The sequence below is a fragment of the Bradyrhizobium sacchari genome (assembly GCF_002068095.1).
Taxonomy (GTDB): Bacteria; Pseudomonadota; Alphaproteobacteria; order Rhizobiales; family Xanthobacteraceae; genus Bradyrhizobium; species Bradyrhizobium sacchari.
Genome location: NZ_LWIG01000054.1, coordinates 1 through 57671, shown reverse-complemented (window position 1 = coordinate 57671; position 57671 = coordinate 1). Strand labels below are relative to the sequence as shown.

The 57671-nt window shown below is 65.3% G+C and carries 53 protein-coding genes and 1 pseudogene (1 of these 54 running past the window's edge); 31 read left to right on the top strand and 23 right to left on the bottom strand.

Annotated elements, in window-relative coordinates:
* Positions 1–384, top strand: the 3' portion of a protein-coding gene (locus A5906_RS34565) for a hypothetical protein (protein WP_080139623.1). The gene continues 162 nt to the left of window position 1, outside the view; the window shows 384 of its 546 coding nt (coding positions 163–546); its start codon lies beyond the left edge, outside the window; it ends in the stop codon at positions 382–384.
* Between the two features lie 118 nt (positions 385–502).
* Here the strand turns inward: A5906_RS34565 and A5906_RS34560 are convergent, their stop codons facing one another.
* The 7 genes from A5906_RS34560 to ffh all read right to left on the bottom strand — a co-directional run bounded on the left by A5906_RS34560 (position 503) and on the right by ffh (position 6510).
* A complete protein-coding gene (locus A5906_RS34560; RefSeq protein WP_080139588.1) occupies positions 503–712 on the bottom strand; it encodes a hypothetical protein in 210 nt (69 codons plus the stop codon).
* A gap of 93 nt (positions 713–805) precedes the next feature.
* Positions 806–2212, bottom strand: a complete 1407-nt coding sequence (leuC, locus tag A5906_RS34555) for a 3-isopropylmalate dehydratase large subunit (RefSeq protein WP_080139587.1) — start codon at positions 2210–2212, stop codon at positions 806–808.
* Between the two features lie 411 nt (positions 2213–2623).
* On the bottom strand, positions 2624–3004 hold the full coding sequence (gene rplS / locus A5906_RS34550; protein WP_018643929.1) for a 50S ribosomal protein L19: 381 nt from the start codon (positions 3002–3004) through the stop codon (positions 2624–2626).
* Between the two features lie 108 nt (positions 3005–3112).
* Positions 3113–3868, bottom strand: a complete 756-nt coding sequence (gene trmD, locus A5906_RS34545) for a tRNA (guanosine(37)-N1)-methyltransferase TrmD (protein ID WP_080139586.1) — start codon at positions 3866–3868, stop codon at positions 3113–3115.
* 106 nt (positions 3869–3974) lie between these two features.
* Positions 3975–4538 (bottom strand): ribosome maturation factor RimM, encoded by a 564-nt coding sequence (gene rimM, locus A5906_RS34540; RefSeq protein WP_080139585.1) that lies wholly within the window; start codon positions 4536–4538, stop codon positions 3975–3977.
* A gap of 9 nt (positions 4539–4547) precedes the next feature.
* Positions 4548–4880 carry a 30S ribosomal protein S16 gene (gene rpsP / locus A5906_RS34535; protein ID WP_018643926.1) on the bottom strand — a complete coding sequence of 111 codons (333 nt, stop codon included), beginning with the start codon at positions 4878–4880 and terminating at the stop codon, positions 4548–4550.
* Between the two features lie 85 nt (positions 4881–4965).
* On the bottom strand, positions 4966–6510 hold the full coding sequence (ffh, locus tag A5906_RS34530; protein ID WP_080139584.1) for a signal recognition particle protein: 1545 nt from the start codon (positions 6508–6510) through the stop codon (positions 4966–4968).
* A gap of 452 nt (positions 6511–6962) precedes the next feature.
* Between ffh and A5906_RS34525 the strand changes: the two genes are divergently transcribed.
* On the top strand, positions 6963–8027 hold the full coding sequence (locus A5906_RS34525; protein WP_080139583.1) for an MBL fold metallo-hydrolase: 1065 nt from the start codon (positions 6963–6965) through the stop codon (positions 8025–8027).
* 151 nt (positions 8028–8178) lie between these two features.
* Positions 8179–8613 (top strand): hypothetical protein, encoded by a 435-nt coding sequence (locus A5906_RS34520; RefSeq protein ID WP_245327054.1) that lies wholly within the window; start codon positions 8179–8181, stop codon positions 8611–8613.
* A gap of 36 nt (positions 8614–8649) precedes the next feature.
* Here the strand turns inward: A5906_RS34520 and A5906_RS34515 are convergent, their stop codons facing one another.
* A complete protein-coding gene (locus A5906_RS34515) occupies positions 8650–9363 on the bottom strand; it encodes an SIMPL domain-containing protein (RefSeq protein ID WP_080139622.1) in 714 nt (237 codons plus the stop codon).
* Positions 9364–9368: 5 nt separating this feature from the next.
* Positions 9369–10145: a GyrI-like domain-containing protein gene (locus A5906_RS34510; RefSeq protein ID WP_080139581.1), complete on the bottom strand. Its 777-nt coding sequence runs from the start codon at positions 10143–10145 to the stop codon at positions 9369–9371.
* Positions 10146–10379: 234 nt separating this feature from the next.
* Between A5906_RS34510 and dapF the strand changes: the two genes are divergently transcribed.
* Both dapF and mtaB read left to right on the top strand, forming a co-directional pair.
* Positions 10380–11252 carry a diaminopimelate epimerase gene (dapF, locus tag A5906_RS34505; RefSeq protein ID WP_080139580.1) on the top strand — a complete coding sequence of 291 codons (873 nt, stop codon included), beginning with the start codon at positions 10380–10382 and terminating at the stop codon, positions 11250–11252.
* Positions 11252–12505, top strand: a complete 1254-nt coding sequence (gene mtaB / locus A5906_RS34500; RefSeq protein WP_080139579.1) for a tRNA (N(6)-L-threonylcarbamoyladenosine(37)-C(2))-methylthiotransferase MtaB — start codon at positions 11252–11254, stop codon at positions 12503–12505. The genes dapF and mtaB overlap by 1 nt, the downstream gene beginning before the upstream one ends.
* Before the next feature lie 217 nt (positions 12506–12722).
* Here mtaB and A5906_RS34495 read toward each other — a convergent pair whose 3' ends face one another.
* Together A5906_RS34495 and A5906_RS34490 are read right to left on the bottom strand one after the other, a co-directional pair.
* Positions 12723–13832, bottom strand: a complete 1110-nt coding sequence (locus A5906_RS34495; protein WP_080139578.1) for a DUF2336 domain-containing protein — start codon at positions 13830–13832, stop codon at positions 12723–12725.
* Positions 13833–14056: 224 nt separating this feature from the next.
* Positions 14057–14758, bottom strand: coding sequence for an RluA family pseudouridine synthase (locus tag A5906_RS34490; RefSeq protein ID WP_080139577.1), 702 nt, complete (start codon positions 14756–14758; stop codon positions 14057–14059).
* A gap of 57 nt (positions 14759–14815) precedes the next feature.
* Between A5906_RS34490 and ftsY the strand changes: the two genes are divergently transcribed.
* Positions 14816–15763 (top strand): signal recognition particle-docking protein FtsY, encoded by a 948-nt coding sequence (gene ftsY, locus A5906_RS34485; protein ID WP_080139576.1) that lies wholly within the window; start codon positions 14816–14818, stop codon positions 15761–15763.
* 2 nt (positions 15764–15765) lie between these two features.
* The gene (locus A5906_RS34480) at positions 15766–16368 is read left to right on the top strand and encodes a septation protein A (RefSeq protein ID WP_018643916.1); all 603 of its coding nucleotides are present in this window, start codon (positions 15766–15768) and stop codon (positions 16366–16368) included.
* A 105-nt stretch (positions 16369–16473) separates the two neighbouring features.
* Here A5906_RS34480 and A5906_RS34475 read toward each other — a convergent pair whose 3' ends face one another.
* The 5 genes from A5906_RS34475 to ccmA all read right to left on the bottom strand — a co-directional run bounded on the left by A5906_RS34475 (position 16474) and on the right by ccmA (position 19644).
* Positions 16474–17067: a DsbE family thiol:disulfide interchange protein gene (locus A5906_RS34475; RefSeq protein ID WP_080139575.1), complete on the bottom strand. Its 594-nt coding sequence runs from the start codon at positions 17065–17067 to the stop codon at positions 16474–16476.
* Positions 17064–17249, bottom strand: coding sequence for a heme exporter protein CcmD (ccmD, locus tag A5906_RS34470; protein WP_080139574.1), 186 nt, complete (start codon positions 17247–17249; stop codon positions 17064–17066). The genes A5906_RS34475 and ccmD overlap by 4 nt, the downstream gene beginning before the upstream one ends.
* Entirely contained in the window at positions 17246–18028 is a 783-nt protein-coding gene (locus A5906_RS34465; protein WP_080139573.1) for a heme ABC transporter permease, read from the bottom strand. Before A5906_RS34465 ends, ccmD begins: the two co-directional genes overlap by 4 nt.
* Before the next feature lie 91 nt (positions 18029–18119).
* Positions 18120–18788 (bottom strand): heme exporter protein CcmB, encoded by a 669-nt coding sequence (gene ccmB, locus A5906_RS34460; RefSeq protein ID WP_080139572.1) that lies wholly within the window; start codon positions 18786–18788, stop codon positions 18120–18122.
* Between the two features lie 253 nt (positions 18789–19041).
* On the bottom strand, positions 19042–19644 hold the full coding sequence (gene ccmA, locus A5906_RS34455) for a heme ABC exporter ATP-binding protein CcmA (protein WP_080139621.1): 603 nt from the start codon (positions 19642–19644) through the stop codon (positions 19042–19044).
* A 243-nt stretch (positions 19645–19887) separates the two neighbouring features.
* Here ccmA and acnA point away from each other — a divergent pair, with 243 nt between their 5' ends.
* From acnA to A5906_RS34435, 3 genes are all read left to right on the top strand, one after another.
* Entirely contained in the window at positions 19888–22608 is a 2721-nt protein-coding gene (gene acnA / locus A5906_RS34450) for an aconitate hydratase AcnA (RefSeq protein WP_080139571.1), read from the top strand.
* Positions 22609–22911: 303 nt separating this feature from the next.
* The gene (locus A5906_RS34445; protein WP_080139620.1) at positions 22912–23688 is read left to right on the top strand and encodes a DUF1223 domain-containing protein; all 777 of its coding nucleotides are present in this window, start codon (positions 22912–22914) and stop codon (positions 23686–23688) included.
* A gap of 627 nt (positions 23689–24315) precedes the next feature.
* On the top strand, positions 24316–24687 hold the full coding sequence (locus tag A5906_RS34435) for a DUF2794 domain-containing protein (RefSeq protein WP_080139569.1): 372 nt from the start codon (positions 24316–24318) through the stop codon (positions 24685–24687).
* 138 nt (positions 24688–24825) lie between these two features.
* Here A5906_RS34435 and A5906_RS34430 read toward each other — a convergent pair whose 3' ends face one another.
* The 4 genes from A5906_RS34430 to A5906_RS34415 all read right to left on the bottom strand — a co-directional run bounded on the left by A5906_RS34430 (position 24826) and on the right by A5906_RS34415 (position 29928).
* A complete protein-coding gene (locus tag A5906_RS34430; RefSeq protein WP_080139568.1) occupies positions 24826–25356 on the bottom strand; it encodes a GNAT family N-acetyltransferase in 531 nt (176 codons plus the stop codon).
* Positions 25357–25582: 226 nt separating this feature from the next.
* Positions 25583–26374: a Bax inhibitor-1/YccA family protein gene (locus A5906_RS34425; RefSeq protein ID WP_026312126.1), complete on the bottom strand. Its 792-nt coding sequence runs from the start codon at positions 26372–26374 to the stop codon at positions 25583–25585.
* Between the two features lie 270 nt (positions 26375–26644).
* Complete coding sequence (locus A5906_RS34420; RefSeq protein WP_080139567.1) at positions 26645–29215, bottom strand: ABC transporter permease; 2571 nt, start codon at positions 29213–29215, stop codon at positions 26645–26647.
* Positions 29212–29928 carry an ABC transporter ATP-binding protein gene (locus A5906_RS34415; protein ID WP_080139566.1) on the bottom strand — a complete coding sequence of 239 codons (717 nt, stop codon included), beginning with the start codon at positions 29926–29928 and terminating at the stop codon, positions 29212–29214. The genes A5906_RS34420 and A5906_RS34415 overlap by 4 nt, the downstream gene beginning before the upstream one ends.
* Before the next feature lie 55 nt (positions 29929–29983).
* On the opposite strand from A5906_RS34415, the gene A5906_RS34410 reads away from it, so the two are divergent.
* From A5906_RS34410 to A5906_RS34355, 12 genes are all read left to right on the top strand, one after another.
* Positions 29984–30619, top strand: coding sequence for an arylesterase (locus A5906_RS34410; protein ID WP_080139619.1), 636 nt, complete (start codon positions 29984–29986; stop codon positions 30617–30619).
* 173 nt (positions 30620–30792) lie between these two features.
* Positions 30793–31329, top strand: a complete 537-nt coding sequence (gene thpR / locus A5906_RS34405; RefSeq protein ID WP_061850347.1) for an RNA 2',3'-cyclic phosphodiesterase — start codon at positions 30793–30795, stop codon at positions 31327–31329.
* Between the two features lie 179 nt (positions 31330–31508).
* A complete protein-coding gene (zapE, locus tag A5906_RS34400) occupies positions 31509–32696 on the top strand; it encodes a cell division protein ZapE (protein ID WP_080139565.1) in 1188 nt (395 codons plus the stop codon).
* A gap of 238 nt (positions 32697–32934) precedes the next feature.
* A complete protein-coding gene (gene mdh / locus A5906_RS34395) occupies positions 32935–33903 on the top strand; it encodes a malate dehydrogenase (protein ID WP_027572983.1) in 969 nt (322 codons plus the stop codon).
* Between the two features lie 209 nt (positions 33904–34112).
* On the top strand, positions 34113–35309 hold the full coding sequence (gene sucC, locus A5906_RS34390) for an ADP-forming succinate--CoA ligase subunit beta (RefSeq protein WP_080139564.1): 1197 nt from the start codon (positions 34113–34115) through the stop codon (positions 35307–35309).
* A gap of 4 nt (positions 35310–35313) precedes the next feature.
* Complete coding sequence (locus A5906_RS34385) at positions 35314–35793, top strand: DUF1579 family protein (protein ID WP_080139563.1); 480 nt, start codon at positions 35314–35316, stop codon at positions 35791–35793.
* Between the two features lie 36 nt (positions 35794–35829).
* The gene (gene sucD / locus A5906_RS34380) at positions 35830–36714 is read left to right on the top strand and encodes a succinate--CoA ligase subunit alpha (protein WP_080139562.1); all 885 of its coding nucleotides are present in this window, start codon (positions 35830–35832) and stop codon (positions 36712–36714) included.
* A gap of 137 nt (positions 36715–36851) precedes the next feature.
* The gene (locus A5906_RS34375; RefSeq protein ID WP_080139561.1) at positions 36852–39809 is read left to right on the top strand and encodes a 2-oxoglutarate dehydrogenase E1 component; all 2958 of its coding nucleotides are present in this window, start codon (positions 36852–36854) and stop codon (positions 39807–39809) included.
* Positions 39810–39991: 182 nt separating this feature from the next.
* Positions 39992–41233 carry a 2-oxoglutarate dehydrogenase complex dihydrolipoyllysine-residue succinyltransferase gene (gene odhB, locus A5906_RS34370; protein WP_080139560.1) on the top strand — a complete coding sequence of 414 codons (1242 nt, stop codon included), beginning with the start codon at positions 39992–39994 and terminating at the stop codon, positions 41231–41233.
* A 52-nt stretch (positions 41234–41285) separates the two neighbouring features.
* Positions 41286–42047, top strand: coding sequence for an SDR family oxidoreductase (locus A5906_RS34365; RefSeq protein ID WP_136615685.1), 762 nt, complete (start codon positions 41286–41288; stop codon positions 42045–42047).
* 58 nt (positions 42048–42105) lie between these two features.
* Complete coding sequence (gene lpdA / locus A5906_RS34360; RefSeq protein WP_080139559.1) at positions 42106–43506, top strand: dihydrolipoyl dehydrogenase; 1401 nt, start codon at positions 42106–42108, stop codon at positions 43504–43506.
* A gap of 34 nt (positions 43507–43540) precedes the next feature.
* Positions 43541–44071: a hypothetical protein gene (locus tag A5906_RS34355; RefSeq protein ID WP_080139558.1), complete on the top strand. Its 531-nt coding sequence runs from the start codon at positions 43541–43543 to the stop codon at positions 44069–44071.
* Positions 44072–44249: 178 nt separating this feature from the next.
* Here the strand turns inward: A5906_RS34355 and A5906_RS34350 are convergent, their stop codons facing one another.
* Together A5906_RS34350 and A5906_RS34345 are read right to left on the bottom strand one after the other, a co-directional pair.
* Entirely contained in the window at positions 44250–44840 is a 591-nt protein-coding gene (locus A5906_RS34350; RefSeq protein WP_080139557.1) for a DUF4337 domain-containing protein, read from the bottom strand.
* Between the two features lie 82 nt (positions 44841–44922).
* Positions 44923–45888 (bottom strand): tyrosine recombinase XerC, encoded by a 966-nt coding sequence (locus A5906_RS34345; protein WP_080139556.1) that lies wholly within the window; start codon positions 45886–45888, stop codon positions 44923–44925.
* A 113-nt stretch (positions 45889–46001) separates the two neighbouring features.
* On the opposite strand from A5906_RS34345, the pseudogene A5906_RS45565 reads away from it, so the two are divergent.
* A pseudogene (locus A5906_RS45565) lies at positions 46002–46731 on the top strand (primosomal protein N' family DNA-binding protein); the annotation flags it as partial.
* 2 nt (positions 46732–46733) lie between these two features.
* Positions 46734–48218: replication restart helicase PriA (priA, locus tag A5906_RS34340; RefSeq protein WP_245327053.1), on the top strand; the 1485-nt coding region annotated here is incomplete at its 5' end.
* A 378-nt stretch (positions 48219–48596) separates the two neighbouring features.
* On the opposite strand, the gene A5906_RS34335 is transcribed toward priA, so the two are convergent.
* Positions 48597–49097, bottom strand: a complete 501-nt coding sequence (locus A5906_RS34335; RefSeq protein ID WP_080139554.1) for a septal ring lytic transglycosylase RlpA family protein — start codon at positions 49095–49097, stop codon at positions 48597–48599.
* 649 nt (positions 49098–49746) lie between these two features.
* Here A5906_RS34335 and A5906_RS34330 point away from each other — a divergent pair.
* The 7 genes from A5906_RS34330 to A5906_RS34300 all read left to right on the top strand — a co-directional run.
* A complete protein-coding gene (locus A5906_RS34330; RefSeq protein WP_080139553.1) occupies positions 49747–50307 on the top strand; it encodes a F0F1 ATP synthase subunit delta in 561 nt (186 codons plus the stop codon).
* Positions 50307–51836 carry a F0F1 ATP synthase subunit alpha gene (gene atpA / locus A5906_RS34325; protein ID WP_080139552.1) on the top strand — a complete coding sequence of 510 codons (1530 nt, stop codon included), beginning with the start codon at positions 50307–50309 and terminating at the stop codon, positions 51834–51836. The genes A5906_RS34330 and atpA overlap by 1 nt, the downstream gene beginning before the upstream one ends.
* A 144-nt stretch (positions 51837–51980) precedes the next feature.
* Complete coding sequence (locus tag A5906_RS34320; RefSeq protein WP_080139551.1) at positions 51981–52853, top strand: F0F1 ATP synthase subunit gamma; 873 nt, start codon at positions 51981–51983, stop codon at positions 52851–52853.
* A gap of 83 nt (positions 52854–52936) precedes the next feature.
* On the top strand, positions 52937–54370 hold the full coding sequence (atpD, locus tag A5906_RS34315) for a F0F1 ATP synthase subunit beta (protein ID WP_018643884.1): 1434 nt from the start codon (positions 52937–52939) through the stop codon (positions 54368–54370).
* Positions 54371–54507: 137 nt separating this feature from the next.
* A complete protein-coding gene (locus A5906_RS34310; RefSeq protein WP_080139617.1) occupies positions 54508–54915 on the top strand; it encodes a F0F1 ATP synthase subunit epsilon in 408 nt (135 codons plus the stop codon).
* Positions 54916–55065: 150 nt separating this feature from the next.
* On the top strand, positions 55066–56739 hold the full coding sequence (locus tag A5906_RS34305; RefSeq protein WP_080139550.1) for an adenylate/guanylate cyclase domain-containing protein: 1674 nt from the start codon (positions 55066–55068) through the stop codon (positions 56737–56739).
* Positions 56740–56922: 183 nt separating this feature from the next.
* Positions 56923–57671 (top strand): helix-turn-helix domain-containing protein (locus A5906_RS34300; protein ID WP_245327024.1); only part of this gene is annotated, 749 nt, incomplete at its 3' end.

The window sequence follows — 57671 nt, the reverse complement described above, 5'->3', positions numbered from 1 at the left end:
GTCACGCAGGTTCGCCACGGCGGCGGCGGGCATGGTGGTGGCGGACATTTTCACGGCGGCGGTGGCTTCCGCGGTGGCGGAGGACATTTCGGCGGCTTTCGCGGCGGCGGTTTCCATGGTGGCGGCTTCCACGCCGCGCCGGCCTTCCACGGCGGCGGCATTCGCTACGGCGGATTCCGTCACTACGGCGGCTATCGCCACTGGGGCTATCGCCCTCATTACGGCTATCGCCACTTCCACCGGCGCTATTATTACAGCGGCTACTATCCCTACTACCACTATCCGCGGCGCTGCCGGATCATCTGGACCTATTACGGTCCACGCCGCATCTGCCGCTGGCACCATTGGCACCGCTGGCACTATCCGTACCGCTACTATTGGTGATCTGAGTTAGCACCGTCATTCCGGGGCGATGCGAAGCATCGAACCCGGAACCTCGAGATTCCGGGTTCGCCCTATGGGCGCCCCGGAATGACAGCGGATAGGAACGGCGCTCTTTAACTCAGAGCCAATCCCTCAGCTTCCACGACGATGCCTTCCAGCGCATCAAATTCTCGACCTTCCACTGCCGGAACATCGCCGGCGGCCAGCGGCTGAGCTTCGAGGTCTCCTCGACCTCGGGCCTGGCGACGACGCGAAGCGGCGTGGCGCGGCGGCGATGCTGGCGCGTCGCCTCGCTGATCAGATCGACATATTCAGGCTTGTTGGCCATGATTTGCGTCCTCGCGAACCGTCGCGAGGACGCAGTGTGGGCGGCGTCGATTAACGGCGGTTTGCCGCGATCGCTACAATTGCAGGAAGCGGCTCAGCGCCAGTCCCTGACGTCGACGAAGTGACCCGCGATCGCCGCTGCCGCCGCCATCGCCGGCGACACCAGATGCGTGCGGCCCTTGAAGCCCTGGCGGCCCTCGAAGTTGCGGTTCGAGGTCGAGGCGCAGCGCTCTTCCGGCTTCAGCTTGTCCGGGTTCATGGCGAGGCACATCGAGCAGCCCGGCTCGCGCCATTCGAATCCGGCCTTGATGAAGATCTTGTCGAGACCCTCGGCTTCCGCCTGCTCCTTCACGATGCCGGAGCCCGGCACGACCATGGCGTTGACGCTTGCCGAAACGGTCTTGCCCTCGGCAATCTTCGCTGCCGCGCGCAGATCTTCGATGCGGCCATTGGTGCATGAGCCGATGAAGACGCGGTCGAGCTTGATGTCGGTGATCTTCGTCCCCGCGGTCAGGCCCATATATTTCAGCGCGCGATGCTTGGAGATGCGCTTGGCCTCGTCCGCGATCTTGTCCGGATCAGGCACGATGCCGGTGACCGAGATGACGTCCTCCGGGCTCGTGCCCCAGGTCACGATCGGCGGCAGCTTGGCCGCATCGAGACGCAGCTCGTGGTCGAAATGCGCGCCTTCGTCGGAGCGCAGTTTCTCCCAATAGCGCATCGCCGCGTCCCAGGCCGCGCCCTTCGGCGACTTCGGACGGTCGCGCAGGAAGTCGTAGGCTTTCTGGTCGGGCGCAACGAGGCCGGCGCGGGCGCCGCCTTCGATCGACATGTTGCAGACCGTCATGCGGCCTTCCATCGAGAGCGCGCGGATCGCATCGCCCGCATATTCCAGCACGTAGCCGGTGCCGCCGGCCGTGCCGATCTCGCCGATGATGGCCAGGATGATGTCCTTGCCGGTCACGCCGTCAGGCAATTTGCCGTCGACGGTGACGCGCATGTTCTTGGCCTTCTTCTGGATCAGCGTCTGCGTCGCCAGCACGTGCTCGACCTCGCTCGTGCCGATGCCGTGCGCGAGCGCGCCGAACGCGCCATGCGTCGAGGTGTGGCTGTCACCGCAGACGATGGTGGTGCCGGGCAGCGTAAAGCCCTGCTCGGGGCCGATGACGTGGACGATGCCCTGGCGCTTGTCGAACTCGTTGTAATATTCGATGCCGAATTCCTTGGCGTTCTCGGCCAGCGCCTTGATCTGCTCGATGCTTTCAGGATCGGGATTCGGCTTGGTGCGGTCGGTGGTCGGCACGTTGTGGTCGACGACCGCGAGCGTCTTCTCGGGCGCATGGACCTTGCGGCCCGTGGCGCGCAGGCCTTCGAACGCCTGCGGCGAGGTCACCTCGTGCACCAGGTGGCGGTCGATATAGAGCAGGCAGGTGCCGTCATCGGCTTCGTGCACCAGATGGTCGTTCCAGATCTTGTCGTACAGGGTGGTCGGCTTGGACATGAGCGTCAGCTCCGAAGAATGTTGTGTAAGCGGATAGCGCGGCAGACCGCGCGGGCAACAAAATCGTCAGCGCAGCCTTTTAGGCTGCGCGGCTAAGCTCTGAGGTTGCCGAGGTCGCGAAGCGTCCGAAGAACCGGCCAGGCAGCCGCGAGCGATCGTCGATGACGATGCGCTGGACGAGGCCGAAGCTGGTCAGATCTGGAAACATTCTAGAAGCTATATAGCACGCGGAAGTTAAAGCGCGAGAGTTTCAGCTCGTCATTGCGAGCGCAGCGAAGCAATCCAGAAATGCATCCGCGGCGACAATCTGGATTGCTTCGTCGCAAGCGCTCCTCGCAATGACAGCGGAGCCAAACAAAAAAGCGCGGGGCCGAGCCCCGCGCTTTCGAAAGACTTGCCTGGTGGCGAAGCTTACTCGCCGACGGCCGCCTGGCGGTCCTGCTTCTCGACGATGCGGGCCGACTTGCCGCGCAGGTTGCGGAGGTAATAGAGCTTCGCACGACGCACCTTGCCGCGGCGTACCACCTTGATCGAGTCGATCATCGGGGAGAGCAGCGGAAACACGCGCTCGACGCCCTCGCCATAGGAGATCTTGCGGACGGTGAAGCTCTCGTTGAGGCCGCCGCCGGAACGGCCGATGCAGACGCCTTCATAGGCCTGCACGCGGGTGCGATCGCCTTCGACGACCTTCACGTTGACGATCACGGTGTCGCCGGGGGCGAATTCCGGGATTTCCTTGGTGGCAGAGAGCTTCTCGAACTGCTCTTTTTCAAGCTGTTGGATCAGGTTCATGGGGTAATCTCCATCGGCGCGCCCAGCCGCAGATCGGGGGCTGCGCGAAATTCGTCTATCCAGCTCTTGCGGATGTGGCCGCTCCTATAAGGCAAGCCGGAGCGTTTGTCACCCGTCTGTCTTGTTTTTTGGCGTTTTTTGGCGACGGGGCCGATTCGCCGGCTTGGGCGGGATTTGGGCCCATAAATCCGGCCGCCGGGCCTCTGTCAGGGCCTCGGATTGCGCCCGCCGCCAGCCGGCGACCCTGGCGTGGTCGCCGGAGGTCAGGATCTCCGGGATCGGAACCCCCTCGAACAGCTGTGGGCGGGTGTATTGGGGGTATTCGAGCAGGCCGTCGGAAAAGCTTTCCTCGGTTCCCGAGGCTTCCTTGCCCATCACCCCCGGCAGCAGCCGGACACAGGCGTCGATCAGGGCCAAGGCTGCGATTTCGCCCCCGGAGAGTACGTAATCGCCGATCGAGACCTCCTCCAGGCCCCTGGCGTCGATCACCCGCTGGTCGATCCCCTCGAACCGCCCGCAGACGATCAGCGGGCCGGGCCCCTGCGCGAGCTCAACCACGCGGGCCTGAGTCAATGGCCGCCCCCTGGGGCTCATCAGCAGGCGCGGCCGTTCCGGGCCGATCCCGGCGGCATCGATGGCCGCGGCCAGCACATCGGCCCGCAGCACCATGCCCGGCCCGCCGCCGGCAGGGGTATCGTCGACGCTGCGATGGCGATCGGTGGCGGAGGCCCGGATGTCCCGCGCCTCGATCTCCCAGAGCCCGCCAGCCAGTGCGCGGCCGGCGAGGCTCACGCCGAGCGGCCCCGGAAACATCTCCGGAAACAGCGTCAGCACCGTCGCGCGCCAGGGTGAGGGGGTGGTCATTCGATCTCAGTTCTCGTCATCCCGGCGAAGGCCGGGACCCATAGCCACCTCACTTAGTTGTGCGATGGCTGGAGCGATCAGCTTAGCGAAAAATTTCGGCCGGTGGTTATGGGTCCCGGCCTTCCTGCGCTTTGCGCACTAGACCGGGACGGCTCGTGGACGGATCGTCGCCCTCGATCTCCTGCGGCAGCTCGATCACGACACGGCCGCCTTTGAGGTCGACCTCGGGCACCACCGCATTGGAGAACGGCAGCAGCAGCGTCGCGCCCTTGAGCGGCGCGATCTCGATGATGTCGCCGGCGCCGAAATTATGGATCGCGAGCACGCGGCCGAGCGGCTCGCCATCCGTGGTGACGGCGGCGAGTCCGATCAGGTCGGTGTGGTAATATTCGTCCTCGTCCGTCGCGGGCAGTTTTTCGCGCGCGACGTAGAGCTCGATGCCGTTGAGGCGCTCGGCCTCATCGCGGGTCGTGACGCCCTTGAACGTCGCGACCAGATGGTCCTTGGCCTCGCGCGCCGTCGCGACCTCGAACTGGCGCTTGCCGTCCTTGGACAGCAGCGGACCGTAGCGGCGCACGGCAAACGGATCCTCGGTGAAGGTCCATAGCTTGACCGCACCGCGCACACCATGCGCGGCGCCGATCCGCGCGACGCAGACCAGCGCCGACATGATCTAGCCTTAGCCCTTGGCGGCGGCTTCGGCCTGCGCCTTGCGCTCCTTGCGCGGCACGGCCTTCTCGGGGTTGTTGCGCGCTTCGCGCTTCTTGACGCCAGCGGCATCGAGGAAACGCATCACGCGGTCCGACGGCTGCGCGCCCTTGGCGAGCCAGGACTTCACCTTGTCCATGTCGAGCTTGAGGCGGGTCTCGTTGTCCTTCGGCAGCAGCGGGTTGAAATAGCCGAGACGCTCGATGAAGCGGCCATCGCGGGGGAAGCGCGAATCGGCGACGACGACGTGATAGACGGGACGCTTCTTGGTGCCTGCACGGGCGAGGCGGATAACGACGGACATTCAGTTCTCCTTCAAAATACGTTTTGTTCGGTCGATTGGTATTCCGCGTCACGCGGGACCGGTGCGATCCCCCGCGACGAATTCCTCATTTCTTCTTCCCCGGGAAGCCGCCGAGGCCCGGCAGCGTCGGCTTGCCGCTCAGCCCGGTCAGTCCGGGAAGGTTGGGCAGGCCGCTGCGAAGACCGGGCGGCAGATCCTTCGGCAGATTCGGCAGGCCACCGCCGCCGGCCTGCATCTTTTCCTGCATCGCCTTCATCTCTTCCGGCGAGGGCATCTTCATGCCGCCGCCAAAGCCCATCGCCTGCGCGATGCCCGCGAGCGGGCCGCGCTTGCCCGAGCCCATGGCCTTCATCACGTCGGCCATGTTCCGGTGCATCTTGAGCAGCTTGTTGACGTGCTCGACGCTCTGGCCACTTCCGGCCGCGATGCGCTTCTTGCGGCTTGCTTTCAGCAGGTCCGGATGACGGCGCTCGTCGCGCGTCATGGAATCGATGATCGCGACCTGGCGCTTCAAAATCTTGTCGTCGATGCCGGCCGCCGCGATCTGGTTCTTCATCTTGGAGATGCCGGGCATCATGCCCATCAGGCCGCTGATGCCGCCCATGTTGGACATCTGCAACAGCTGCTCGCGCATGTCGTTGAGGTCGAACTGACCCTTGCGCATGCGCTCGGCGGTGCGCGCGGCCTTCTCGGCGTCGATATTGGCGGCGGCGCGCTCGACCAGGGAGACCACGTCGCCCATGCCGAGGATGCGGCCGGCGATACGGTCGGGGTGGAAATCCTCCAGCGCATCGGTCTTTTCGCCGGTGCCGATCAGCTTGATCGGCTTGCCGGTGACCGCGCGCATCGACAGCGCGGCGCCGCCGCGGCCGTCGCCGTCCACACGTGTCAGCACGATGCCGGTGAGGCCGACGCGCTGGTCGAACGAGCGCGCCAGGTTCACCGCGTCCTGGCCGGTGAGCGAATCGGCGACCAGCAGCACTTCATGCGGGTTGGCCGCGGCTTTGATCGCCGCTGCCTCCGTCATCATCTCTTCATCGAGCGTGGTGCGGCCGGCGGTGTCGAGCAGCACGATGTCGTAGCCGCCTAGCTTGCCGGCTTCCAGCGCGCGCTTCGCGATCTGCGGCGGCTGCTGTCCGGCGACGATCGGCAGGGTCGGAATGTCGAGGTCGCGGCCGAGCACGGCCAGCTGCTCCATCGCCGCCGGACGATAGACGTCGAGCGAGGCCATCAGCACCTTGCGCTTGTCGCGCTGGACCAGGCGGCGAGCGAGCTTTGCGGTGGTGGTGGTCTTGCCGGAGCCTTGCAGGCCGACCATCATGATCGGCACCGGCGGCACGGCATTGACGTCGAGGGTCTGGCCTTCGGCGCCGAGCGTGTTGATCAGCTCGTCATGGACGATCTTGACCACCATCTGGCCGGGGGTGACCGACTTGACGACGGTGGCGCCGATCGCCTGCTCGCGCACGCGCTCGGTGAAGCTGCGCACGACCTCGAGCGCGACGTCGGCCTCCAGCAGCGCGCGGCGCACCTCGCGCATCGCGGCGTCTACGTCCTTTTCGGTCAGCGCACCGCGCCCCGTCAGACGATCGAGAATGCCACCAAGCCGTTCCGACAGATTGTCGAACAATGCCGTTGTCCTGTTGCTGTCCCCGAGTGAGGGGCGCGCCGCTACTCTCCGCTGTCATGCCCCGCGAAGGCGGGCATCCAGTACGCCGCGGCTCCTCGGTTCCAGCCGAGCTGTCTCGGAGTCCTGGATCCCCCGCCTTCGCGGGGGATGACCACTTCCTTGGGCAAACGATCTTCCAAACACCTTTGCGCCCGAGGGCGCACAGCGCTGTCGGGCGTTGACCTCCGGCCTCGCGGGCCGGTCGGCGGGTCGAAAAGAAAGCCTTTCCGAGAAAGTGGCGGGGTTAAACGCCGCTCCCGCCCAAAAGTCAAGGAAAGTTAGGGCGCCGGCAGGTGTTTGCCAGGGCAAGGCTCTGAAATTATGTCCCTTTTGTCGATGGGTTCCTTTTTGCGCCGCCCTGCCCATATAGGCGGTAATGACTTGCCACCCCGACCATCCCTAGAAGCCCGCCCGTGCCGGTCACCCGCCGCCGCCTTTTCGGACTGCTCGCCGGAGCCGGTGCCCTGGTCGGCGTCCCCTCCCTCTGGATGTCTCGCATGAAGACCTATGACGGCCCCGCCTCCGACCATTTCAACGGCCTGCAATTCTTCGATCCGGACGGGGCGCCGCCGAAATCGCTGCGAGAGGTGCTGCGCTGGCAGTTCAGCGGCAAGCGGCAACGGGCGGCCTGGCCGGACTGGGCTCCGAGCCCCCATGCCGACACCCCGCCGGAGCGGGTCGATGGCGGCAAGGTGCGGCTCTCCTTCGTCGGGCATGCCAGCTGGCTGATCCAGGCCGGCGGCCTCAACATCCTGGTCGATCCCGTCTGGTCCTCGCGGGTCTCGCCGGTCGGCTGGGCGGGGCCGAAGCGGCACAATGATCCCGGCATCGCCTTCGAGAAGCTGCCGAAGGTCGACGTCGTGTTGGTCTCGCATGGCCACTACGATCATCTCGACATGGCGACGCTGTCGCGCCTCGCGAAGAACTTTGGCCCGCGCGTCGTGACCCCGCTCGGCAACGACGTGACGATGCGCGGCGTCGATCCCTCGATCAGGGCGGAAGCGTTCGACTGGCACGACCGCGTCGAGCTCGGCGAAGGCGTTGCCGTGCATCTGGTGCCGACCCGGCACTGGACCGCGCGCGGCCTGTTCGACCGCAACAAGGCGCTGTGGGCGAGTTTCGTCCTGGAGACGCCGGCCGGGAAGATCTACGTGGTCTGCGATTCCGGCTATGGCGACGGCCGGCATTTCCGCCGCGTCGCCGAGAAGCACGGCAAGCTGCGTCTCGCCATCCTCCCCATCGGCGCCTATGAGCCACGCTGGTTCATGCGCGACCAGCACATGAATCCCGAGGACGCGGTGAAGGCGCTGGCCGATTGCGGCGCCGAGGCCGCGCTCGGGCATCACCACGGCACGTTCCAGCTCACTGACGAAGCAATCGACGCGCCGGCGAAAGCGCTGGTGGAAGCGCTCGAAGCGGCAAAGATTCCGCAGGAGAAGTTCGTGGCGATGAAGCCCGGGCAGGTCGTGGAGATTTAGCTCGTGTCCCCATAAACCCGGCGCGCGATGCGACGAAAGCAATGTCCGCTTTGCTCCTATCGCGACAAGTGCGTGCGACTCTGCGCCGTTGAACCAGAAAGCCCCTGACGCAACAAAACACCATGAATTTGTTTCGGTCGGAAGACCTTGATTGATCGATGGATGGAACCGGCCTGTGGGACTTTTGCTGAGAATTGTGCTTGCAACCGCTCTTGTGAACCTTGCTCCAGCCGTCGCCCAGGCGAAGAATGCCGTCGCTTCTCCTGCCTTGCAGAAGGAGTTCGATGGCTTCATCGAGAAGTTTCGCGCGGCGCTGAAGGCAAACGATTCCGCCGCCGTCGCCGGTATGACACGATTGCCGTTCATGAACGACAACGCAATTCGCGACGCCGCGCAATTTGGCGCCAAGACCTATCGGACCTCGTTCACGGCAAAAAATCGCGCGTGTATCCAGCGCGGTAAGGCCGTCTACGATCGCGATGATTATAAGAACGACAGTTACTTCATCTTCTGCGGCGAGCTCATCTTCGTCTTTACCAAGACGCCGGCGGGGTTCCTTTTTACAGATATCAGCGCGAATGACTGATTAGGTCTTGCGCCGACGTGCCTCTTACGAACGAGACTATTGCCCGGCCTTGATCGCCCAGCTCACATTCACCGTCACCGACAGCGTCTCCTCGCCGGGCGCGACCGCGGCGGGCGCCGCCATCGGGGCCGTCGCAATCCGCGCCTTGAACAGCGGCACCGGCGCGCCGCCCTCGGAGACGCTGAGCGGCGCGCCCAGCGTCACGCCAGTGGCCTTCGCATAGATCTCGGCCTTGCGGCGCGCGTCCGCCACCGCCTGCTCGCGGGCATCGTCGAGCAGTTTTGAGGCCTGCGTCACCTCGAACGAGATGTTGCCGATATCGTTGGCACCGGCGCTGACCAGCGTGTCGATGACGCCGGCCGCCTTGGTCACGTCGCGGATCTTCACCGTGACGCGGTTGGAGGCGCGGAAGCCGACCACGGGCGACGCGCCGGTGGATTTGTTCTGGCCGTATTGCGGCTGCAGCGACAGCCGCGAGGTCTGGTAGTCCTTCTCGGCGATGCCGGCGCTCTTCAGCGCCAGCAGCACCTTGCCCATCGCGGCGTTGTTGGCATCGGAGGCTTCCTTCGCCGTCTTGGCGTCGCTCGCGACGCCTGCGTCGATCTGCGCGAGGTCCGGCACCACCGAGACGGTGGCTTCGCCGCTCACCGAGATCGCGGCGGGAAAATCGTCGGCGCGCGCGGGCGCGGCCAGCAAAGTGGTGGCAAGGACGGCGGCGAGTACGGCAGCAAGTACGGCAGGCTTTTTCATCAATCTCACTTCAGGGGTACGAAAACGTTGATCACGAGCTTGTCCTCGGCCGTCTTCAGGGGATCGGTGAGGTACTCCTCGATGAAGGTGTCCTTGGCTTCCAGCCTCTTGTCGTCGAGGTGATTGGTGATCGCCTCATAAGTGTTGTCCATGTTGTCGTAGGAGCCGCGATGGACGAATTTCAGCGCCTTGCCCTCCGGCGATTTGCCGATGCTCATGTCCTTGGGCAGGTTCTTGGGGTCCTGCTCGACCGGGATCTCTGCGAGGAAGGTGAAGCCGGTGTCGTCCGTCGAGGTGTAGACGATCATCGAGTTGCCGGCGTGCTTGATGCCCTGCTTGTCCAGCAGCGTATTGAGCGCCTTGAAGGCGTCGATCAGCGTGTCGAAGGCGGAATCCCAATTGGCGGTGCCCTTGACCATCACGACCTTCTTCGGCTCGAGCGTCGTCTCGAGGCCGAAGGGGTCGGCGGTCTGCACCGGAGGTGGCGTCGCGGCCGCAGCGGGCGGCGGGGTCTGCGGGCTGGGGGAGGCGCTGGCTGCGGGTGATGGCGAGGCTGCAGGCGCGGGAGAGGCGCTGGCCGCCGGCGATGGCGTTGCGGCCGGGGCGGGCAACGCGCTCGCGGCCGGGGCGGGCGAGGCCGACGGGGCTGGCGAAGGGCTTGTCGTAGAAGGGCTTGCCGAGGCGGCCGGGCTCGGGGACTGCGCCAGAGCGCCGGATAAACCAAGCGACAAGGCCGCTGCCGGGATCAGCGCGGCCAGAACAAGACGACGAAAACTGTTCATTTTATTCTCCCCAAGGCCGTGGTTCGCCAGGGCCTTAAATCATCAAGGCCTTACCCACCAAGGCCTTAACCCGGCCGCGCATCCCCGTTCACGCGAACCGCGCCGTTCTAACACGCGAGCGCCGAATTCGTCCCATGACAGATGCGTCATGGCAGATGTCCTGCTCGCGGCGGCAAATCACTGGCCAAGCGGGCAAGGATCGCCATATAAGGCAGGCGAAATTCGGGAATTTTCATGAGCGCGCTGGCCAACCACGCATTTGCCAAGATGAACGGCATCGGCAACGAGATCGTCGTTGTCGACATGCGCGATTCCACCTCAAAGGTCACGCCCGACGACGCCCGCGCCGTGGCGTCCGCGCAGGGCGTGCCCTACGACCAGCTCATGGTGCTGCAGAAGCCCCGGCTTGACGGCACCGAGGCCTTCATCAGCATCTACAACAATGACGGCTCCGAGGCCGGCGCCTGCGGCAACGGCATGCGCTGCGTGGTCCGCCGCATCTTCGAGAAGACCGGCCAGACCACGGCGACGTTCGAGACGGCGGCCGGCCTGCTCAATGCCTGGCAGGGTCCGGCGCCCGATCTCTACACCGTCGACATGGGCGCGCCGAAGTTCGGCTGGCAGGACATTCCGCTGGCGGAAGAGTTTCGCGACACCCGCTACATCGAATTGCAGATCGGGCCGATCGACAATCCGATCCTGCATTCACCGTCAGCGGTGAGCATGGGCAATCCGCACGCGGTGTTCTGGGTGGACGACGTCAACGCCTACGATCTCGGCCGCTTCGGTCCGCTGCTCGAAAACCATCCGATCTTCCCCGAGCGCGCCAACATCACGCTCGCCCATATCGTCGATCGCGAGCACATCACCATCCGCACCTGGGAGCGCGGCGCCGGCCTGACCCGGGCCTGCGGCTCGGCGGCCTGCGCGACGGCGGTTGCGGCCGCGCGGCTGAAGCGCGCCGAGCGAAAGGTCGAGATCACGCTGCCCGGCGGCAAGCTCGGCATCGAATGGCGCGAGCGCGACGACCATGTGCTGATGACGGGCACGGCGACCTTCGAATATGAGGGCCAGTTCGATCCGGCGCTGTTCGCGCCGGTCGGCTGATGGCTGTCGACATCGTCACCTTCGGCTGCCGCCTCAACGCCTTCGAGGCCGAGGTGATGCGCCGCGAGGCAGAAGGCGCGGGGCTTTCCGACACCATCGTCATCAATAGCTGCGCCGTCACCAACGAGGCGGTGGCGCAGGCGCGCCAATCGATCCGCAAGCTGAAGCGCGAGCGCCCCGAGGCGCGCATTGTCGTCACCGGCTGCGCGGCGCAGACGCAAAGCCAGATGTTCGCCGACATGGCCGAGGTCGATCGCGTCGTCGGCAATGACGACAAGATGCGCGGCGATGCCTGGCGCGAGGCGCGCGCGGCCTTTGATCTCGGCGCCAGCGAAAAGATCGCCGTTAGCGATATCATGGCGGTCCGGGAGATGGCGCCGCATCTGATCGACGGCTTTGCCAGCGGCCTGCCGCGCGTGTTCGTGCAGGTGCAGAACGGCTGCGACCATCGCTGCACGTTCTGCATCATTCCGTTCGGCCGCGGCAATTCGCGTTCGGTGCCGATGGGCGCGGTGGTCGAGCAGGTGCGGGCGCTCGTGGCGCGCGGCCATGCCGAGATCGTGCTGACCGGCGTCGATCTCACCAGCTATGGCGCCGATTTGCCCGGCGCACCGAAGCTCGGCATGCTGACGAAGCAGATTTTGCGGCATGTGCCGGACTTGAGGCGCCTGCGCATCTCCTCGATCGATTCGATCGAGGCCGATAACGACCTGCTCGACGCCATCGCCGAGGATGCGCGGCTGATGCCGCATCTGCATCTGTCGCTGCAGTCTGGCGACGACATGATCCTGAAACGCATGAAGCGGCGGCATGCGCGGCAGGATGCGATCGCCTTCTGCGACCAGGTGCGCCGCCTGCGTCCCGATGTCGCCTTCGGCGCCGACATCATCGCAGGCTTTCCGACCGAGACCGAGGAGATGTTCTCGCGCTCGCTCGATCTGGTCGAGGAGTGCGGCCTGACGTTCCTGCACGTCTTCCCTTATTCTCCGCGCCCCGGCACGCCGGCCGCGCGGATGCCGCAGGTTGCGGGCGGCGTGATCAAGGACCGCGCGAAGCGGTTGCGTGCAGCCGGTGAGGCAGCGCTGCGGCAGCGGCTGCAAGCCGAGATCGGCGCGACGCGCGAGGTGCTGATCGAGAGCGACGGGCAGGGCCGCTCGGAGCATTATCTGCCGGTGGCGATTGCAGGTGAGCGGGTGGGGAGTGTTGTGCCGCGGGCGATTGCCGGCAGTGATGGCGGGCGGCTGACGACGTAAGCCGACTGTGGGGAGTCGCGACGCGCTGCTTCCCCAATGTCGTCCCGGCGAAGGGCCGGGATCCATACCGCGTGATCCATCGGTGATGCGCGGTGCTTGTCCCAACAGAGCAGAGCAACTGCTAGCCCTGGCCAAACTGCTCCCTGTGGTTATGGGTCCCGGCCTTCGCCGGGACGACACTAGGACTGTGAACGCAGCGTGCCCAAACGCGCGCGTCCTACGACGCCCGCACCTGCCAGAACCGCAGCGTGCGCCTTGCATTCTCCGCCGTCATTCGCGCGAAATGGCCCTGCGCTCTCGCGAGATCGGCCGGCTTCATCGCGCCTGTCGCGAAACGGCTTTCGAGCACGGCGACGGTGGTCTCCCAGCTGAGCTGCGCCGCCCTGCACGGCACCAGGAGGCCGTCCTCGCGCAGGCTCTGCATCAGCGGACGGATCACCTCGACGGTCGATCCGGCCAACGCGGCCAGGGCCGCGGCGGTCTCCTCATAGCGCCGCTGTCTGGCAAAGCCTGACAGCGTCGCCTCATTGAGCTGTCCGGTGGCCTTGAGATGGGCGATGGCGCGCTTGGCGCCTTCGAAATCGCGGACAGCGGACATCTCGCGCTCGACGCCGACGGTGACGGCGGCGATCGCGCTCTGGATCTCCTCGAACAGATGCGGCGGCGCGCGCGACAACAGGCGGGTGCGCACCGCGTCCGTCGCCGACCGCATCAGCCGGCGGCGCAGATCCGACGGCAGGTCGACACGGACGCCGACGCTCACCGCGAGTTCCGGATCGCTTTCGGCCTGGCCGACGATGACTGCAAAGCCGTTGCCGGAGACGCGCGCGCCGGGATTGGCCGCGAGCCGCCGGCTGACGCTGGGATAGCGCCGCGCCAGCAGCGCGTCGGTGACGATCTCCTTCAGCCACCAGCGGCCGGCGACCGCGAGCAGATGCGGCTCGCCCTTGCTGGCCGCGATCTTCACCAGCTCGCCATCGTCGAGGCGCGCGGATTCCTGCAGCACGGGCCCGGCAATGCGGATCTCGTCATTGTTGGCGAGGCGGCGGATCACGGACGGCGGTGCCTGCGCGATCGGCGCCAGCTGCGCGCTGATCTCCGCGAGCGCCACGCGCGCGCCCATGTCCGCAATCGCGCGCAGCTCGATGGTGCCGATCAGGCGTTCGAGCACGTCGTCGAACAGCGCGATCTGCTCGTCGTCAAAACTGCCGGCGGAGGACAGGAACAGGTCGGTGACGCGCCGCGCCGTTTCCAGGCCCTTTTCCGGCGAGCCGATCCGAAGTGCGGATTCGACCTCGTCGATGATCGATAGCTCGGCCTTGGGCATGACGCGCGGCTCGTCCTGAGCGAATTGACGGAAGCTTGTTCTAAGCAACCGCTATCATTAGAGGCGAGCCCTGAACGTTTCGTAAACCATGGGCGACCGCTCCTCATCCTGAGGAGCCCGCAAAGCGGGCGTCTCGAAGGATGGCCACAGGCGAGATGCGGGCCTGCATGGTTCGAGACGGCGCTGACGCGCCTCCACACCATGAGGGTCTACTGGTTCTACGCCTACTCCCCATTCCACCCGCAGGCGCGGAGCTTTTCGTGCATGTGCGGCGGGGCCGGTGCCACCACGCGGATCGGTTCCTTGTTCCGGGAGATCGGCACCACGATCTCGCGGGAGTGCAGATGCAGCTTCGGCTCACCGAAGCGCGGACCGTTGCCGTAAATGTTATCGCCGAAGATCGGCCACCCGGTCGCCGACGAATGCACCCGCAATTGATGAGTCCGCCCGGTCACCGGTTCCATGGCAAGCCAGGTGAAGCCGTCGCCCCGGCCCATCACTTTCCAATTGGTGATCGCCTTCTGGCCCTCGGGGTCCGGCTTCTGCCACCAGCCGCGTTCGGCATTGAGCCGGCCGAGCGGCATGTCGATCATGCCTTCGTCTTCGGCAGGGCCGCCCTCGACCACGGTCCAGTAGGTCTTGCCGATCTTGCCGTGTTTGAACAGCAGGCCGAGCGAGGCGGTCGCCTTGCGATGGCGGCCGAGCACGAGGCAACCCGAGGTATCCTTGTCGAGCCGGTGGGCCAGCACCGGCGGCCGCGGCAGGCCAAAGCGGAGCGCGTCGAAGGAATCCTCCAGATTGGGGCCGCCCTTGGGGCCGCGATGCACGGGCAGGCCGGCCGGCTTGTCGATGACCAGCATCAGCCCGTCGCGATGGAGCACGCGGGCCAGGATCTCGTCGGCGGTCAATTGGGGAACATCGAGCAATTGCAAGACTTTCGGTCAAGGCTTTCGTTTGCGAGCCGGAACGGCTAACACGCCACCATGAACGATACCACCTCCGAGACCCCCAAGCTGAGCTGGTGGCGCCGCCTGTCCAACGGGCTGAAGCGCACCTCGTCCTCGCTCGGGACCGCGGTCGCCGACCTCGTCACCAAGCGCAAGCTCGACCGCGCCATGCTCGACGACATCGAGGACGTGCTGCTGCGCGCCGACCTCGGCACCTCCGTGGCGGTGCGGATCGCGGATGCGGTCGGCGCCGGCCGATACGACAAGGCGATCTCGGCGGACGAGGTCAAGGACGTCGTGGCGAGCGAGGTCGAGAAGGTGTTGTCGCCGGTGGCCAAGCCGCTCGAGATCGATACGGGCAAGACGCCGTTCGTCATTCTCGTGGTCGGCGTCAACGGCTCCGGCAAGACCACCACCATCGGCAAGCTCTCGCAGAAATTCGCATCCGAAGGCCGCAAGGTGATGCTCGCCGCCGGCGACACCTTCCGTGCCGCCGCCATCGAGCAGCTCAAGGTCTGGGGCGAGCGCACCAAGACGCCGGTCATCGCCGGCGCGCAGGGCTCGGACTCCGCAAGCCTCGCCTTCAACGCGCTCACCGCGGCGAAGGAGCAGAGCATCGACGTGCTCCTGATCGACACCGCCGGCCGCCTGCAGAACAAGGCCGAGCTGATGAACGAGCTCGAAAAGGTCGTGCGCGTGATCCGCAAGGTGGATGACACTGCGCCGCATGCCGTGTTGCTGGTGCTGGATGCTACTGTCGGCCAGAACGCGCTGTCGCAGGTCGAGGCCTTCCATCGCACCGCCGGGGTCACCGGCCTCGTGATGACCAAGCTCGACGGCACCGCGCGCGGCGGCATTTTGGTGGCGCTCGCCGAGAAGTTCAAACTGCCGGTGCATTTCATCGGCGTCGGCGAAGGCGTCGACGATCTCGCGCCGTTCACCGCGCGCGATTTCGCCCGCGCGATCGCCGGAATCGAAAGCTGAGAATGGACAAGACCCAGCCGCATCCGCTGTTCAAGCTTGCGACCGAGCTCGGTCCGCTGCTCGTGTTCTTCTTCGTCAATGCGAAGTTCAACCTGTTTGCCGCGACCGGCGCCTTCATGGTCGCGATCGTCGCGGCGATGGCCGCCTCCTATGTGGTGACGCGGCACATCCCGATCATGGCGATCGTGACCGGCGTGATCGTCCTGGTGTTCGGGACGCTGACCCTGGTGCTGCACGACGAGACCTTCATCAAGGTCAAGCCGACCATCATCTACGGCCTGTTCGCCGCGATCCTCGGCGGCGGCCTGTTGTTCGGTCGCTCCTTCATCGCCGTGATGTTCGACCAGATGTTCAATCTGACGCCGCAGGGCTGGCGCATCCTCACGCTGCGCTGGGCGCTGTTCTTCGCCGGCATGGCGGTGCTGAACGAGATCGTCTGGCGCACCCAGAGCACGGATTTCTGGGTGAACTTCAAGGTGTTCGGCGTCACACCGATCACGATGATCTTCGCCATCGCCCAGATGCCGCTGACCAAGCGCTACGGGATCGAGCCGGCGTCGCTGGAGACCAGCGAGGCCGAGGCGGGGGATGTCAGGAAGGGGTAGGTCTCTCCGCTCGTCATTGCGAGCGAAGCGAGGCAATCCCGAATGCCTCTGCGGAGAGACTCTGGATTGCTTCGTCGCAAGGGCTCCTCGCAATGACGGTCTTGGCTAAGACCCCGCCTTCAGCGCCTTCTCCATCTGCGGCAACAGCACCTTCTGCAGATTGTCCGGCGTGATCGGGCCGACCAGCTTGTAGAGGATGGTGCCCTCGCGCCCGACGACAAACGTCTCCGGCACGCCATAGACCCCCCATTCGATCGAGGCGCGGCCATTGGCGTCGACGCCGACGTGGCCGAACGGGTTGCCGTAACGGCCGAGGAAGCGGCGCGCGTTGTCGGCGGCGTCCTTGTAGTTGATGCCGACGAGCTGGAAGCGCTTGTCCTTGGCGAGTTCGGTCAGAAGCGGCGCTTCGTCATGACACGGCACGCACCAGGACGCCCAGACATTGACGAGGCTGACCTTGCCCTTGAAGGCGGCCGGATCGAGCCCCGGCACCTGCGCGCCGTTGTCCTGCAGTCCCTCGAGCGGCGGCAGCGCGGTCTGCGGCGCGGGCCGGCCGATCAGTGCGGAGGGAATCCGCGAGATATCGCCGCTGCCGAGCCGGAACCAGAACAGCACGGCAAGGCCGATGAAAGCGATCAGCGGCAGCACCATCAGGACGGTGCGGCGCTGCGGCGGTACGGAGGTCGATTGCTGGCTCATGACGCATCCATCGCGCCGCGGCCCGAGCGGCGGGTGATGCCGCTACGGTCGAGTTCGCGCAGGCGCCTTGTCTGGTTGCGATGGTCGAGCACGATCCAAAAGATCAGGATCACGACGACGAGCGCCGCCGCCGCATAGGACGTCACGATGAAGGAGGCGTAGGGACCGAGCGACATGATCACGCCGCCCCAACTTCGTTCGACGCGCTTCCCTCACGCGGGCCGGCGCTCGAGAACGCGACGCGGCTCGCCTGCATCATCTGCAGCGAACGGACGCGGCGGCGCAGGATCTCGTTGCGCATCGCCGCCAGATGCAGCGTGACGAACAAAAGCGTGAAGGCGATCGCCATCACCAAAAGCGGGATGAGGAAGGACTTATCGAGCGTCGAGCCGCCCATGCGCATCACGGAGGCCGGCTGGTGCAACGTGTTCCACCAGTCGACCGAGAACTTGATGATCGGCAGGTTGATCGCGCCGACCAGCGTCAGCACCGCCGCGGCGCGCGCCGCGCGCGAGGGATCATCGACCGCGCGCCACAGTGCCATCAGGCCGAGATACATCAGGAACAGGATCAGCACCGAGGTCAGCCGCGCATCCCATTCCCAATAGGTGCCCCACATCGGCCGGCCCCACAGCGAGCCCGTGAGCAGCGCGAGGAAGGTGAAGCTGGCGCCGATGGGAGCTGCCGCTTTCGCGGCGACGTCGGCGAGCGGATGCCGCCACACCAGCGTGCCGAGCGAGGCGATGCTCATCACGCCCCAGACGAACATCGACAGCCAGGCATTGGGCACGTGGATGAACATGATCTTGACGGTCGCACCCTGCTGGTAGTCGTCGGGTGCAAGAGCGGATTGGTAGAGGCCGATGGCGAGCAGGATGACGGTCGCGGCCGCGAGCCAGGGCAACAGGCGCGCTGTCAGCGCGAGGAACCGCGTGGGGTTGGCGAGGTCGATCAGCGTCATGGTATTCTGATAATCACCGGTTGCTGCTCACGCAATCAGCATAAAAGCGGGATGCGAAAGTTGATCGGGGTCAAGGTCAGTCCAGTCCTACTCAATCCAGTCCATGCCGCAGGCTCGCCGCCGCCGCGAAGGGGCCGACCACGAGGCTGACCAGCGACAGCGCGCACAGGATCGAGAACGGCGCCCCGAACGTCATGGGGCCGACGATCGCGGCCTGCGAGGCCGCGACGCCGAAGATCAGCACCGGGATCGACAACGGCAGCACCAGCACGGCCATCAACAATCCGCCGCGATGCAGCGTCACCGCCAGCCCCGCGCCGATCATGCCGGTGAAGGTCAGGGCCGGCGTGCCTGCCAGCAGCGTCAGCGCCACCGCGCCGGTCGCGACCATATCGAGGTTCAGCAACAGGCCGAGCACCGGGGTTGCGACGATCAGCGGCAGGCCGGCGGCCAGCCAATGCGCCAGCGCCTTGGCGGCGCAGGCGAGTTCCAACGGGGTCCGGCTCATCGTGATCAGGTCGAGCGAGCCGTCCTCGTGGTCGGCCATGAACAGCCGGTCCAGGGTGAGCAGGCTCGCCAGCAGCGCGCCGAGCCAGAGGATCGCCGGCCCCAGCCGCGACAGCAGCGCCAGGTCCGGCCCGACCGCGAACGGCATCAGCACGACCACGGTCAGGAAGAACAGCACGCCAATGAGCGCCCCGCCGCCGACGCGCAGCGCGATCCTGATGTCCCGGCGGATCAGGGCGGCGAGGGCGGTCATGGGGTGGCTCCCGTGACGAAGCAGCGGTGAGAGCCCGCCTCGAGCCGGGCGCACGCTGCGCTCCCTCCCCCCTTGTGGGGGAGGGCGGGGGAGAAGGGTAGCCCCGGAAATGGTGAGCTTGGGAGCCGAGAAAGACTTCGGTCGATCCAGAGAGTCCCCGTGTGGCACCCCCCTCCCTGACCCTCACCCGCAAGGGGGGAGGGAACGGAGAGGCCGGTGGCGAGCCGCTTGGAAAGCTGAGGGTCCATCGGAATCACACCGCACCCCCGATCCGCAGCTCCCGTGAGTCGATCCCCAGCGGCGCATGGGTCGCGGCGATGATCATGCCGCCGCGGGCGAGGTGCTCGCGCATCAGGCCGCCGAACATGTCCTGGCCGGCGACGTCCAGCGCGGTGGTCGGCTCGTCCAGCAGCCAGATCCGGCGCCTGATCGTGAGCAGCCGGGCCAGCGAGAGCCGGCGGCGCTGGCCGGCGGACAGGAAGGCCGCGGGCAGATGGGTGGCGTGGTCGAGGCCGACGGCTGTGAGGCTCGCGGCGGCGTCGCCCCGCTCTCCGCCGAGAAAATCGGCCCAGAATGCCAGATTTTCCTTCACGCTCAGCGCCGGCTTCAGCGCGTCGCGATGGCCGAGATAGTGGCACTGCTCCGGCAGCGTCATTTCGGCGTCGCCCCCGTCCAGTATGATCGTGCCGCCGGCCGGAATGAGCAGCCCCGCGATCAGCCGCAGCAGCGAGGTCTTGCCGGATCCGTTGCGGCCCGTGACCGCCACGGCTTCGCCGGAGACGGCCGCGAAATCGAGCCCGGAAAACACCTCGCGCCCGCCGCGCACACAGGCGACCCCGCGTCCGGACAGTTGCAGCTTGCCTTGGTTCGATCCGCTCAATGCCGGGCCTCAGGAAATCTTGGGGTAGCGCATGGGAATTTTTGGCTCGGCAATTGCTGCGGCACGATTGTGGCTGTGGCGGCGCGGTTAGAAAGCTTCTATAAGCCCGGAACTACTTGATGCAGCAACTCAACCTGCCCCTGCAAGCGACCCAGCCGGATTCGCTGACGGTGTTAAAATACCCCTTGCCGGGTATAACTAACAATTGGGATTTCCTACATGACCTCGCTCGACAGCTTCAAATGCAAAAAGACCCTCAAGGTCGGCGCCAAGACCTATGTCTATTACAGCCTGCCCACGGCCGAGAAGAATGGTCTGAAGGGAATTTCGAAACTCCCCTATTCGATGAAGGTCCTGCTCGAGAACCTCCTGCGCAATGAAGACGGCCGCTCGGTCAAGAAGGAAGACATCGTCGCGGTCTCGAAGTGGCTGCGCAAGAAGTCGCTGGAGCATGAGATCGCCTTCCGCCCGGCGCGCGTGCTGATGCAGGATTTCACGGGCGTTCCGGCCGTGGTCGATCTCGCCGCGATGCGCAACGCGATGCAGAAGCTCGGCGGCGATGCCGAGAAGATCAACCCGCTGGTGCCGGTCGATCTCGTCATCGACCACTCCGTCATCGTGAACTTCTTCGGCGACAACAAGGCTTTCGCCAAGAACGTCACTGAAGAATACAAGCAGAACCAGGAGCGCTACGAGTTCCTGAAGTGGGGCCAGAAGGCGTTCTCGAACTTCTCCGTCGTGCCGCCCGGCACCGGCATCTGCCACCAGGTCAATCTCGAATATCTCTCCCAGACGGTCTGGACCAAGAAGGAGAAGATGACGGTCGGCAAGAAGACCGGCACCTTCGAGGTCGCATACCCTGACTCGCTGGTTGGCACCGATTCGCACACCACCATGGTCAACGGTCTCGCCGTGCTCGGCTGGGGCGTCGGCGGCATCGAGGCGGAAGCCTGCATGCTCGGCCAGCCGCTGTCGATGCTGCTGCCCAACGTCGTCGGCTTCAAGCTGAAGGGCGCGATGAAGGAAGGCGTCACCGCCACCGACCTCGTGCTGACCGTGACGCAGATGCTGCGCAAGCTCGGCGTGGTCGGCAAGTTCGTCGAGTTCTTCGGCCCGGGCCTTGACAATCTCTCCGTCGCGGACAAGGCGACCATCGCCAACATGGCGCCGGAATACGGCGCGACCTGCGGCTTCTTCCCCGTTGACGCTGCCGCGATCGACTACCTCAAGACCTCCGGCCGCGCGGCGCCGCGCGTTGCGCTTGTGCAGGCCTATGCCAAGGCACAAGGGCTCTTCCGCACCGCCAAGTCGGCCGATCCGGTGTTCACGGAAACGCTGACGCTCGATCTCGCCGACGTCGTGCCGTCGATGGCCGGCCCGAAGCGTCCCGAAGGCCGCATCGCGCTGCCGTCGGTGGCCGAGGGTTTCTCGCTGGCACTCGGTACCGAGTACAAGAAGGCCGAGGAGCCCAACAAGCGCTTCGCCGTCGAAGGCAAGAACTTCGAAATCGGCCATGGCGACGTCGTGATCGCCGCCATCACCTCCTGCACCAACACCTCCAATCCCAGCGTGCTGATCGGCGCCGGATTGCTGGCCCGTAACGCCGCCGCGAAGGGCCTTAAGGCAAAACCGTGGGTAAAGACGTCGCTTGCCCCGGGCAGCCAGGTGGTCGCCGGCTATCTCGCCGATTCCGGTCTGCAGAAGGATCTCGACAAGGTGGGCTTCAACCTAGTCGGCTTCGGCTGCACCACCTGCATCGGCAATTCCGGTCCGCTGCCGGAGGAGATCTCGAAGTCGATCAACGACAACGGGATCGTCGCCGCCGCCGTGCTGTCCGGTAACCGCAACTTCGAAGGCCGCGTCTCGCCGGACGTGCAGGCGAATTATCTGGCCTCGCCGCCGCTGGTCGTCGCCCACGCGCTCGCCGGCAGCGTCACCAAGAACCTCGCCGTCGAGCCGATCGGCGAAGGCAAGGACGGCAAGCCGGTGTACCTGAAGGACATCTGGCCGACGACCAAGGAGATCAACGCCTTCATGAAGAAGTTCGTGACCTCGGCGATCTTCAAGAAAAAATATGCCGACGTGTTCAAGGGCGACGCCAACTGGCGCAAGATCAAGACGGTGGAGAGCGAGACCTATCGCTGGAACATGTCTTCGACCTATGTGCAGAACCCGCCCTATTTCGAAGGCATGAAGAAGGAGCCGGAGCCGGTCACCGACATCGTCGAGGCGCGCATCCTCGCCATGTTCGGCGACAAGATCACCACCGATCACATCTCGCCGGCCGGTTCGATCAAGCTCACCTCGCCCGCGGGCAAGTATCTCAGCGAGCACCAGGTACGCCCCGCCGACTTCAACCAGTACGGCACGCGTCGCGGCAACCATGAAGTGATGATGCGCGGCACCTTCGCCAACATCCGCATCAAGAACTTCATGCTGAAGGGCGCGGATGGAAATATCCCCGAGGGCGGCCTGACCAAGCACTGGCCCGACGGCGAGCAGATGTCGATCTACGACGCCGCGATGAAGTACCAGCAGGAGCAGGTGCCGCTGGTGGTGTTCGCCGGTGCCGAATACGGCAACGGCTCCTCGCGCGACTGGGCTGCAAAGGGCACGCGTCTGCTAGGCGTGCGCGCCGTGATCTGCCAGAGCTTCGAGCGCATCCACCGCTCCAACCTGGTCGGAATGGGCGTGCTGCCGCTGACCTTCGAGGAAGGCACCTCCTGGTCGTCGCTCGGCCTGAAGGGCGACGAGAAGGTCACGCTGCGTGGTCTCGTCGGCGACCTCAAGCCGCGCCAGAAGCTGACCGCGGAGATCGTCTCCGGCGACGGTTCGCTGCAGCGCGTTTCGCTGCTCTGCCGCATCGATACGCTGGACGAGCTCGACTACTATCGCAACGGCGGCATCCTGCACTACGTGCTGCGCAAGCTCGCGGCCTAAAGCATGATCCGAAAAAGTGCGCAGCGGTTTTCCCGGAAAGATCATGCTCGAACGACAGCCCAAAGCGCGCCTCAGGCGCTTTGGCGCGCGAATTTGTGAACGGTGGCTCACCGCGACGTGAGTAGAAGGTTAAACGAAGGCGGCCTATCACAAGGCCGCCTTCGCGCGTTTGCGGCGTGTTTCGGATGGGCCCGTCCGGCGGAATTCCGCCCCAGGACGGTTGAACGTGCCGCGCCCCGTAAGACTACGGTGACCATCAGGCGATAAGCTTTCCCCCAACGATGACGATGTGTGACGTTCGGCATGACGACAATGATGGCTTCTAATCTGGTTACGCGCTGGTCCGGTGCACTCTGGTCGGGAGCCCTCGGCATCTGCGCCATCGTTGCAATCATCCGTCCCGCTCACGCCGATCCGCGCGCCGTTGTCGAGTTGTTTACCTCGCAGGGCTGCTCGTCCTGTCCGCCTGCCGACAAGGTCATCGGCGATCTCTCCAGCGATCCCTCGATCATCGCGCTGAGCATGCCGATCGATTATTGGGATTATCTCGGCTGGAAGGACACGCTGGCCGATTCGCGTTTCTCGGCGCGGCAGCGCGCCTATTCGCGCATGCGCGGCGACCGCGAGGTCTACACGCCGCAGGTCGTGGTGAACGGCTCGACGCATGTCATCGGCAGCGATCGCGCCGGCATCGAGAGCGCGATTGGCAAGGCCGACAAGGGAGCCGGCGTGATGAGCGTTCCGGTGACGATGTCGCTCGCGGGCAAGCAGATCAACGTCTCGGTTGCCGAAAGCAAGGAGCCGGCCGTCTCGCATGGCGAGGTCTGGATCTGCTCGATCGCCAAGTCGGTCCCGATCGCGATCGCCAAGGGCGAGAATCGCGGACAGCAGATCACCTATCACAACGTGGTGCGCAATCTGCTCAAGGTCGGCGACTGGAACGGCCGTGCCGAAAGTTGGACTGTGCCGATCGAGAACCTCACGCGCGAGGGCGTCGACGGCGCGGTGGTCTACGTCCAGGACGGTAGTCGCGAGAGACCGGGTCCGATGCTCGGCGCGGCGTACACGTCGCTGCACTGATTCTTTCCAGCGTCGCACTCACTCTCACTCCTCTTGGTGAGGAGCGCGCAATTGCGCGCGTGACGGACGATGTTGCGCATCGCCGCGAGAACCATGTGCAAGGCCCCCGCTGATGCAGCGTGGCCATTCATCCTTCGAGACCGCGCGAAGAGTGCGGCCCTCAGGATGGGGGAGAGAATGTGCCTGGCGGTTGGGAGAAATGGGTCGCGCCGGAAACATCCCGACACAAACAAAAAAGGACCAACTCGCGTTGGCCCTCCTTGTCGCGCGTACAGACCCGATCCTGTTCGACCCCGGGGGGCTGGGGGCTGAGGAATCCGGAACCGAAAGGACCGGGTCAACGCACATCATCCTTTTCGCAATGCAGGGCGGCGGGCGCTGGGCGGAAAAGCGGCGATACTATGATTCCTGCTAACGATCCCGTGACGGTTTGTCGCGAGAGAGTTCCACCCTGGCGTGTGCTTCAACTTGCACCCCGTTCAGAGAGTTGAGTGCAGGTTCCCTCCGGGTTCCATCAAGAGCCCTTGCGGAGGACAACGGTTGGCGCAATCATGTAACTGTCACGATCCGCGGTTCCGGGACGGTTTTCGCGGACGCGTCGTGCGGTGCGATGAGGAGGCGCTTCCCATGAGTCTGATGCCGGAGGATGCCGATCCAAGTGGGCAGCGCGCGGCGGCGCATCCTGCCGCTGCGATGACGCAACCGAACCGGGTGACGTTCAACCGGCTCGAGCTGCACCGTATTCTCAATCTCTACGGGCGCATGGTCGCCGACGGCGAATGGCGCGACTACGCCATCGACTTCCTGAAGGACCGCGCGGTGTTCTCGGTGTTTCGCCGCGCCTCGGAAGTGCCGATCTATCGTATCGAGAAGGACCCGCGCCTCGCACGCAAGCAGGGCATGTACAGCGTGATCTCGGCGACGGGCCTGATCCTGCGCCGCGGCCACGAGCTCGAGCGCGTGCTGCTGGTGATCGACCGCAAGCTGGCGGTGGTGTGACGACCTTCGGTCGTCATTCCGGCCCGCACCGAAGTCGAACTCCGGCGCGCGGCTGCGCGGCTGAGAATCTCGAGCCTCGTTCGCAACGTCTGGAGTCCGGGTTCGATGCTGCGCATCGCCCCGGAAGGACGGATGAACCTATTTTCCCGGCACCGTGCGCGCGCCCTCGCCGAGGTCGCGCTGCATCATCACCGTGTCCAGCCAGCGGCCGAATTTCAGCCCGACATTGGGATGCGTGCCGATCATCTTGAAGCCGCCCTTGGTGTGCACGCCGATCGAGCCGGCATTGGCGGAATCGCCGATCACCGCGATCATCTGCCGAAAGCCGCGCGCCTCGCATTCGGTGATCAGCCGTTCCAGCAGCTTTGAGCCGACGCCGCGGCGGTGGAAGGAGGGATCGAGATAGATCGAGTTTTCCACCGTGAAGCGGTAGGCCGGCCGCGGCCGGTAGGCGCCGGCATAGGCATAGCCGGCGACCCGGCCGTCGAGGATGGCGACGAAATAGGGATAGCCGCCGTCGACCAGCGCGCGGTAGCGGCGCGTCATCTCGGCAAGGTCGGGCGGGTCCAGTTCGAACGTCGCCGTGCCCTCGCGGACGGCCTGCTGGTAGATGGCGGTGATGGCGGGAAGGTCGGCCTCGGTCGTGGGCCTGATTTCAGGTGCGGACATGGAAGAAGATTAGAGCCTTCCCTCGGCCGCTGGAAGGGGCCACGGCGCAACCACACCCGTCATTGCGAGCGCAGCGAAGCAATCCAGAAATGCATCCGCGGTGGGACTCTGGATTGCTTCGTCGCAAGGGCTCCTGGCAATGACGGCGGTTGGAGAAGCACCTCGCCCCAAACAAAAACCCCGGCCTCTCGGCCGGGGTTCGTGTCCGTTCTCGCAGGCCTGTCGCTTAGTCGCGCTGGCCGAGGAGCTGCAGCAGCAGCGTGAACAGGTTGATGAAGTTCAGGTACAGCGACAGCGCGCCGGTGATGGCCGCACGCTCTGCGATGTCACCGCCGGCCGAGGCGTAGCCGTAGATGTAGTCGTTCTTCAGCCGCTGCGTATCCCAGGCGGTGAGGCCCGCGAACACCAGCACGCCGACCACGGACACGATGAACTGCAGCATCGAGCTCGCCAGGAACAGGTTCACCAGGCTCGCGATGATGATGCCGATCAGGCCCATGAACAGGAACGAGCCCATGCCGGTCAGGTCACGCTTGGTGGTGTAGCCGTAGAGGCTGAGCGCACCGAAGGTCGCCGCGGTGATGAAGAACACCCGCACGATCGAGGTGTGGGTGAACACCAGGAAGATCGACGACAGCGAGATGCCCATCAGCGCCGAGAACACCCAGAACAGGATCTGCGCGGTCGAGGGCGCGAGACGATTGATGCCCGCCGAGATCACGAACACCATCGCGAGCGGCGCGAGCATGAACAGCCACTTCAGGGGGCTGACGAACATCGCGTAGCCGAACGGCGTCAGGAACAGCTTGCCGACGCGGACGGCGTCCGCGGTCGGGACATCGGTCACGGCAGCCATGTAGACGCCGAGCGCGGCCAGACCGGTGATGGCGAGGCCAATGCTCATGTAATTGTAGATGCGCAGCATGTAGGCGCGCAGGCCGGCATCGACCGTCGCGGCGTCAACACGCCCGGCGGCCCTGCCGAAAGGAGAAGCGTAGTTACGGTCTAGGTCCGACATGGTCGAATTCCCGTTGGTTGGTCCGGTCCGGCATGAGGGTCGCCATGCCGCCGGTTCGTCAAATTCTATCTCGGATACCGACGCCTGCCGACTAAATTTTGGCTAACAATCGGGGCTCCGAACCCATTCGATATGTGGGAAACTAACACATTCGCTGCAACCGTCCACGCGCGGCTGAATGTCGCCCTTCCCTGCAATCCAGGCGAGCGGACGTGGTTAATCGCAGGAATCGTGCGATTCCGCACCCGCACGGCCGCCCGCTACCATTTGTCACAAATTCCGCAACACCGTGGCGGGCTTTTTGTTCAATGCCAGGAGCGTGCCGGCGAGCCCGAGCCCGACCGTGACGATCAGCGCGGCCGCCACCACGCCGGCCGCGCTGCCGGCCTGCCAGACGAAGCTGAGCGTCATCAGCCGCGTCACGATCATCCAGGCCGCGATGCTGCCGGCGATCACGCCGAACACGGCAGTGGCAAGCCCGATCAGGAGGTATTCGAGCGCATAGGCGCCGAGCAGCCGCAGCCGCGTCGCGCCCAGGGTCTTCAGGATTACCGCATCGTAGACCCGGTGACGGTGGCCGGCGGCGAGCGCCCCGCCCAGCACCAGGATCGCCGAGATCAGTGTCACCGCGCTGGCGCCGCGGATCGCCAGCGCCAGATTGGTCACGACCGAGCCGACCGTCTCCATCACCTCGCGCACGCGCACGCTCGTCACCATGGGGTAGGCGTCGGCCACCTGCTTGATGATCTTGCCGTCGCCGGCGGCATCGCCGCCGGTTTCCGTCAGCGTCGCGATATGGGTGTGCGGCGCGCCCTTGAAGGCGTTCGGCGAGAACACCAGGACGAAATTGATGCCCATCCCCTGCCAGTCGATGTTGCGCAGATTGCTGATCTTGGCCGGGATGTCGCGGCCGAGCACGTTGACCACGACCTCGTCGCCGAGCTTGAGACCAAGCCCGTCGGCGATCTTCTTCTCCATCGAGACCAGCGGCGGGCCGGAATAGTCCGCGCTCCACCACTCGCCCTCGACCACCTTGGACCCCTTCGGCATCTCGGCCGTGTAGGTCAGGCCGCGGTCGCTCTGCAGCACCCATTCGGAATCCGTGGTCGGCTTGAGCTCCTCGGCGCGCACCCCGCGCGCGGCGACGATGCGCCCGCGCAGCATCGGCACGTCCTCGACCTTCGCGCCCGGCGCGATCTGGCGCAGATAGCCGTCGAACTGCCCGGCCTGCGTGCTCGGGATGTCGATGAAGAAGAACGACGGGGCGCGGTCGGGCAGGGCCGCGAGGAACTGCCGGCGCAGATTGCCGTCGATCTGGGTGATGGTGACGAGGACGGCGAGCCCGAGACCCAGCGACAGCACGACCGAGGGCGTGAGCGCGCCCGGCCGGTGGATGTTGGCGATCGCAAGCCGCAGCATCGGCAACCGCGTCCGCGGCAGCCGCCGCGCGATCGTCATCAGCAGGGCGGCGATGCCGCGCAGCAATGCGAACACGACGACGGAGGAGGCCACGAACACCGCTGCGATGCGCTTGTCGAACGACAGCCCGATCACGACCGCGACGAGCAGGGCGATCACGACGCCCATGAACACGAGATAGCTCGCCCGCGGCCGGTGCCATTCGGAGCTGATGGTGTCGCGGAACAGCGCGGCCACCGGCACGTCGTGCACGCGCCCGAGCGGCCACAGGCCGAAGGCGAGCGCGGTCAGAAGGCCATAGACGAAGGACAGCGCGAGCTCGTCTGCATGCACGGCCGGCACCACCGGCAGCGGCAGCAGTTTTCCGAACAGGCCGACGATGGCGAACGGCATGGCGGCGCCGAGCGCAAGGCCGATCACCGAGCCGATCGCGGCCAGCAGGATCACCTGGGCCAGATAGATGCCGAAGACGTCGCGCCCCGTCGCGCCGACGGCCTTGAAGGCCGCGATCACCTCGAGCTTGCGGTCGATGTGGCTCTTGACGGCATTGGCGACGCCGACGCCGCCGACCAGCAGCGCGGCAAGGCCGACCAGCGTCAGGAACTGGGTGAAGCGATTGATGTTGCGCTCGAGCTGCGGCGAGGCATTGGAGCGGTTGCGGATCTCCCAGCCCGCCTGCGGCGCGGCGTTGCGCGCATCCGCGATGAAGGCCTCGGTGGCGCGCTCGCTGTTGGCGGTATCAGGCAGCTTCACCCGATAGACCCAGCGCACCAGGCTGCCGGGCTGGATCAGCCCGGTAGCGCGCAGGCCCGCCTCGCTGATCAGGAAGCGCGGGCCGAAGCCGATGCCGCCGGCGAGTTTGTCCGGCTCGGCCTCGACGGTCGAGCGGATCTGGAAGGTCGCAGATCCGATGGTGACGCGGTCGCCGGTCTTCAGCGACATCCGCGCCAGCAGCGTCGGATCGGCGGCGGCGCCGAACGCGCCGTCGCGTTCCGCGAGCAGATCGGACATCGCCAGCTGCGGCGCCAGCGTCAATTGGCCCAGCATCGGATAGGCGTCGTCGACCGCCTTCATCTCGACCAGCGCAAGCTTGCCGTCGGCCGAGCGCGCCATGCCGCGCAGGGTCGCGGCGGTGGAAACGGTGCCGCGCGAGCGCAGGAACGCGACTTCGTCTGGCTTGGCCTCGCGCTGGAACAGCACGAAGGAGATGTCGCCGCCGAGCAGCGTGCGGCCCTCGCGGGCGAGGCCGTCGGACAGGCTCGCCGACACCGAGCCAACGCCGGCGATCGCCATCACGCCGAGCGCGATGCAGGCGATGAAGACGTAGAAGCCGCGCAAGCCCCCGCGCAACTCGCGCAGCGCATAGCGCAGCGACAACGCGACGGCGTTCGGTCTCGCGAACGGTTCGGCAGCCGCGCTCATGCCGGCGCAGACTGCGTGTCGATGCGCCCTGAGCGCAGGCGGATGACGCGATCGCAACGATGCGCCAGCGAGGAATCGTGCGTGACCAGCACCAAGGTCATGCCGCGCTCGGCGTGTTTGGTGAAGAGCAGATCGACGATCTGCTTGCCGGTGGCTTCATCGAGATTGCCGGTCGGCTCGTCGGCAACGAGGATGGCGGGATCGGGCGCCAGCGCGCGCGCAAGCGCGGCGCGCTGCTGCTCGCCGCCGGAGAGCTGCGTCGGATAGTGATGCAGGCGATCGCCGAGGCCGACCGATTGCAGCTCCTCCGCCGCGCGCTTGGCGGCATCGGGATTGCCGGCGAGCTCGAGCGGCACGGCGACGTTCTCGAGCGCCGTCATGGTCGGGATCAGATGGAAGGACTGGAAGACGATGCCGACCTGACGGCCGCGGAAGCGGGCGAGCGCGTCCTCGTCGAGGGCATTGAAAGCCGTGCCTGATACCACCACCTCTCCGCTATCAGGACGCTCCAGACCCGCCATCACCATCAGCAGCGTGGATTTGCCCGAGCCTGACGGGCCGATCAGGCCGATCGTCTCGCCCGAGCCGACGCGCAGGCTGATATCCTTGAGGATGTGAACGCGTGCCGCGCCCGTGCCCAATGAGAGATTGACGTTGGAGATGGCGATGGTGTCCATCGCGGTCGTGGCGAGCGAAGAGGAATAGGTGTCCATGGTCCGGTCATATGGCAACTCCGATAGCGCGGTCGAGAGGCGTTACGGATTGTTCATGCACATAGCCGTGTTGATGCTCGCCTTCATGACAGGTGCGAACCCGGCCTGGGCGGATGCGACAAAGCCGCTCAAGCTTGTCGTCCTCGGCGATTCCCTGAGCGCCGGCCTCGGCCTCCCGGCCCAGGAGGCGTTTCCCCAAAAACTCCAAAAAGCCTTGCAAGCCAAGGGCATAGCCGTCGACATGACCAATGCCGGGGTGTCCGGCGACACCACCTCCGGCGGACGCGACCGGCTCGACTGGTCGGTCCCCGACGGAACCGATGGCGTCATCGTCGAGCTCGGCGCCAACGACGCGCTGCGCGGCATCGATCCCGCCCTGACGCGCACGGCGCTCACCGACATCGTCCAGCGCCTCAAGGCACGCAGGATCCCGGTCATGCTCTGCGGCATGCTGGCGCCGCCAAATTACGGCGCCGACTACGCGGCGCGCTTCAATTCGATTTATCCGGATCTTGCGAAACAGTTCGGCGTGCCGCTCTATCCGTTCTTCCTTGAGGGCGTCGCAGCCGACGCCAAGCTCAACCAGGCCGACGGCATCCATCCGACCGCGGCGGGCGTCGACATCATCGTCGGCAACATCATGCCCACGGTGGAGGCATTCCTTGGCACGATAACCGAGCAACCGCGTTGAAAAGCAGGCAACGCTAACCCTAATTCCCAGGGTTTTCACGGAGTGGCCGGCGCGATGCTTCGCAGAGTCACACAACTGCGATAGGAATCAGGTTACCGGTGATTCGTCGCCGGCTCTAATTTGGATAGGGTCCTCGTTCGAGGGCTGTACCCAAGCATCGGGAGTGCGAAACGATGCCGCGTTTGTTCACGGGTCTGGAAATTCCGGCCGAGATCGGCCAGTCGCTTTCCAACTTGCGGGGCGGCCTTCCCGGCGCCCGATGGATCGATCCCGAAAACTATCACGTCACCTTGCGCTTCATCGGCGATATCGACGGCGTCTCCGCCAACGAGATCGCCTCGATGCTGTTTCGCGTCGACCGTAAGCCGTTCGAGGTGAAGGTGCAGGGGCTCACGAGCTTCGGCGGCCGCAAGCCGCGGGCGGTGGTCGCAACGATTGCGCCCAGCAAGCCGCTGATGGAGTTGCAGGCCGAGCTCGAGCGCATGATGCAGCGGATCGGTCTCGACCCCGAGGGACGCAAGTTCATCCCGCACGTCACGCTGGCCCGGCTGCACGACGCCTCCGACCGCGACGTCGCCGACTATCTGTCGCTGCGCGGCTACTTCCCGAGCAAGGCCTTCATGGCCGAGCGCTTCGTGCTGTTCTCCTCGCGCGCATCGACGGGCGGCGGGCCGTATGTCGTCGAGGACGCCTACGAGCTGTGTGAGTAGCACCGCTCTCGCGCCCCGGCCGCAGAGCCGGGGCCTGGCGTTCCACGATGAACGAAATAGTGGGTCCCGGCTCTGCGCAGCGTCACTCCGTGCCGCAGCGCGTCCGGGACACGGAACGCATAGCGCCCCGCACCAATTCACGGCTTGCAATTTCCGCCCATCTCTGGCGGTAAAGGGCCATGCTCTCCACCCAAATTTCCTCATTCCGCGAAGCATACCAGGCCGAGATCGCGTCGGGCGCGATCGAGCCGGATGCCGCGCAGGCCGAGGTCGCCGAGGCCTATGCGGCGCTCGACCAGCGGCTCGCAAGCTACAAGCCCGCGCGCAAGCAGGGCCTGCTCAGCCGCCTGTTCAGCAGCAGCGACAAGGACGATGCGCCGCACGGACTCTACATCCATGGCGAGGTCGGCCGCGGCAAGACCATGCTGATGGACCTGTTCTTTCAGCACTCCTCGGTCGAGCACAAGCGCCGCGCGCATTTCCACGAATTCATGGCCGATGTGCACGAGCGCATCTACGACTATCGCCAGAGCATCGCGCGCGGCGAGATCGCCGACGGCGACGTCATCGCGCTGACGGCGACGGCGATCTTCGAGGAGAGCTGGCTGCTGTGCTTCGACGAATTCCACGTCACCGACATCGCGGACGCGATGATCCTGGGACGCCTGTTCGCCAAGCTGTTCGAGCTCGGCACCGTGGTGGTCGCGACCTCCAACGTCGCGCCCGACGATCTCTACAAGGGCGGTCTGAACCGTTCGCTGTTCCTGCCCTTCATCAAGCAGATCACCGACCACATGGACGTCGCGCGGCTCGACGCGCGCACCGACTTCCGGCTGGAGAAGCTGCAGGGCGTGCCGATGTGGCTGACGCCGGCCGATGGCGATGCCGATGCCGCGCTCGACCGCGCCTGGTCGAAGATGTCGGGCGGCGCCAAATGCAGGTCGCGCGACATCTCCATCAAGGGCCGCATCCTGCACGTGCCGTGCTCGGCCCATGGCGTGGCGCGGTTCTCCTTTGCCGATCTCTGCGAGAAGCCGCTCGGTGCATCCGACTACCTCAGGCTGGCGCACGACTATCACACCATCCTGGTCGACCATATTCCAGTGATGGATTTCGCCCAGCGCAATGCCGCCAAGCGCTTCATCACACTGATCGATACGCTCTATGACAATGCCGTGAAGCTGATGGCCTCGGCCGACGCCAACCCGATCTCGCTCTACCTCGCCACCGAGGGCGTTGAGGCCATGGAGTTCAAGCGGACGGCGTCACGTCTGATCGAAATGAGCTCGGAATCCTATCTGGCGCTGCCTCACGGCCGCAAGGATTCCACCGCCAGCGGCTCCACCAAGGGCCTGGTGGAGACTTAAGTCCTATCTCCGCCCCATTCCGGGATGCGCCGAAGGCGCAGGCCCGGAATTCATAACCACCATCGGGAGTATGGATTCCGGGCTCGTCGCTTTGCGACGCCCCGGAATGACGGCGGATGTGCTGGCTGCTCTCGCGCCAAGCCCGACAAATGGGCATCCGCCGACTTGAACGCGGGAAGCGAAAGGGATAACCACCCATCAGTTTTCCCTCCTTCGGATGTCTAAAGGACAGGTTCACATGGCGCGCGACAAGATTGCTTTGATTGGCTCCGGTCAGATCGGCGGAACGCTGGCTCACCTCATCGGCCTGAAAGAACTGGGCGACGTCGTGATGTTCGACATCGCCGAGGGCGTGCCGCAGGGCAAGGCGCTCGACATCGCGCAGTCCTCGCCGGTCGACGGCTTCGACGCGCACTATACCGGCGCGAACTCCTACGAAGCGCTCGACAACGCCAAGGTCTGCATCGTGACCGCCGGCGTGCCGCGCAAGCCCGGCATGAGCCGCGACGACCTCCTCTCCATCAACCTCAAGGTCATGGAGCAGGTCGGTGCGGGCATCAAGAAATACGCTCCCGACGCCTTCGTCATCTGCATCACCAACCCGCTCGACGCGATGGTCTGGGCGCTGCAGAAAGCAAGCGGCCTGCCGCACAAGAAGGTCGTCGGCATGGCCGGCGTGCTCGACTCGGCGCGCTTCCGCTACTTCCTGGCCGACGAATTCAACGTCTCCGTTGAAGACGTCACCGCCTTCGTGCTCGGCGGCCACGGCGACACCATGGTGCCGCTGGTGAAGTACTCCACCGTTGCCGGCATTCCGCTGCCCGACCTCGTCAAGATGGGCTGGACCTCCCAGGCGCGCCTCGACGAGATCGTCGACCGTACCCGCAACGGCGGCGCCGAGATCGTCAATCTGCTCAAGACCGGCTCGGCTTTCTACGCCCCGGCTGCGTCCGCCATCGCGATGGCCGAGAGCTACCTGAAGGACAAGAAGCGCGTCCTGCCCTGCGCTGCCTACCTGAACGGCGAATACAGCGTGAAGGACATGTATGTCGGCGTGCCCGTCGTGATCGGCTCCAAGGGTGTCGAGCGCGTCGTCGAGATCGAGCTCGCCGGCAAGGACCGCGAAGCCTTCGACAAATCGGTCGGCGCGGTGCAGGGCCTGGTCGATGCCTGCAAGAAGATCGCACCCGATCTTCTCGGCCGCTAAGCCGCCAACAATCCCCCGCCGAAGATCGAAAAACCGGTCTTCGGCGGTTTCACTTCCGGGACCCCGCTTGCCGGGGCGGGTTCCGGTCCAGCCGTCCAGATTTCGAAGTCAAAGAATCCGGGTTGCAGTTCCTGTGGTATATGGTATGCCAGCCACAAGACTGAGGTGGGCCCAAGAGGTCACCGCCCGCGGGTTCAGGGAGCGACCATATGAATATCCATGAATATCAGGCCAAAGCGCTGCTGGGTGAGTTCGGCGTGCCGATCTCCAAGGGCGTCCCGGTGCTCAAGGCCGCAGACGCGGAAGCCGCCGCCAAGGCGCTGCCCGGTCCGGTCTATGTGGTGAAGAGCCAGATCCATGCCGGCGGCCGCGGCAAGGGCAAGTTCAAGGAAGCCTCGGCCGGCGACAAGGGCGGCGTCCGCATCGCCAAGTCGGCCGCTGAAGTTTCCGAATTCGCCAAGCAGATGCTGGGTGCGACGCTGGTGACCGTGCAGACCGGCCCCGCCGGCAAGCAGGTCAACCGCCTCTACATCGAGGACGGCTCCGACATCGACAAGGAGTTCTATCTCTCGATCCTGGTCGACCGCGAAACCTCGCGCGTCTCCTTCGTCGTCTCGACGGAAGGCGGCGTCAACATCGAGGACGTCGCGCACAACACGCCCGAGAAGATCGTGACCTTCTCGGTCGATCCCGCGACCGGTGTCATGGGCCATCACGGCCGCACGGTTGCGAACGCGCTGAAGCTCTCCGGTGACCTCGCCAAGCAGGCGGAAAAGCTCACCGCGCAGCTCTACGCCGCCTTCGTGGCCAAGGACATGTCGATGCTGGAGATCAACCCGCTGGTCGTGACCAAGCAGGGCCAGCTCCGCGTGCTCGACGCCAAGGTGTCGTTCGACGACAACGCGCTGTTTCGTCATCCCGAGGTGCTCGCGCTGCGCGACGAGACCGAGGAGGACGCCAAGGAAATCGAGGCGTCCAAGTACGACCTCAACTATGTCACGCTCGACGGCAATATCGGCTGCATGGTCAACGGCGCCGGTCTCGCCATGGCGACGATGGACATCATCAAGCTCTACGGCATGGCGCCGGCGAACTTCCTCGACGTCGGCGGCAGCGCCAGCAAGGAGAAGGTCGCGGCCGCGTTCAAGATCATCACCGCCGATCCCAACGTGAAGGGCATCCTGGTCAACATCTTCGGCGGCATCATGAAGTGCGACGTGATCGCCGAGGGCGTCACGGCTGCGGTTCGCGAAGTCGGCCTCAGCGTGCCGCTGGTGGTCCGCCTCGAAGGCACCAATGTCGAGCTCGGCAAGAAGATCATTCGCGAATCCGGACTGAACGTGGTGCCCGCCGACAATCTCGACGACGCCGCGCAGAAGATCGTGAAGGCCGTCAAGGGAGGCTAAGGCCATGACCCAGGACCATCTCGCCGCATCATCTCCGCTCGCCGAGCACACGCGCCTCGCCGCGTTCGCCGGCGAATGGGATGGTGAGGAGATGGTCTTCCCGTCGCGCTGGACGGCGGGCGGGCCGGCAACTTCGCGCGTCGTCGCGCGCATGGACCTGAATGGATTCTACCTGATCCAGGATGCGGTCCAGATGCGCGATGGCAAGCAGAGCTTCGCCACCCACGGCATCTTCACCTACGACCGCGACGACCGGACCTACAAATTGTTCTGGTACGATTCGCTCGGCTACACGCCGCCCTCGCCCGCCTCCGGCGGGTGGGTCGGCAAGACCCTGACGCTGGTGCGCGGCTCGCTCCGCGGCAATGCGCGCCACGTCTACGAGATCCTCGACGACAATTCCTACTCGTTGAAGATCCAGTTCTCGCCGGACGCGGAAGGCTGGGCTGACGTGCTCACCGGCGTCTACCGCCGCATCCACTGACCCTCTCACTCTGTTAGTTTCGCGAAAGCAGACCTCATGTCCATCCTGATCGACAAGAACACCAAGGTCATCTGCCAGGGCTTCACCGGCAAGAACGGCACCTTCCATTCCGAGGCCGCGATCGCCTACGGCACCAAGATGGTCGGCGGCACCTCGCCGGGCAAAGGCGGCTCGACGCATCTGAACCTACCGGTGTTCGACACCGTGCGCGAGGCGCGTGAGAAGACCGGCGCCGACGCGTCGGTGATCTATGTGCCGCCGCCGGGCGCGGCGGATGCGATCTGCGAAGCCATCGACGCCGAGATCCCGCTGATCGTCTGCATTACCGAGGGCATTCCGGTCGTCGACATGGTGCGCGTGAAGCGCTCCCTGATCGGCTCCAAATCGCGCCTGATCGGGCCGAACTGCCCGGGCGTCATGACCGCCGGCGAGTGCAAGATCGGCATCATGCCCGCCAACATCTTCAAGACCGGCTCGGTCGGCATCGTCTCCCGCTCGGGCACGCTGACCTATGAGGCCGTGTTCCAGACCTCCCAGGAGGGCCTCGGCCAGACCACCGCGGTCGGCATCGGCGGCGACCCGGTCAAGGGAACCGAGTTCATCGACGTGCTGGAGATGCTGCTCGCCGACCCCAAGACCGAATCGATCATCATGATCGGCGAGATCGGCGGTTCCGCCGAGGAGGACGCCGCCCAGTTCCTCAAGGACGAGGCCAAGCGCGGCCGCAAGAAGCCGATGGTCGGCTTCATCGCCGGCGTCACCGCCCCTCCCGGCCGCCGCATGGGCCATGCCGGCGCGATCATCTCGGGCGGCAAGGGCGACGCCGGTTCCAAGACCGAGGCGATGAAATCGGCAGGGATTACAGTGTCTCCGTCGCCAGCCCGCCTCGGGCATACGCTTGCCGAAAAGTTGAAGGGTTAATTCACTTCTTCGTGCTTTTCCGGGCGAAGTTTCGCAGCAAATAGGGTAAAGGGTGCCTGTCGCGTCGAGCCCTGTCGGGGGAGCTCGGCGCCAGCGCCGTTTGTTATGCGCGAACCGAAATCGCCAGGAACTCAAGTATGTCTCGCCAGGACGCGAACGCAGCCTTTGCCCTGTCATCCTTTTTGCAGGGCACCAACGCCACCTACATCGACGAAATCTACGCCCGCTACGAGAAGGACCCGTCCTCGGTCGACGCCGAGTGGCAGGAGTTCTTCAAGAGCCTCAACGACCAGCCCGCCGACGTCCGCAAGAACGCGGAAGGCCCGTCCTGGGAGCGCGACAACTGGCCGCTGACGCCGAAGGATGATCTGACCTCCGCGCTCGACGGCAACTGGGCCGAAGTCGAGAAGGCGGTCGGTGCCAAGATTGCCGCCAAGGCGCAGGCCAGGGGTACCGATATCTCCTCCGCCGACGTGCTTCAGGCGACGCGCGACTCCGTCCGCGCCCTGATGCTGATCCGCTCCTACCGCATGCGCGGCCACTTCCACGCCAAGCTCGATCCGCTCGGCATCGAAGCCCAGCGCAACCGCGAAGAGCTCGACCCGCGCACCTACGGCTTCAGCGAAGCCGATTTCGACCGCAAGATCTTCCTCGATCACGTGCTCGGCCTCGAATACGGCACGCTGCGTGAGATCACCGCGATCTGCGAGCGCACCTACTGCCAGACGCTCGGCGTCGAGTTCATGCACATCAGCAACGCGGCGCAGAAGGCCTGGATCCAGGAGCGCATCGAGGGACCCGATAAGGAGATCTCGTTCACGCGCGAAGGCCGCAGAGCCATCCTGACGAAGCTGATCGAAGCCGAAGGCTTCGAAAAGTTCTGCGACACCAAGTTCACCGGCACCAAGCGCTTCGGCCTCGACGGCGGTGAAGCGCTGATCCCCGCGCTCGAGCAGATCATCAAGCGCGGCGGCAATCTCGGCGTGAAGGAAATCGTGCTCGGCATGCCGCATCGCGGCCGCCTCAACGTGCTGACCCAGGTGTTGGGCAAGGCCCATCGCGCGCTGTTCCACGAGTTCAAGGGCGGCTCGGCCAATCCCGACGCGGTCGAAGGTTCGGGCGACGTCAAGTACCATCTCGGCGCCTCCTCGGACCGCGAGTTCGACGGCAACCGCATCCATCTGTCGCTGACCGCGAACCCCTCGCATCTCGAGATCGTCGATCCCGTCGTGCTCGGCAAGGTGCGCGCGAAGCAGGACCAGCACGGCGATCCGCCGGACATGCGCATCTCGGTGATGCCGCTCCTGATGCATGGCGACGCGGCGTTCGCCGGCCAAGGCGTCGTTGCCGAGTGCTTCGGCCTGTCGGACCTGAAGGGCTACCGTACCGGCGGCTCCGTGCACTTCATCGTCAACAACCAGATCGGCTTCACCACCTATCCGCGTTACTCGCGCTCCTCGCCCTATCCGTCGGATGTGGCGAAGATGATCGACGCGCCGATCTTCCACGTGAACGGCGACGATCCGGAAGCCGTGGTGTTCGCGGCCAAGGTCGCGACCGAGTTCCGGCAGAAGTTCCACAAGCCGGTCGTGATCGACATGTGGTGCTATCGCCGTTACGGCCACAATGAGGGCGACGAGCCCGCGTTCACCCAGCCCGTGATGTACAAGCGGATCGCGGCCCATCCCTCGACCCTCACGCTTTACTCCAAGCGCCTGATCGCCGAAGGCGTGGTCACCGAGGGTGAGGTCGACAAGATGAAGGCCGACTGGCGCTCGCGGCTCGATGCCGAGTTCGAGGCCGGCACCTCCTACAAGCCGAACAAGGCCGACTGGCTCGACGGGAAGTGGTCCGGCTTCAAGATCGCCGACCAGGAGGAGGATGCACGCCGCGGCGTCACCGGCGTCGACATCGCCACGCTCAAGGATATCGGCCGCAAGATCACCAAGGTGCCGGACGGCTTCCGCGTTCACCGCACCATCCAGCGTTTCCTCGACAACCGCTCGAAGGCGATCGACACCGGCGCCGGCATCGACTGGGCGACCGGCGAGGCGCTGGCGTTCTGCTCGCTGCTCAACGAAAACCATCACGTCCGCCTGTCGGGACAGGATTCGGAGCGCGGCACCTTCTCGCAGCGCCACTCGGTCCTGATCGACCAGGAAGACGAGAGCCGCTACACGCCGTTCAACCATCTCGGTCACGAGCAGGGCCACTACGAGGTCATCAACTCGCTGCTGTCGGAAGAAGCGGTGCTCGGCTTCGAATACGGCTATTCGCTCGCCGAGCCGAACACGCTGACGCTGTGGGAAGCCCAGTTCGGCGACTTCGCCAACGGCGCGCAGGTCGTGTTCGACCAGTTCATCTCCTCGGGCGAGCGCAAATGGCTGCGCATGTCCGGTCTCGTCTGCCTCTTGCCGCACGGCTATGAGGGCCAGGGACCGGAGCACTCCTCGGCGCGCCTCGAGCGTTACCTGCAGATGTGCGCGGAAGACAACATGCAGGTGGTCTACCCGACCACGCCGGCGAACTACTTCCACGTGCTGCGCCGGCAGCTGCATCGCGAGATCCGCAAGCCGCTGATCATGATGACGCCGAAGTCCCTGCTGCGCCACAAGCGGGCGGTGTCGCGTCTCGAAGAGCTGGCGAAGGGAACGACCTTCCACCGCATCCTCTACGACGACGCCCAGATGCTGCCGAACGAAGCCATCAAGCTCGTTCCGGACGAGAAGATCCGCCGCATCGTGCTGTGCTCCGGCAAGGTCTATTACGACCTCTACGAGGAGCGCGAGAAGCGCGGCATCGACGACATCTATTTGATGCGCGTCGAGCAGCTCTATCCGGTGCCGCTGAAGGCGCTGGTCGCCGAGCTGTCGCGCTTCAAGAAGGCCGAGATGGTGTGGTGCCAGGAGGAGCCCCGCAACATGGGTGCCTGGCACTTCATCGAGCCCTATCTGGAATGGGTGCTGAACCAGGTGAACGGCGCGAGCCGGCGTCCGCGTTATGTCGGCCGCGCCGCTTCCGCCGCGACCGCCACGGGTCTGATGTCCAAGCATCAGGCTCAGCTGAAGGCGTTCCTGGACGAAGCACTGAGCTGAGAAGTTTTTTAGGACTCTGTCATGCCCCGCCTTGTGCGCACCTGCGCACTGGGGCGGGGCATCCAGTACTCCGCGGCTTTCGTTCTGATCACGAAGGTCACGGCGTACTGGATCGCCCGCTTTCGCGGGCGATGACATTTGAAATTCATGACCGCTACTTGCGATCCCTTAAGGAAGAGACCATGACTGAAATTCGTGTGCCGACGCTCGGCGAATCCGTCACCGAGGCCACCATCGGCCGCTGGTTCAAGAAGGCCGGCGATGCCGTCGCGGTCGACGAACCCTTGGTGGAGCTCGAGACCGACAAGGTCACCATCGAAGTCCCCGCGCCCTCCGCCGGCACGTTGAGCGAGATCATCGCCGCCGATGGCGCGACGGTTGCTGTGGGTGCGCTGCTCGGTCAGATCACCGATGGTGCCGGCGCCGCCAAGCCCGCCGCGGCTCCCGCCAAGCCTGCCGCAGCTCCTGCAGCCGCTGCCGCGGCTCCTGCTGCCGCCGCCGCGCCGAAGGCGCCGCCGGCCGATGCGCCGCTCGCGCCTTCCGTGCGAAAACTGTCGGCCGAGACCGGCATCGACGCCTCGACCGTTCCGGGCTCCGGCAAGGACGGCCGCGTCACCAAGGGCGACATGCTGGCCGCGATCGAGCGTGCGGCCTCCGCGCCGACCCCGGTCAACCAGCCCGCCGCCGCCGTGCAGGTGCGGGCGCCGTCGCCGGCCGATGACGCCGCCCGCGAAGAGCGCGTCAAGATGACCCGCCTGCGCCAGACCATCGCGCGGCGCCTAAAGGACGTGCAGAACACCGCAGCCATGCTGACGACCTTCAACGAGGTCGACATGACCAACGTGATGGCGCTGCGCGCGCACTACAAGGACGCGTTCGAGAAGAAGCATGGCGCCAAGCTCGGCTTCATGGGCTTCTTCACCAAGGCCGTCGTGCAGGCGCTGAAGGACATCCCGGCGGTCAACGCCGAGATCGACGGCAGCGATTTGATCTACAAGAACTACTATCACATCGGCGTCGCCGTCGGCACCGACAAGGGCCTCGTCGTGCCCGTGGTGCGCGACTGCGACCACAAGTCGATCTCCGACATCGAGAAGAGCATCGCCGATTTCGGGCGCCGCGCCCGTGACGGCCAGCTCAAGATCGACGAGATGCAGGGCGGCACCTTCACCATCACCAATGGCGGCATCTACGGCTCGCTGATGTCGACCCCGATCCTGAACGCGCCGCAGTCCGGCATCCTCGGCATGCACAAGATCCAGGAGCGGCCGATGGTCGTCGGCGGCAAGATCGAGGTCCGCCCGATGATGTATCTGGCGCTGTCCTACGATCACCGCGTCATCGACGGCAAGGAAGCCGTCACCTTCCTGGTCCGCGTCAAGGAGAGCCTGGAAGATCCGGCGCGCCTGGTGCTCGATCTCTGATCGCTGATGCTCTGCGAGCGCCGTCGCCATTCGCGACGGCGCGTGTCGAACCATGGAGGCGCGCGTGACGGATAAGGTCGTTGTCATCACCGGCGGCAGCCGCGGCATCGGGCGGGCGACCGCGATTGCGGCGGCCGCGCGCGGCTTTCGTGTCGTGGTCGGCTATGCCAGCAACAAGACCGCCGCCGACGAGGTGGTCGCGCAGATCGAGGCCAGTAACGGCAAGGCCATCGCGGTGAAATGCGATGTCGCCGAGGAAAGCGACATCCTCAACCTGTTCAGGGAAGCCGACAAGTTCGGCACCCTCGGCGCGCTCGTCAACAATGGCGGCATCGTCGGCAAGAGCGGCGTGCGCGTCGACGAAATGTCCGCCGAGCGCATCCAGCGCGTCATGGCGGTCAACGTCACCGGCTCCATCCTCTGCGCGCGCGAGGCGGTGAAGCGGATGTCGACCAAGCATGGCGGCAAGGGCGGCGTCATCGTCAATCTGTCGTCGGTTGCTGCGAGGCTCGGCGCACCTAACACCTATGTCGATTATGCCGCGTCCAAGGGCGCGGTCGATTCCTTCACCGTCGGCCTCGGCTACGAGGTCGCGAACGAAGGCATCCGCGTCGCGGCGATCCGCCCCGGCCTGATCGACACCGAAATCCACGCCGCCGGCGGCGAGCCCGACCGCGCCCATCGTCTGGCCCACATGGTGCCGATGAAGCGCGTCGGCACCGCCGACGAAATCGCCAATGCCATCGTCTGGCTGATGTCGGACGAGGCCTCCTACGTCACCTCAGCCATTCTCGATGTGTCCGGCGGACGCTGACGCGCCGCGCGGACGCTGACACATCCTCCTCACGCTAAACCTTACGGGACTTCCTCTCATGGCTACCTACGATCTCGTCGTCATCGGCACCGGACCGGGCGGTTATGTCTGCGCAGTGCGCGCCAGCCAGCTCGGCATGAAGGTCGCCGTCGTCGAAAAGAACGCAACGCTCGGCGGCACCTGCCTCAATGTCGGCTGCATGCCGTCGAAGGCGCTGCTGCATGCGTCCGAGATGTTCGAGGAAGCCGGGCATTCCTTCGCCAAAATGGGCGTGTCGGTCTCCTCGCCGAAGCTCGATCTGCCCGCGATGATGAACTTCAAGCAGCAGGGCATCGACGGCAACGTCAAGGGCGTCGAGTTCCTGATGAAGAAGAACAAGGTCGACGTGCTCAAGGGCACCGGCAAGATTTTGGGCACCGGCAAGGTCGAGGTCTCCGCCGACGGCAAGTCGCAGACGATTGAAACCAAAAACATCGTGATCGCGACCGGCTCCGACATCGCGCGCCTGAAGGGCATCGAGATCGACGAGAAGCGCGTCGTGTCCTCGACCGGCGCGCTGTCGCTGGACAAGGTCCCCGGCAAGCTCCTGATCGTCGGCGCCGGCGTGATCGGCCTCGAGCTCGGTTCAGTGTGGAAGCGGCTCGGTGCCGAAGTCGTTGTGGTCGAATTCCTCGACCGCATCCTGCCCGGCATGGACGGCGAGATCGCCAAGCAATTCCAGCGCATCCTCGAAAAGCAGGGCTTTGCGTTCAAGCTCGGGGCCAAGGTCACTGGCGTTGACACCTCCGGCAAGACGCTGAAGGCGACCGTGGAGCCCGCCGCCGGCGGGGCCGCCGAGACGATTGAAGCCGACATCGTTCTCGTCTGCATCGGCCGCGTGCCCTACACCGACGGTCTCGGCCTAAAGGAAGCCGGCGTCGCGCTCGACAATCGCGGCCGCGTCCAGATCGACCCGCATTTCGCCACCAGCCTCAAGGGCGTCTATGCCATCGGCGACGTCGTCGCCGGCCCGATGCTCGCGCACAAGGCGGAGGACGAAGGCGTTGCGGTTGCGGAGATCATCGCCGGCCAGGCCGGCCATGTGAACTACGATGTGATCCCAGGCGTCGTGTATACCACGCCGGAAGTGTCCGCCGTCGGCAAGACCGAGGAGGAGCTGAAGCAGGCGGGTGTCGCTTATACCGTCGGGAAGTTTCCCTTTACCGCCAACGGCCGCTCCAAGGTCAACCAGACCACCGACGGCTTTGTGAAGATTCTCGCAGATGCGAAGACCGATCGCGTGCTCGGCGTGCACATTATCGGCATTGAGGCCGGCGAAATGATCCATGAAGCCTGTGTTCTGATGGAGTTTGGCGGCAGCGCGGAAGATCTCGCGCGTACCTGCCACGCCCATCCGACCCGCTCGGAGGCCGTCAAGGAAGCCGCGCTTGCAGTCGGCAAGCGGGCCATCCATATGTAGGCTCGCGCCTAGCGACGAATCGGGCGGGAAACACATGCTGCGCCGCCTTCTTCAACCGGTCTGGGTCCTGCTTGCGATCGTCTTCCTGATCGAAGCCTGGCTGTGGGACCATCTCGAACCGATCGTCGCGCGGGTTGTCGCAGCCATCCCGCTCGCACGTTTCAAGCAATGGCTGACCGAGCGCGTCGACGCGCTGTCGCCGGCCATGACGCTGATCGTGTTCGCGGTCCCCATCATCCCGTTGTTTCCGCTCAAGCTGGTCGGCCTGTGGCTGCTCACGCATGAGTACTGGACCAGCGCGGTCTTCACGATCGTTTTCGCGAAAATGCTCGGCGTCGGCGTCACCGCCTTCGTGTTCGACGTCACGCGTGACAAGCTGCTGGAGATGCGCTGGTTCGAGCGGATCTACGATCTCGTGCTCAAGGTACGCGCCAAGGCGCACATGCTGGTCGATCCGGTCAAGCGCCGCATCCGCGAGCTGATCGCCGGCAACGGCGAAGGCTGGTCCGCCCGCACGCTGCGTCTGATCCAGCGCTTCAGGAAGAGCGTGCACGAGGCGCGGTAGCTGCCCTCTACATATTCGGTGTCGTCGCCACATACTCACTGTCATTGCCCGCGAAGGCGGGCAATCCAGTACTCCGCGGCGTCAGTTGGTTACCGAGAAGCTGCGGCCTACTGGATGCCCCGCCTTCGCGGGGCATGACACCGTCTGTGTTGCGCTTTCAGGCGCGTCCCATCGTCCCTCAATGCAAATGCAGCAGATGCGGCCACCACAGGCCGAGGGCGGTCATCATCAGGCCGGCGAGCGTCAAAATGCCGCCGACATAGGCGAGCGCGATCATGCCGGTGATGATGGTGGCGGACGCCAGCACGATGCCGATCTGGAAGGCGGCCGATGCCAGCTCGAAATGGTGGTACTTCGCGGTCGCCTCGTCGCGCTCGTGCTCGGCATGCTTGGCCTTCTCGGCGAGCTGCTCGGTGCCTTCGCCGGTCTCGGGCTCGGAGCGATAGCGCGCCGCGGTCTTGGTCCAGTCGTCGACCTGCTTCTGCACGGTCGCCTTCAGGGCCTCGTCGGTCGTGCCAGCCAGCGTGAGCTTGCCCTGCTCGGAGGCGGTCAGCACCACGGTGCGGCGGATGCTCTTGGCCTGGAAGAACGCCCAGAGATTGGCGGCCTCGACGTTCTTGCTGATCGATTCGGTCTGGGCGCCCTTGCCGAGCGTCTCCGAGATCGCCAGGAACAGCGCCAGCACGGCGATCAGGAGCGCGATCTTCTTGTTCGAGCCGGACGCGTGCTCGGCGTGCTCGGCATGCTCCATGCTTTCATGTGCGCTCATAAATCCCTCCTGCTGCGATTGCCCACGATTGACCGAACCGCGCGGCCCGCGCAAGAGGCAAGGAACTTGTGACGTCAGTGTGTCAGCGTCTTGGATGCGCGCTGGCATAGACTTCCAGCAGCCGCTCCGAATCGATGCCGGTATAGACCTGCGTGGTCGAGAGCGAGGAATGGCCGAGCAGCTCCTGGATCGCGCGCAGATCGCCGCCGCGCGACAGCAGATGTGTGGCGAAGGAGTGGCGCAGCGCGTGCGGCGTGGCGCTGTCGGGCAGCCCAAGCGCGCCGCGCAGCCGCTCCATCGCCAGCTGGATGACGCGCGGGCTGAGCGGGCCGCCGCGTGCGCCGACGAAGATCGGCCCTTCCGCCGGCAGCGGATAGGGGCACATCGAAACGTATTCCTGCACCAGCTCCAGCACGTTCTGCAGCACCGGCACCATGCGGGTCTTGTTGCCTTTGCCCGTCACGACCAGCACGTCGCCTTCGCCGGGCTTCGGCACCTCACGCCGCTTCAGGCCGAGCGCTTCGGAGATGCGCAGGCCCGAGCCATACAGCAGCGCCATCACCGCGGCGTCGCGCACAAGGATCCAGGTCTCGCGTTCCTCGCCGGCGCGTTCGTCGGCGTCGGCAAGACGCTTTGCCGACGCCATCGGCAGCGGCTTGGGCAAGCTCTTTGCAACCTTCGGCGCGCGGATCGCCGAGAGCGCGCCGACCTTGCCCTTGCCTTCGCGCTCGAGGAAGCGGCCGAACGAGCGCAGGCCCGCGAGCGCGCGCATCAGGCTGCGGCCGGCAATGTCGTCGGCGCGGCGCATCGCCATGAAGGCACGCACGTCGGTCGCTTCCAGCGAGGCGAAACGCTTGAGCGTCACCCGCTCGCCCCAATGGGCGCACAGGAAGTCGAGGCACTGCCGCAGGTCGCGGCCGTAGGCCTCCAGCGTCTTCGGCGACAATCGCCGCTCGGCGCCGAGATGCGACAGCCAGCGCGCCATCTCCTGCGCGATCGAGGGATCGGCGCTGGCGAGCTCGATTTGGGGTGCGGCCGCTTTGCTCATGGGCACTGGACGTGGTGATTCCGCACAGTATATCGCATCACACAAGTTTACTGTTCGCTAAGGTCGCCCCGCGGCGCTAGCCTGAAGACCCCAAGGTTCCGATTCTCCCTTTCATGGATCACACCTCGCGCAGCACGACCGCTCCCACCCACGCGACCGGCATGGTCGACGTGCTGGTGCCGGTCGCGCTCGACCAGACCTATTCCTACAAGGTGCCGCGCGGCATGGAGCTGAAGGCGGGCGATCTCGTCGGCGTGCCGCTCGGTCCGCGCGAGGTGCTCGCCGTGGTCTGGGGCGAAAACGCCAACCCCGATCCACGCCTGCACAACCGCCTCAAGGAGGTCAGCGAGAAGCTCGACGTTCCGCCGCTGAAGCCCGAGCTGCGCCAGGTCGTCGACTGGGTCGCCAATTACACGCTGAGCCCGCGCGGCATGGTGCTGCGCATGTGCCTGCGCATGGGCGAGAATCTCGGCCCCGAGCGGCTGCGTCCCGGTGTGCGCCTGACCGGCGATCCGCCCCGGCGGCTGACGCCGGCGCGGCAGCGCGTGATCGAGGTGCTGTCGGACCGGCTGCTCCATGGCAAGTCCGAGGCGGCGAAAGAGGCTGGCGTGTCGGCCGGCGTGATCGATGGACTCGTCGACGAAGGCACGCTCACGGTCGAGCCGATGCCGCCGCCGGCGCCGCCGCCGGCCCCCGATCCCGAATTCGGCCGTCCGGATTTCTCGCCGCTGCAACGCGTCGCGGTCGATACCATGCGCGCGCTGGCGGCCAACGGCACCTTCCATGTCGCGCTGCTCGACGGCGTCACCGGCTCGGGCAAGACCGAGGTCTATTTCGAGGCGGNNGCGGTCGCGGAAGCGATCCGCCGCGGCAAGCAGTCGCTGATCCTGATGCCGGAGATCGCGCTCACCGGCCAGTTCCTCGACCGCTTCGCGCAGCGCTTCGGCGTGCGGCCGATCGAATGGCACTCCGAGCTGACGCCGCGCACCCGCGCGCGCAATTGGGCGGCGATCTCCGAGGGAAGCGCGCCGGTCGTGGTCGGCGCGCGCTCGGCGCTGTTTCTGCCTTACGCCAATCTTGGCCTCATCGTCGTCGACGAAGAGCACGACCAGGCCTACAAGCAGGACGAGGGTGTGCATTATCACGCTCGCGACATGGCGGTGGTGCGCGCCCATATCGCCAAGATCCCGGTCGTGCTGGCCTCGGCGACGCCCTCGGTCGAGTCGGAGGTGAACGCGCGCAAGAACCGCTATCAGCGCATCGCGCTGCCCTCGCGCTTCGGCGGCCAGCACATGCCGCATATCGAGGCCATCGACCTGCGCCGCGAGCCGCCTGCGCGCGGCCGCTATATTTCGCCGCGGCTTGCCGGCGAGATCAGAACCGCGATCGAAAGGCGCGAGCAGGCGCTGCTGTTCCTCAATCGGCGCGGCTATGCGCCGCTGACACTGTGCCGTGCTTGCGGCCATCGCTTCGCCTGCACCATCTGCGATGCCTGGCTGGTCGATCACCGCTTTCGCCAGCGCCTGGTCTGTCACCATTGCGGGTTCTCGATGCCCCGCCCGCCTCTCTGCCCGCACTGTTCGGCGGAGGAATCGCTGGTCGCCGTCGGCCCCGGCGTCGAGCGCCTGCAGGAGGAGGCGGCCGCGCTGTTCCCGGACGCGCGCACCATGGTGCTGTCGAGCGATCTCATCACCTCGATCGAGACGATGCGGAGCGAGCTTGCCGAGATCGCGGAGGGCCGCGTCGACATCATCATCGGCACCCAGCTCGTGGCAAAAGGCCACAACTTTCCGAGGCTCAATCTCGTCGGCGTCGTCGATGCGGATCTCGGCCTCTCCAACGGCGATCCGCGCGCGGCGGAGCGCACCTGGCAATTGCTCAACCAGGTGATCGGCCGCGCCGGCCGCGAGCAGGGCCGCGGCGTCGGATACTTGCAGACCCATCAGCCCGATCATCCGGTGATGAGGGCGCTGATCGCCTGCGACCGCGAGGCCTTCTACGACAGCGAGATCGATCTGCGCGAGAAGACGCTCTATCCGCCGTTCGGGCGCCTGGCGAGCCTGATCATTTCCGCGGGCGACCGGCCGAGCGCGGAAGGTCTCGGCCGCCGTCTCGTTGCGCTCGCGCCGCGCGACGAGCGCGTGGTGGTGCTGGGCCCGGCCGAGGCGCCGCTCGCCGTCATCAAGGGCCGCTACCGCTTCCGCATCCTGGTGAAATCGGCGCGCGGCTTCGATCTCTCGGATTATTTGCGCAACTGGCTCGCAGTGTGCCCGAAACCGACCGGCAACCAGAAGCTCGAAGTCGACGTCGATCCGCAGAGCTTCTTGTAGCGCTGGCGCCGCAAGACACCCTGTGTCCCTCCCCCTTGCGGGGGAGGGCGGGGGAGAGGGGTGGCCCCGGAAATGGTGTCAGTGAGTGTGGCAAAGTTTCTTAAGGCGATGGAGAGCGTCCCCGTGTGAACCCCTCTCCCTAAACCTTCCCCCGCAAGGGGGGAGGGAACGCAGTGTGCCCTCCATCCACGTCATTGCGAGGAGCCCTTGCGACGAAGCAATCCAGAGTCTTTCCGCTGGAAGATTCTGGATTGCTTCGCTGCGCTTGCAATGACGGGACGTAAAAAAGCCCGCGGTCCCCCAAGACCGCGGGCTTGTTTTCATGCGCGCATCAAACTGATGGAAAGTGCGCGGGTAATGTGAGGCGCTTATCGCGCCTTAAGAGACGACTTCAGCGGTGACGCGGCCGACGCCGGCGCCGGTGAGGCCGATGGCGCGGGCAGCGCCGGTGGAGAGGTCGAGGACACGGCCGCGGATGAACGGGCCACGGTCATTGATGGTGACGACCACGCTCTGGCCGCGGTGGGTGACGCGCAACTTGGTGCCGAACGGCAGCGAGCGGTGCGCGGCGGTCAGGGCGTTCTGGTTGAAGCGCGCGCCCGAGGCGGTCCGGCTGCCGGACTCGTTGCCGTAATAGGACGCCATGCCGGAGAAGCTGCGGCCGGTGCCCTGCGACGGCGTCATCGCCGCATTGGCGTTGCGCCAATCGGGGGTCGCGTTGGTGTCGGCCTGGGCGTCGTGGCGGTGATGATGGTGCCGATGATGCCTGGATTTCGCGGAAGCCTCGGTGGCAGTTCCACCGACGATGAGAGTTGCGGCAATGAAAGCGATCGCCGTGCGCGGCCGGGTCACAGAGCCCAGCGTCTTCAAAGACAGCATTTAGTGGTCCCTAAGCTAGTATTGCCACATATGTGGCTAGTGGAGCCCCCATCAGTTTGTGAGCGAGTTGGCGTTTCGATTCCTAATGAGGCGTGAATTGGGCAGTAAATCCGCTAAGTGTCGTCCTGAAATATCTTGTTACCGCCGCACGATATTCAGCCGATGTTCCGTAATCTTTGGCTTTAACGATTTATTAACTTCATTATTACTTGCTAATACTGTAATACGAAGTCATCGCCCTCAGCGTTTAGAATTGGGAAAGTATTCAGCCAGTGGAGCGGAGCAGTCGAGAATCACGGCTCAGCGATCCGTGTTCATGGCGGCTATGCGCTGGGGGCAGGAACCAGTGAGGGTTCAGCCGCGGCGAGGCATGCGGCAATTCCGTGGCGTGGCAGGTCGTCGCCTGGTCCGTCGCGGCATGCCTACAGGCTGCGACGAACTGGCGACAGAACCCCGTGCCTTTAATTTGGCGTCATGTTGCACGTGCGCGCCTGCTATGTTAGCAAAGCCGCGATTTTAACGGACCCGGCACCTCCCGTGTCGGCCGAAAATCGAAGTCCCGCTTGAATTCCAAGGGCTTGGATCGCTAGGCGCCGCTTTGTGGCGACGGTTTTTCCCTTGCGAGTTTGACAGCAAAAAGAGCGCGTCTGTGGCTGCAGAAGATACGTCCGTTTCAGGTGTGTCCGGCCGTTATGCAACGGCCTTGTTTGAACTGGCCCGCGACCAGAAAGTGGTCGACGAGGTCAAAGCCGATCTCGACAAATTCAATGCATTGCTGACCGAGAGCGCCGATCTGAAGCGCCTCGTCCGCAGCCCGGTGTTCGCGGCCGACGCCCAGTCCAAAGCCCTGTCGGCCGTGCTAGACAAGGCCGGCATCGCCGGGATCTCCGCCAATTTCCTCAAAGTGCTGACCGCCAACCGCCGCCTGTTCGCGGTGGCCGACGTCATCCGCGCTTATCGTGCCCTCGTCGCCAAGTTCAAAGGCGAGACGACGGCGGACGTGACCGTGGCGGAAGCGCTCTCTGACAAGAATCTCGACGCCCTCAAGGTTGCCCTGAAGTCGGTGACCGGCAAGGACGTCGCGCTGAACGTGAAAGTCGATCCCTCGATCATCGGTGGCCTCGTCGTCAAGCTGGGCAGCCGCATGGTGGATGGTTCGCTTCGCACCAAACTCAATTCGATCAAGCACGCGATGAAAGAGGCAGGCTGATGGACATCCGCGCCGCGGAAATTTCCGCGATCCTCAAGGACCAGATCAAGAATTTCGGCCAGGAAGCTGAAGTCTCCGAAGTCGGACAGGTGCTGTCCGTCGGCGACGGCATCGCCCGCGTCTACGGTCTGGACAACGTCCAGGCCGGTGAAATGGTCGAGTTCGAGAACGGCACCCGCGGCATGGCGCTGAACCTCGAAACCGACAACGTCGGTGTCGTTATTTTCGGCGCCGACCGTGAAATCAAGGAAGGCCAGACCGTCAAGCGCACCCGCGCCATCGTGGACGCGCCGGTCGGCAAGGGCCTGCTCGGCCGCGTCGTCGACGCGCTCGGCAACCCCATCGACGGCAAGGGCCCGATCCAGGCCGACAAGCGCATGCGCGTCGACGTCAAGGCGCCCGGCATCATTCCGCGCAAGTCGGTGAACGAGCCGATGGCGACTGGCCTCAAGGCGATCGACGCCCTGATCCCGATCGGCCGCGGTCAGCGCGAGCTGATCATCGGCGACCGTCAGACCGGCAAGACCGCGATCGCGCTCGACACCATCCTGAACCAGAAGCCGCTCAACGCGCAGCCGGACGAGAACATCAAGCTGTACTGTGTCTACGTCGCGGTCGGCCAGAAGCGTTCGACCGTCGCGCAGTTCGTGAAGGTGCTGGAAGAGCAGGGCGCGCTCGAATATTCGATCGTCGTCGCTGCCACCGCCTCCGATCCGGCGCCGATGCAGTACATCGCGCCATTCACCGGCTGCACCATGGGCGAGTACTTCCGCGACAACGGCATGCACGCGGTCATCATCTATGACGATCTGTCCAAGCAGGCCGTCGCCTACCGCCAGATGTCGCTGCTGCTGCGCCGCCCACCGGGCCGCGAAGCCTATCCCGGCGACGTGTTCTACCTGCACTCCCGCCTGCTCGAGCGCGCGGCGAAGCTGAACAAGGACCAGGGCTCGGGCTCGCTGACGGCGCTGCCGGTCATCGAAACCCAGGCCAACGACGTGTCGGCCTACATCCCGACCAACGTCATCTCGATCACCGACGGCCAGATCTTCCTGGAGACAGACCTGTTCTTCCAGGGCATCCGTCCCGCGGTGAACGTCGGTCTGTCGGTGTCGCGCGTCGGCTCCTCGGCGCAGACCAAGGCCACCAAGAAGGTCGCCGGCAAGATCAAGGGCGAGCTCGCGCAGTACCGCGAAATGGCGGCGTTCGCGCAGTTCGGCTCCGACCTCGACGCCTCGACCCAGCGCCTGCTCAACCGCGGCTCGCGCCTCACCGAACTCCTGAAGCAGCCGCAGTTCTCGCCGCTGAAGATGGAAGAGCAGGTCTGCGTGATCTGGGCCGGCACCAACGGCTATCTCGATCCGCTCCCGCTCAACAAGGTGCGCGCGTTCGAGGACGGCCTGCTCTCGCTGCTGCGCGGCAAGCACGTCGACATCCTCAACTCGATCCGCGACAGCCGCGATCTCTCCGACGACACCGCTGGCAAGCTGAAGTCGGTGGTCGAAGGTTTCGCGAACAGCTTCGCGTAATTCAGGCATGGCCGGATCCGTCCGGCCGTGACCGCTTCGCGAGAGGCAAGCCAATAAGAAGCGTGCCCGGCGCCCGGCCGGGCATTGCGATAGGGACAGGCTAGCGGTCCGACGCTTCAGTCGAACCGCCGGGGTGAACGAAGAATGGCGTCACTTAAAGACATGCGCGTCCGCATCGCCTCCACCAAGGCGACGCAAAAGATCACCAAGGCCATGCAGATGGTCGCAGCCTCGAAGCTGCGCCGGGCGCAGACCGCGGCGGAAGCGGCGCGTCCCTATGCCGACAAGATGAGCGCGGTGATCTCCAACATCGCCAGCGCCGCGGCCGGCTCGCCCGGCGCGCCGCCGCTGCTGGCCGGCACCGGCCGCGACCAGGTTCACCTGCTGCTGGTCTGCACCGGCGAGCGCGGCCTGTCCGGCGCCTTCAACTCCTCGATCGTGCGTCTTGCCCGCGAGCGCGCGCTCGCACTGATGAACCAGGGCAAGGAAGTGAAGTTCTTCTGCGTCGGCCGCAAGGGCTACGAGCAGCTCCGCCGCCAGTTCGACAAGCAGATCGTCGAGCATCTCGACCTGCGCAGCGTGCGTCAGCTCGGCTTCGTCAACGCCGAGGACATCGCCAAGAAGGTTCTGGCCCGATTCGAGGCCGGCGAGTTCGACGTCTGCACGCTGTTCTATTCACGCTTCCGCTCGGTGATCGCGCAGATCCCGACCGCCCAGCAGATCATTCCGCTGGTGGTCGAGGAGGGCGCTGCCGCCAGCACGACCTCTTACGAATACGAGCCGGAGGAGGACGAGATCCTCACCCGCCTTTTGCCGCGCAACCTCGCGGTCCAGATCTTCCGCGCGCTGCTCGAGAACAACGCCTCGTTCTACGGCGCGCAGATGAGCGCGATGGACAACGCGACGCGCAACGCCGGCGAAATGATCCGCAAGCAGACGCTGGTCTACAACCGCACGCGTCAGGCGCAGATCACCAAGGAACTGATCGAAATCATCTCGGGCGCCGAAGCAGTCTGATCAAGGCGCTTCAACACCCGTCAAACGCAACATCACGGTCAAGCTGACCGCAGACTAAAAGTTCGGATCGAAGGAGACATTCAATGGCAGCCCAGGTCGGTCGCGTCACCCAGGTCATCGGCGCCGTCGTCGACGTGCAGTTCGAAGGCCACCTCCCGGCCATTCTCAACTCGCTCGAGACCAAGAACGGCGGCAACCGCCTGGTGCTCGAAGTCGCCCAGCATCTCGGCGAGTCCACCGTCCGCACCATCGCGATGGACACCACCGAAGGTCTGGTCCGCGGCCAGGAAGTGACCGACACCGGTTCGCCGATCCGGGTTCCCGTCGGCGAGGGCACGCTCGGCCGCATCATCAACGTCATCGGCGAGCCGATCGACGAAGCCGGTCCCGTCAAGTCGGAAGGCCTGCGCGCCATCCACCAGGAAGCGCCGACCTACACCGACCAGTCCACGGAAGCCGAAATTCTCGTCACCGGCATCAAGGTCGTCGACCTGCTCGCCCCCTACGCCAAGGGCGGCAAGATCGGTCTGTTCGGCGGCGCCGGCGTCGGCAAGACCGTGCTGATTCAGGAGCTGATCAACAACGTCGCGAAGGCGCACGGCGGTTACTCGGTGTTCGCCGGCGTCGGCGAGCGTACCCGCGAGGGCAACGACCTCTATCACGAGTTCATCGAGTCCAAGGTCAACGCCGATCCGCACAATCCGGATCCGAGCGTGAAGTCGAAGTGCGCGCTGGTGTTCGGCCAGATGAACGAGCCGCCCGGCGCCCGCGCCCGCGTCGCGCTCACGGGTTTGACCATCGCGGAAGACTTCCGCGACAAGGGCCAGGACGTGCTGTTCTTCGTCGACAACATCTTCCGCTTCACCCAGGCCGGCTCGGAAGTGTCGGCGCTGCTCGGCCGTATTCCTTCGGCGGTGGGTTATCAGCCGACGCTGGCGACCGACATGGGCGCGCTGCAGGAGCGCATCACCACCACGCAGAAGGGTTCGATCACCTCGGTGCAGGCCATCTACGTTCCGGCCGACGACTTGACCGACCCGGCGCCGGCGACCTCGTTCGCGCATCTTGACGCGACGACGACGCTGTCGCGCTCGATCGCTGAAAAGGGCATCTACCCGGCGGTGGACCCGCTCGACTCGACCTCGCGCATGCTCTCCCCGCTGGTCGTCGGCGAGGAGCACTACGCCGTCGCCCGTCAGGTCCAGCAGGTGCTGCAGCGCTACAAGGCGCTTCAGGACATCATCGCCATTCTCGGCATGGACGAGCTTTCGGAAGAGGACAAGCTGACCGTGGCCCGCGCCCGCAAGGTCGAGCGCTTCATGTCGCAGCCGTTCCATGTCGCCGAAATCTTCACGGGCTCGCCCGGCAAGTTCGTCGACCTCGCCGACACCATCAAGGGCTTCAAGGGCCTGGTGGAAGGCAAGTACGACCACCTGCCGGAGGCTGCCTTCTACATGGTCGGCACCATCGAAGAGGCGGTCGAGAAGGGCAAGAAGCTGGCTGCTGAAGCGGCCTAAGTTTCAGGTGTCATCGCCGGACTAAAGCGCGAAGCGCGATTTCGAACTGAAGTTTTGGCGATCCATCAGTTAAGAATTTTGATGGATGGACCCGCGGGTCGAGCCCGCGGGTGACAAGCAAAGCAAGCGGAAACACCATGGCCACCTTCCACTTCGATCTCGTCTCGCCGGAAAAGCTCGCCTTCTCGGGTGAGGTCGATCAGGTCGACATCCCCGGCGTCGAGGGTGATTTCGGCGTGCTGGCCGGACATGCGCCGGTCGTGGCCGCGATTCGGCCCGGCATTCTCACCATCACCACTGCTGGCAGGCGCGAGAAGGTCATCGTGCTCGGCGGCCTCGCCGAAGTCTCCGACAAGGGCCTGACCGTGCTGGCCGACGTCGCGACCTCGCTGGACGAGCTTGATCGTGCCCAGTTCGCCGAGACGATCGCGGAGATGGAAGAAAACCTGAAGGAGCACGAAGGCGGCGAGCTCGATCAGGCCATCGCGCGACTCGACCACTACAAGAGCATCCAGCACGAGCTCAACACCACGGCTATGCATTAAGCCCCGGGGCACCGCTCCGGGGCTCAGGTTTGAAATTCCTGAACAAGTTCAGCGCTCGTCACTCACCGTGGCGGGCGCTGAAACTTTGTTGCGCAGCGTCGCCAAGAGCGGCATTCTGCGCTTGCGAATTTATTCCGGGGCGGGTCACAGATGAAACGCAAGATCGCGGCGATTTTCGCAGCCGATATTGCCGGGTATTCGAGGCTGGTCGCGGAGGACGAAGAGGAGACGCTGCGGCGCCTGGCCTCTTACCGCGAAGTCATCGACGATTTCATCGCCAAGGCAAGCGGCCGAATCTTCAACACGGCGGGCGATGCCGTGCTCGCGGAATTCCCGAGCGCGGTCGATGCGGTGCGCTGCGCGATCGACATTCAGGAATCCCTGCGGACCCGCAACATGGCGTACCCGCCGAGTCGGCAGATGTCGTTCCGTATCGGCATCACCATCGGCGACGTCGTCGAGCGCAACGGCGATCTGCTGGGCGACGGCGTCAACATCGCCGCGCGGCTGGAGGGCCTTGCCGAGGTCGGCGGCATCTGCGTCTCCCGCGCCGTGCACGAGCAGGTCGCCAACAAGCTGTCGGTGCAGTTCGCCGATATCGGCGCGCAGGAGGTGAAGAACATCCCCACGCCCGTTCACGCCTACATGGTGGCGATGCGGCGTGAAGACGGCAGCTATTCCAAGCCGCAACTGAAGAAGACGGCGTCGAAGATGGCCGCGGCACCGGTGTGGATGTGGCCGCTGGTGGTTGCCGTCGTCTCGATCGTCGGCATTGTCGTCACCGGCTTCCTCTACAACACCAAGCTCAAGCAGACGGCGACGGCTGCAGCCCCGCCGGCCGTGACGCCCAGTGCTGCGCCGAGCCCCACGCCGGCTGCGATGGCCGCGTCGCCGACCCCGGCGACCCAAACGGCAAAGGCGCCAATGGCTGCGATGCCTCCGTCGAATGCCGGCGCTGCGATGGCGCCGATGCCAGCGCCGTCACCCGCCCCGGCGATGACAGGCAAGCTTGCAGCCGAGAGCGTGCCCTTCATCAACGAACGCGTCCGCAACTATCTCGCCAGCGAATATTCCGCGGCCGGCGACTACAAGGCCTTTGCGCTCAATATCGGCGGCTTCACCGGCTCGGCGTTGAACCAGCCGAACGAGGAGGCCGCGCGCAACGCTGCGGTCGAACAGTGCCAGAAGCGCGCCGATGCCGCGCAATCGCCGCGGCGCTGCGAGATCTATGCGGTCGGCAACAACGTCGTCTACGCGCACGGCAAGCCGCCGATGCCGCCGGCTCCCTACTTCCGGCATGACGCCGTGACCGAGCGGGCGTTCGTCTCGAAGGATTTTCCGATCGTGCGCGATCCGCAAAAGGTCAGGCTCGAGAACATGTTCGTGCCGGCGGCGAAATCCCGCTCGGTCGCGCTCGGCCCGGGCGGACAATATTTCATGGTGCTGGGCGCATCATCCGCCGAGGACGCCGCGCGGCGTTCGCTGGAATCGTGTGGCGCGATCGCCGGCGTGCCCTGCGTGGTCGTCGCCATCGACGACAATTTCGTCGTGCCGATCCCGACCCTGCTCCGGATCACCGGTCTCTTCTACCCCGCCACCAACGCCCAGATCGGGGCGGATGCTCGCGGAGAGGTCGTGCACAAGCTCGCGGACGCCATGGGCTGGAACGCCGTCGCCGTCGGCACCGCAGGCCGCCCCGGCCTCGGCCTGAAGGCCGCCGACGAGCAGACCGCCGTCAATTCCGCGCTCGCCGACTGTGCCAAGCGCGACAGCGACTGCCACGTCATCGCCATCGGCCCGTTCACGGTGGGGCCGATCAATTAGCCCTCTCTCGGATCAAGTCGACTGGTGCGCGGGCAACGCTGCGTTCCCTCTCCCGCAAGGGGGGAGAGAGCGCAGCGGGTCCTGACCGGCTACATGGGTAACAGTCTAGACCGGCGACATGGGTAACAGGTCAATTGGTCGGCAAGGAGGGCCTTGCCGATGGGTTGGAAGGAGACCTGTGCCGTGGACGAGCGGATGCGTTTTGTGTTGGCGGCTGAGAAGGGCGAGGAGTCATTTGCTGCCCTCTGCCGGCGGTTCAATGTGAGCCGCCGGGTCGGGTACAAATGGCTGGGGCGGTATGAGGAAGAAGGGTTAGCCGGCCTGCTCGATCGCTCGCGGGCTCCACGGCATCATCCGCAGGCGATTGCGCCGGAAATTGCGGAGCGCTGCCTTGAAGTCCGGCGGGCGCATCCAACCTGGGGGCCAGTGAAGGTGAGAGCTTATCTGGAGCGAGCTGCGCCTAAAACCGAGTGGCCAGTGGCGAGCACGATCGGAGAGCTGTTTGATCGCGAAGGGTTGACGGTAAGGCGCAAGCTGCGCCGTCGCAGCCCGCCTTCGAGCGCGCCCTTTGCCGCATGTGAAGCCGCCAACGACGTCTGGTGCATCGACTTCAAGGGCTGGTTCCTGACGGGTGACGGCGATCGATGTGAGCCCCTGACGATCACCGATGCCCACAGCCGCTATCTTCTGCGCTGTCAGGCATTGCCCCGCACCGACACTGACCATGTTTGGCCGGTGCTCGATGCCGCCTTCCGCGAGTTCGGATTGCCTAACTTCCTGCGGTCGGACAATGGCTCTCCCTTTGCTTCGCGAGGTGCGGGCGGCCTGTCGCGCTTGTCGGTGAACCTGATCAAGGCCGGAGTGACGCCGGAGCGCATTGCTCCTGGCAAGCCGCAGCAGAACGGCCGCCATGAGCGCATGCATCTCACCCT

Bases quoted from the DNA above. Each gene is read 5' to 3' on its own strand.
- zapE (WP_080139565.1), top strand. From the start codon at position 31,509: ATGCTCTCCACCCAAATTTCCTCATTCCGCGAAGCATACCAGGCCGAG.
- rpsP (WP_018643926.1), bottom strand. From the start codon at position 4,880: ATGTCCGTCGTTATCCGCCTCGCCCGTGCAGGCACCAAGAAGCGTCCC.
- A5906_RS34560 (WP_080139588.1), bottom strand. From the start codon at position 712: ATGGCCAACAAGCCTGAATATGTCGATCTGATCAGCGAGGCGACGCGC.
- A5906_RS34355 (WP_080139558.1), top strand. From the start codon at position 43,541: ATGCTGCGCCGCCTTCTTCAACCGGTCTGGGTCCTGCTTGCGATCGTC.
- A5906_RS34480 (WP_018643916.1), top strand. From the start codon at position 15,766: ATGGACAAGACCCAGCCGCATCCGCTGTTCAAGCTTGCGACCGAGCTC.
- A5906_RS34305 (WP_080139550.1), top strand. From the start codon at position 55,066: ATGAAACGCAAGATCGCGGCGATTTTCGCAGCCGATATTGCCGGGTAT.
- mdh (WP_027572983.1), top strand. From the start codon at position 32,935: ATGGCGCGCGACAAGATTGCTTTGATTGGCTCCGGTCAGATCGGCGGA.
- A5906_RS34410 (WP_080139619.1), top strand. From the start codon at position 29,984: ATGCACATAGCCGTGTTGATGCTCGCCTTCATGACAGGTGCGAACCCG.
- odhB (WP_080139560.1), top strand. From the start codon at position 39,992: ATGACTGAAATTCGTGTGCCGACGCTCGGCGAATCCGTCACCGAGGCC.
- A5906_RS34385 (WP_080139563.1), top strand. From the start codon at position 35,314: ATGACCCAGGACCATCTCGCCGCATCATCTCCGCTCGCCGAGCACACG.
- A5906_RS34445 (WP_080139620.1), top strand. From the start codon at position 22,912: ATGACGACAATGATGGCTTCTAATCTGGTTACGCGCTGGTCCGGTGCA.
- A5906_RS34335 (WP_080139554.1), bottom strand. From the start codon at position 49,097: ATGCTGTCTTTGAAGACGCTGGGCTCTGTGACCCGGCCGCGCACGGCG.
- A5906_RS34475 (WP_080139575.1), bottom strand. From the start codon at position 17,067: ATGAGCCAGCAATCGACCTCCGTACCGCCGCAGCGCCGCACCGTCCTG.
- thpR (WP_061850347.1), top strand. From the start codon at position 30,793: ATGCCGCGTTTGTTCACGGGTCTGGAAATTCCGGCCGAGATCGGCCAG.
- sucD (WP_080139562.1), top strand. From the start codon at position 35,830: ATGTCCATCCTGATCGACAAGAACACCAAGGTCATCTGCCAGGGCTTC.
- sucC (WP_080139564.1), top strand. From the start codon at position 34,113: ATGAATATCCATGAATATCAGGCCAAAGCGCTGCTGGGTGAGTTCGGC.
- ccmB (WP_080139572.1), bottom strand. From the start codon at position 18,788: ATGACCGCCCTCGCCGCCCTGATCCGCCGGGACATCAGGATCGCGCTG.
- A5906_RS34310 (WP_080139617.1), top strand. From the start codon at position 54,508: ATGGCCACCTTCCACTTCGATCTCGTCTCGCCGGAAAAGCTCGCCTTC.
- rimM (WP_080139585.1), bottom strand. From the start codon at position 4,538: ATGTCGGCGCTGGTCTGCGTCGCGCGGATCGGCGCCGCGCATGGTGTG.
- trmD (WP_080139586.1), bottom strand. From the start codon at position 3,868: ATGACCACCCCCTCACCCTGGCGCGCGACGGTGCTGACGCTGTTTCCG.
- atpD (WP_018643884.1), top strand. From the start codon at position 52,937: ATGGCAGCCCAGGTCGGTCGCGTCACCCAGGTCATCGGCGCCGTCGTC.
- A5906_RS34495 (WP_080139578.1), bottom strand. From the start codon at position 13,832: ATGCCCAAGGCCGAGCTATCGATCATCGACGAGGTCGAATCCGCACTT.
- A5906_RS34365 (WP_136615685.1), top strand. From the start codon at position 41,286: ATGGAGGCGCGCGTGACGGATAAGGTCGTTGTCATCACCGGCGGCAGC.
- A5906_RS34425 (WP_026312126.1), bottom strand. From the start codon at position 26,374: ATGTCGGACCTAGACCGTAACTACGCTTCTCCTTTCGGCAGGGCCGCC.
- ftsY (WP_080139576.1), top strand. From the start codon at position 14,816: ATGAACGATACCACCTCCGAGACCCCCAAGCTGAGCTGGTGGCGCCGC.
- lpdA (WP_080139559.1), top strand. From the start codon at position 42,106: ATGGCTACCTACGATCTCGTCGTCATCGGCACCGGACCGGGCGGTTAT.
- acnA (WP_080139571.1), top strand. From the start codon at position 19,888: ATGACCTCGCTCGACAGCTTCAAATGCAAAAAGACCCTCAAGGTCGGC.
- A5906_RS34320 (WP_080139551.1), top strand. From the start codon at position 51,981: ATGGCGTCACTTAAAGACATGCGCGTCCGCATCGCCTCCACCAAGGCG.
- A5906_RS34375 (WP_080139561.1), top strand. From the start codon at position 36,852: ATGTCTCGCCAGGACGCGAACGCAGCCTTTGCCCTGTCATCCTTTTTG.
- A5906_RS34510 (WP_080139581.1), bottom strand. From the start codon at position 10,145: ATGAACAGTTTTCGTCGTCTTGTTCTGGCCGCGCTGATCCCGGCAGCG.
- A5906_RS34435 (WP_080139569.1), top strand. From the start codon at position 24,316: ATGAGTCTGATGCCGGAGGATGCCGATCCAAGTGGGCAGCGCGCGGCG.
- A5906_RS34465 (WP_080139573.1), bottom strand. From the start codon at position 18,028: ATGACGCTGATCGACCTCGCCAACCCCACGCGGTTCCTCGCGCTGACA.
- mtaB (WP_080139579.1), top strand. From the start codon at position 11,252: ATGGCTGTCGACATCGTCACCTTCGGCTGCCGCCTCAACGCCTTCGAG.
- A5906_RS34420 (WP_080139567.1), bottom strand. From the start codon at position 29,215: ATGAGCGCGGCTGCCGAACCGTTCGCGAGACCGAACGCCGTCGCGTTG.
- rplS (WP_018643929.1), bottom strand. From the start codon at position 3,004: ATGAACCTGATCCAACAGCTTGAAAAAGAGCAGTTCGAGAAGCTCTCT.
- A5906_RS34430 (WP_080139568.1), bottom strand. From the start codon at position 25,356: ATGTCCGCACCTGAAATCAGGCCCACGACCGAGGCCGACCTTCCCGCC.
- A5906_RS34415 (WP_080139566.1), bottom strand. From the start codon at position 29,928: ATGGACACCTATTCCTCTTCGCTCGCCACGACCGCGATGGACACCATC.
- leuC (WP_080139587.1), bottom strand. From the start codon at position 2,212: ATGTCCAAGCCGACCACCCTGTACGACAAGATCTGGAACGACCATCTG.
- A5906_RS34350 (WP_080139557.1), bottom strand. From the start codon at position 44,840: ATGAGCGCACATGAAAGCATGGAGCATGCCGAGCACGCCGAGCACGCG.
- atpA (WP_080139552.1), top strand. From the start codon at position 50,307: ATGGACATCCGCGCCGCGGAAATTTCCGCGATCCTCAAGGACCAGATC.
- A5906_RS34345 (WP_080139556.1), bottom strand. From the start codon at position 45,888: ATGAGCAAAGCGGCCGCACCCCAAATCGAGCTCGCCAGCGCCGATCCC.
- dapF (WP_080139580.1), top strand. From the start codon at position 10,380: ATGAGCGCGCTGGCCAACCACGCATTTGCCAAGATGAACGGCATCGGC.
- A5906_RS34515 (WP_080139622.1), bottom strand. From the start codon at position 9,363: ATGAAAAAGCCTGCCGTACTTGCTGCCGTACTCGCCGCCGTCCTTGCC.